A 57671-nucleotide genomic window follows, 5' to 3' on the forward strand; every position below is an offset into this window, starting at 1 on the left:
AATGGCTGGGATTTCAATGGAAAAATGAGCTTTACACCTCTGACTATTTTGATACGCTGTATGATTATGCCGTTAAATTAATTGAAAAAGGTCTTGCCTATGTAGACCACAGTACCGCAGAAGAAATTGCTGCTTTGAAAGGCACACCTACCGAACCAGGAAAAGACAGTCCACATAGAAACCGTAGTGTTGCTGAAAACCTTGACTTGTTTACCCGCATGAAAAATGGCGAGTTTGCAGATGGTGTTTGCACCTTAAGGGCTAAAATTGATATGGCCAGTCCGAATATGATTATGCGCGATCCCGTTATTTACCGGATCAAACATGCTGAGCATCACCGCACAGGCAACAAATGGTGTATTTACCCTATGTACGATTTTGCTCACGGACAAAGCGACAGCATCGAACACATTACCCATTCCATCTGTACCCTGGAATATGTGAGTCATCGCGAATTGTACGACTGGTGCATTGAGAAATTGGATATCTATCCTTCTAAACAATATGAATTTGCACGCTTAAACCTTACTTATACCGTAATGAGCAAGCGTAAATTGCTGCAACTGGTTAATGAAGGCGTGGTGAGCGGCTGGGATGATCCCCGCATGCCCACCATCAGCGGATTGAGAAGACGTGGCTATACCCCTGAAAGTATCCGTGAATTCTGCGAAAGAATTGGAATTGCCAAAAGAGAGAATCTGATTGAATTGAGCTTACTTGAATTCTGTATCCGTGAGCACCTTAATAAGACCGCAAACCGGGTAATGGCTGTGCTTGATCCGATTAAATTGGTCATTATCAATTATCCGGAGGGGCAGAATGATATCCTGATTGGTGAAAATAACCCAGAGGCAGAAGATAAAGGCGGAACTCGCGAAATTCCATTCAGCAACGAACTTTGGATAGAACGCGAAGACTTTATGGAAGAGCCAGCAAAAAAATGGTTCAGACTTGCTCCTGGCGCCATGGTACGCTTAAAACATGCTTATATAGTAAAGTGTGAAAGCTTTATTAAGGATGCAGACGGAAATGTAACTGAAATCCATTGTACTTATATCCCTGAATCTAAAAGTGGCGAAGATACCAGCGGCATCAATGTCAAAGGAACGATTCACTGGGTGAGCACCAAACATGCCAGACGTGCAGAGATCAGAACGTATGATAGATTATTTAGCGTAGAGGCCCCTGATAGCGAAGAAGGTGATTTTAAAGATTATCTAAACCCAAACAGCATAGAGGTGATTAAAGAAGCTTATATCGAGCCTTATCTGGCAAATGCAGATAAAGACAGCAGGTATCAATTCATTAGAAAGGGATATTATTGTGTAGATAAAGAATCTAATTCGGATCATTTGATCTTTAATAGAACAGTCGGCCTCAAAGACGCCTGGGCTAAAGGAAATAAGTAAATAAAAAAGCGCCATAAGGCGCTTTTTTATTACATATACTTCTTATACAAATTGTAAAGAATCAGGCGGTCTGCCGGGGTTAAAGCTGGCGTGATATCCGTTTGCACAAAGTGAATTTTAAAGGCCTCTATTGCAGCGCCAATATTTTTCACGTTATAACCCATAATGCGTAAGGCAGCTACAGCATCAAAATCAACAGGAGGCATCACCAACACACTGTCATACCATAAACCAAAGCCATTATCAGCCATCCTTTTCCATGGAAAATTCTTTGGATCATTTTTACGGCCTGGCGCGATGTCGGCATGGCCAATAAAATTGGCGGTAGGAATATTATATCGTTTTTTTAAGGCATCCAATAGCTTGATGAGACCCTGAATCTGCGCTTCGGTAAAAACATCTGTGGTTCCGTTATTATCCAGCTCAATACCGATGGATGAGGAGTTCAAATCCGTATTGTTGCCCCAGCTTCCTACACCTGCATGATTGGCCCGTAAATAGTCATTGACCATTTGCACCACTTTACCATCTCTACCCACTACATAATGTGAACTTACTTCACTTTTTCCCTTAACCAGAAAAGTATTGATGGTTTGCTGCAATGAATTCTGTGCAGTGTGGTGAATGATGACAAAACTAGGCTTGCGAATTCCAAAATTTATAGAGCCAACCCACATCTGTTCGTCCGGACTTAAGCCGGCAACACCTTGTCCCACCGGCGGAACCGCTTTGATGGTTTCCGAAAAATCCCTGGCTTTATTTTTATAAATTTTCTCTGTCGCTGCATACCTGCTTGTTGTACAGGACGCTAACAAAAACAGGGGAACCGAGAGCAGACTATATAGCTTGATATTTGATGCTTGTTTCATAAGAGTAGTATAGAAGAGGTGAAATTACTATTTTTTACTAATTTAGTTGCATCTTAGAATTGCATTATAACTAACACAATTTCATACTATGAAGAAAACAAGCAAAGCAACGTCATTCATTGCCGGATGCGCTATTATTGCAGGTATTGCTTCCTGCACAAGCCCCCAGGGCAACAACACTACGACAAACAAACACACAGTTGAAGATAGCCTGCAACGCTATGTAAGCGAACGTCTGGGCATTTATGAAAAAGTAAAATTAACGTCCAATTTAAATGAACTCAGTGCCAACGAACGTAAAATTCTACCATTATTAATTCAGGCAGCTCAAATTATGGACGACCTTTTCTGGAAACAGGCATATCCGCAGCGCGATAGCTTACTGGCAACCATTAAAGATGAAAAAACGCGGGCTTTCCTGGACATTAACTATGGCCCATGGGACCGCCTGAACGGAGATAAACCTTTTGTTTCGGGTATTGGTGCTAAACCTGATGCTTCCAGCTTCTACCCTTCCGGAATGACCAAAGCTGAATTGGAAAAATCGGATGTCAAAGACAAACTGGGCCAATATTCAGTAATTAAAAGAGACAGTACGGGAAAATTGATGTCTGTCCCATACCACATTTTATATGCTTCAGAACTTCAGAAAGCATCAAACCTGTTAAAAGAAGCAGCCGTACTTGCAGAAGATGAAGGTTTCAAAAAATACCTGAACCTTCGTGCAGATGCTTTGATGTCTGATGACTTTACCGCAAGTGACTATGCCTGGTTAGATATGAAGAACAATGGCCTTGACATCATCATTGGTCCAATTGAAAATTATGAAGATAAGCTTTTCAACGCCCGTGCCTCTTATGAATCCTATGTGCTCATTAAAGATAAGGTTTGGAGCAAGCGCCTGGCCAAATATGTAGCCATGTTACCGCAATTACAACTAGGTTTACCTGTCGATACAAAATATAAACAGGAGAAACCGGGAACGGACTCTGAATTGAATGCCTATGATGTGGTATATTATGCCGGAGATTGCAATGCAGGATCTAAAACCATTGCAGTGAACTTGCCGAATGATGAGGTGATTCAGCAGAAAAAGGGTACGAGAAGGTCTCAGCTGAAAAATGCTATGAAGGCCAAATTTGATAAAATACTAATGCCTATTGCTAAAGAATTAATCGATAAAGGTCAACAACAATACATCAATTTTGATGCGTTCTTTGCCAATGTTATGTTTCACGAAGTTGCACATGGACTTGGCATTAAAAAAACAATTACCGGAAAAGGCTTTGTAAAAGAAGCGCTGCAAGAGCAATATTCATGGCTGGAAGAAGGAAAAGCGGATGTACTGGGCCTATATATGGTGACCGGCTTGTTGAAAAAGGCCGAACTGGAAGGAGACATCAAACAGTTCTACACCACTTACATGGCTGGTATTTTACGTTCTGTGCGCTTTGGTGCAGCAAGTGCACATGGTAAAGCCAATATGCAATGTTTCAACTTCTTTAAGGAGAACGGAGCCTTCATCAGAAATGACAATGGCACTTACAAAGTCGATTTCGCCAAATTTGAAACCGCAATGAACAAACTGAGCAACCTGATCATTACCCTGCAAGGCAATGGAGATAAAAAAGCAGTAGAGAAAACTCAAAAGGAGAAAGCGATCATTACACCTGAACTTCAATCTGACCTGGATAAACTGACTAAAAAGGGTATTCCTGTAGACATTGTATTTGAACAGGGCGTAGACGTACTGGGTGTAAAATAATCAGGCCTCCAAATGTTTAACAATGATATCTTCAAGCTCCTGGATATCAAATGGCTTAGATAAATAGCCATCAGCACCTGCTTGTTCTGCCAATGACTTCACATCGTTGTTGGCAGAAAAGTAGATGACAGGGATGTGCTTTAGCTCACCATGTGCCTTCAACTCCCTGGTTGCATCAATTCCGCCAACATCAGGCAACCAATTGTCCATAAAAATGATATCCGGAGTATAGCCCATCACCTGATCAATGATATTATTGGATGTGGAAGAGGTTTTAATGTCATATCCTGCATCTTCCAAAATAATGGTGCAAAGCTCCAATATGTCAGTGTTATCGTCAAAAACGAATACTTTCTTGTTATTACTCATGATATGATTGATTGGAAAGCAAATTTATAAATTCTGCGATATCTTCTATACCTAAAATCCGATCTATTTCTACATGAAGCTTGGCTTGTGCAGGCATATAAGCAACCTGCGCAGAAGCAGGATCCTGGATAACAGCCTGTCCACCCCAGGCTTTTACACTTTTCAACCCGTTTACACCATCTGCATTAGATCCGGAAAGTAGTAAACATACCAGTTTTTTCTTATAAACCTCGGCTGCAGTTTGAAAAGTAGCATCAATCGCAGGTCTGGAATAATTGATCTTCTCTGAATAATCCAAAGAAAATGTCCGGTCCTGCTCAATTAATAAATGATAATCCGAAGGCGCTACGTATACCGTTCCGGCATTAATCTTTTCCTTTTCATCAACCTCCTTGACAATTAAACTGGTGCGGCTGGCTAATAAATTCGGCAACAGGGAATCTGCTCCATGTTTTCGGTGTACCACAATGATGATCGGGAAACTCAGATCCGATCTGACTTCAGAGAGTACCCGCAACAATACTTCCAGACTGCCGGCAGATCCACCAATGATAAAGGCCTCACATGTTTTCATGTCCCACCTTTCTCCATATTTTATGCCCTGGCAATCGTTTGTATCGATTGGCAATCCTTGAAAAATCGACGGTTTCTTTTGTTCCCAATGCCAGGTAACCTAAATCTTCCAGGCTTTCATCAAAAAGATCCAGCACATTATGCTGAAGCTCCCTTTCAAAATAGATCAGTACATTTCTGCATAAAATCAGTTGAAATTCATTAAAAGAATGGTCCGAAACCAGGTTATGGGTCGAGAAAATGATCTTTTGCTTCAGCTCTTCATCAAACTTAGCCAGGGAATAATTGGCAGTATAATAGGTAGAAAAATCCTGCGTACCACCAGAAAGGATATAGTTTTCCGAATACTGCTTCATCTGGCTCATCGCAAACATGCCATGCGCAGCTTTTTCCAGCACAGCAGGATTCAGATCAGTCGCATAAATCAGGGACTTGTGCAACAAATTGAGTTCCTTAAGTATGATAGAAATCGAATAGGCTTCTTCCCCGGTAGAGCAACCAGCCAGCCAGATCCTGATAAAAGGATAAGTACCCAATTTAGGCAGGACCACATCACGTAGCGTCTTAAAAAAAACAGGATCTCTGAACATTTCCGTCACATTCACCGTGATCTGCTCTACAAACCGCTTAAAATAAGCCTGATCGCTATATATCCTGTATCTGAACTCAGCAAAACTCAAAGCTTTATCCAAACTGTACAACCGGCTGATCCTGCGCTTGAGAGACGCCCTGGAATAACCTGTAAAATCATACCCATACTGCTCCAGAAGATCTGAAATCAGCATCTCTACCTGCTCATCGTTGATTGCTGAAAGCTCCAAATTAAACGCTTGTATATTGAATTAATAACTTAGTTAGTTCTTCGACATTGATGGGCTTAGAAACATATCCAACAGCCCCGGCATTTAAGCACCTTTCTTTATCGCCCAACATCGCCTGTGCAGTTACTGCAATAACAGGGATGTTTTTGAGCTCAGGATGCGTCTCCATTTTGGCCATTGCCTGGTAACCGTCCATCCCAGGCATCATCATATCCATAAGTACCACGGCAATTTGCTGATCCTGCTTCAGCAGTTCCAGCCCTTCTTCTGCTCCGGCCGCAGAAAGGCAATGATAGCCCCTGGCCTTTAAAACCGCCTTTAAAGCAAAAATATTCCTATTATCGTCGTCTATTATAAGTATCTTATTGTTCGCCATATTTATAAAATATGATTGTATCTGTTAAACTTTATCATATAGCCACACCCTGAGCAAAGAAATCAGTTGATCAATGTCAACAGGCTTAGAAATGTAATCTGATGCCCCTGCAGCAATACACTTTTCCCGATCGCCCATCATTGCCTTCGCAGTAACAGCCAAAACAGGCAATTGTTTATAGGCGGCCATTTTTCTGATTTCCTTTGTGGTTTCATATCCGTCCATTTCCGGCATCATCATATCCATCAGCACAACATCTACAAACGGGTGCTCTTTGAGCATCTGTAAGGCTTCTTTTCCATCCGTAGCAGCCAATACTTTCATCTTATGCTGCTCTAGGGCCTTAGTCAGCGAAAATATATTCCGCACATCATCATCCGCAATCAAAACGGTTTTGTTATTTAGTACTTCATACAAACCGCCTAACTTCTCCAATCCCTGCTTTTTCGTTTTACTATCACCTTCCTTTTCTTCAACCAGGTGTAAAAATAGTGCGGCTTCGTCTAAAATACGCTGGTAAGAATGTGCCGTCTTAACCACAATAGAATCAGCATACTGCTTAATGCGACTTTCTTCACCTTTAGAAAGATTTTTACCTGTAAATATGATAATGGGTAAGTTCTCTAACCCTTCGCTTCTCTTAATCGTTTCCAATGTCTCGTAAGCGTTCTTATCCGGAATCCCCATATCCAGGATCACACAATCCACTTCTTTCTTACTCAAAGCGCCAATGCTCTCGTTTACGTTATTGGCAACCTCAGTATGGATATTGTAATTGCTCAGGAAATAACTCAATGCCTCAGCGTGCTGTTTATTCTCCTCAACGATCAATACTTTTTTGGGATGTCGGCTTAAGGCATGTTCAAGCTTTTGGAAGATTTGCTGCATATGCTCCAATGCAACAGGTTTATTGATGAAATCAACAGCCCCTTTGAGCAAACTCTCTTTTTTCACTTCAAGTGAAGACATGATGTGGACCGGAATAGACCGGGTTGAAGGATTTGATTTCAATTCCTCCATAACCTGCCAGCCATCTTTAACTGGCAACTGAATATCCAGCAGTATCGCCAAAGGCTGATAATGGTTGGCCAGTTCGATACCCAAATCACCACGGACTGCGGTTATGCCTTTATAACCTCGTTTACGGGTAAACCTAAGCAGGGTTTTGGCAAAATTCGTATCGTCTTCAACAATCAGGATCACCTTATCGCCGGGCTGGATGTCATTCCGGTCGTCTTCTAATTCCTGAGGGATATGCGTCACGGTAAAGCGTTCTTTAACAAGTTCCACCTGGTGGTCTGGTGCAGACGGGCTGATCGCAATTACATCTTGCTTAAAATCAGACTTTTCCATGGGATTCCATTCCAGAGGCAAATGGAAGGTAAACTCACTACCCACGTGTTCTTTACTTGTTAGCTCAATTTCACCTCCAAGAAGTTTAGCCAGTTCACGACTGATGGATAAGCCCAGTCCAGTACCGCCAAACCTTCTTCTGGTTGAACCATCGGCCTGTTGGAAAGCTTCAAAAATTAGCCCGACTTTGTCTGCAGGGATACCAATACCCGTATCTGTAACTTTAAACAGCAGATATTTACCCGAATCATTCAGTTTAACCGTTAAAACCACTTTTCCTGAAGTGGTGAATTTAATCGCATTAGATAGCAGATTTTTAAGGATCTGCTCCAAACGCATTTTATCAGTATTGACCGCAGGTAAATTCGCGGCCACATCGAACACAAGCTCCAGATTCTTATTTTTTGCCAATGGATTAAACAAAGAGCGCATATCTGTGGCCACCTCATTGACGCTAATTTCCGTGAATTCCAGCTTCATTTTACCTGCTTCTATCTTAGAAAGATCAAGAATCTCATCAATCAGGCCTAATAGTCCTTGTCCAGAACTTTGAATCACTTCCGCGTATTCAATATATTCCGGATCTAGCTCCTTATTCTCAGACATGAGCTTAGACAACAGCAAAATAGAATTTAAAGGTGTACGCAACTCATGCGACATATTGGCGAGAAACTCGGATTTATATTTGGTACTTTGTTCAAGCTGTTCTGCTTTTTGCTGAATGTCCAGGTTTCGCTCTTGTATCAACTGATTTTTCTCTTCCAGTAAACTGGTCCGTTCCTCCAGCTCCTGGTTGCTTTGTAACAGTTCTTCCTGTTGTACACGCAGTTCTTCTTCAGAGGTTTGGATACGTTGTGTCTGTGCCTCCAATTCTGCATTCAAACCTTCCAGCTCACGATGTTGTGCCTGCAGCTCTTCTGCCTGAGCCTGGGTCTCTTCTAGAAACTCCTGTAATTTTCTACGGTTCTGGGCAACGTGGATAGCCAGCCCTATATTATTTGAAATACCATTTAGAAAGTCAAGCTGAACTGGTGTAAAACCAATTAAGCTACCAAACTCCATTACCCCCACAACGATGTCATCTCTTAAAACCGGAACAGCTACCACATTTCTGGGTTTCGTACTTCCAACGGCATAACTGATGGTCAGTTCGCCGTCCGGGATGTCATTGATCAACATCTGTTTGCCGGATCGGGCAGCCTGGCCCGCTAAACCTTCTCCAAACTTGAGCATGTTCTTTTTATGATCTTCAACCAAGGCATATCTTCCTGCCAGCACTAAGGATTCTTCATCCTCAACCAGATAAAATGCGGCAACCTGGCTATTGACATGTTCTACAATACTTTCCAGGATATCTTTTGCCAGTTCAGGCACATCCTTTTCCCCAACCATTTTGTTATTCAGATTGGCGATACCAGACTGCAGCCATTCCTTGTCGGCAAGCAGCGTAAATGAATATTGTAGCGATTCGGCCATGGCATTCAAAGAGGTAGAAAGGCTGCCCAGGCCATCTTTAACAGTTTCATCCATCCTAACCTGGTAATCTCCGTTAGAAATCTTACCCGCTACGCCCTGGATGATCTGGATTCTTTTGTCAATTTCTTCATTTTTCTCCTGTAGCTCCCGCTGCAGCAGTGCTCTTTTATTGAAATCACTGCTTACTCTTCTGTAGAAAGATAACGTGATTATAACCGCCAAAACGGCGGCCAGAAGAATGAGTATCGGCGTATAGCCGGCAAGGGTATTCATGGTTCTAGTTCTCACATCCAAAAGCCTCAACTCCTCTGTTTTCATGGTTTTAATCAAAACCCTGGCCGCATCCATGTAGGTTTTACCATTCCTAAGCTCCGCGATACTAACGTTTCCACCCCTGCTTTTAACGGCAATGGTACTTTCCAATATCCCCATCCTCCCCTGAATGATTTCTTCCAGTTTCTTAGCATTAGCTTGCTGGAAAGCATTGTCACGGGTCTGAACATGAATGTAATTCAACAATTCCAATGAAGTTTGTCTAGCCCCGTTATAAGGTTCCAAAAATTCCTTTTCCCCAGTTAGCAAATAGCCGCGCTGCCCAGTTTCTGCATCCTTTAAAGTAGAAAGCACACCATCCAAATTGGACAATACCTCATTGCTGTGTGCAACAAGGTCAGAATTCTTAATTAAGTTTCTAATGCTGATGAATGAGGCGAATGAGGTTACAAAAAGAATCAGTAACGACAGCCCCAAACCAACACGAAGATTATTTTTAATAGACGTTTTGCTCATAATGTTTCTTTATTCAACCTCTGGTACTACATCCAGAGGCAAAGTGAAATAAAACTCAGATCCATTTCCCAACTCACTTTCTACCCCCACTTCTCCACCATGACGATTAATGATCTCAGCAGAGATGTAAAGCCCAATACCTAATCCCTGAAAATGGATGGCCGTTTCTTCCACGCGATAAAATTTTTCAAATACATTCTTTTGTAACTCAGGATCAATTCCGATCCCATAATCCTTCACACCAAGATACAGCATGTCTTCTCTAACCTGTACGTTAACCTGTATTCTATTGGTCCCGGGCGAATATTTAATCGCATTGGTCAGAAAGTTAATGATGACCTGTTCAATGCGCATTTCATCACCATATAGCGCTTTGGGTGCTTTACCACTTCGGGTAATGGTAAATTCCGGATTTGCCTGATGCATCACCTCAATTACATTATCCAATACCTGGTCCAGGTTAAAGTACTTTTTATTGAATTTCAGCTTTCCACTTTCAATTTTAGAAATATCCAGCAAATCTGCAATCAGATCATTCAATTTATCCAGCTGAACCTGCGCCTTGCTTAAATGCTTTTTAACCGTCTCTATATCACCTTTATCTATACTTCTGCCCAGCAGCTGCACATAACCCTTTACACTGGTTAACGGCGTTTTAAGTTCATGGCTTGCAATACTGATAAACTCATCCTTTTTTCGCTCTGCTTTCTTTCTAAACTCAATTTCATCCAGCAATGCTTTTTGAATTTCAATGAGTTTACGGCTTTGCTCATAAATCCGGTAAAAAGTTTTAACCTTCAGCAACAATACGCCCATGTCAACAGGCTTAGTGATATAATCCAAGCCTCCGGAAGAATATCCTTTGGTAATAAACTTAAGTTCGGTATTTGCCGCAGATAAGAAAATGATTGCCGTTTCACGTGCTTTACTATAGCCTGAAATCGCTTCAGCTACTTCAAATCCGTCCATTCCAGGCATCTGTACATCGAGAATGATCAGTACATATTCATTCTTAAGAACTTTCTTTAATGCTTCTTCACCTGATGATGCGGTATCTACTTCGAAATTATGTCTCTCCAGAACCTTTTTCAAGGAAATCAAGTTTTCTGGGGTATCATCTACAATTAATATCATTTACGAATAATAAATAAGGCTTCTGAAATTGATGAACAATGGATTTTGTGTAAAAACTTTGCCTTAAAGTTATACAACATTAGGTGTTTAACCTTATATTTTTAAAATTTTATTGAATCTGTTACAAAGTCGCGGCATTAAAAGTATCGCCCTGATTGATATCTCCGGTATCAAAACCTTTTTTAAACCAATACATTCTTTGTGCGGAAGTGCCATGTGTAAAAGCGTCAGGAATGACCTCTCCCTGAGCCTGTTTCTGCAGCTTATCATCTCCAATTGCATTCGCCGCATTCAGTGCTTCCTCTAAGTCGCCATTTTCCAACTCAATATCTTTCATCAGCTGCGCATTGTGCGCCCATAACCCGGCAAAAAAGTCGGCCTGAAGTTCAAGTTTAACAGACAATTTATTGTATTCCTTTTCACTAAGCTGCTGACGAGCCCTTTCCAACTTCTCTGATATGCCTAAAAGATTTTGCACATGGTGCCCAACTTCATGGGCAATCACATAGGCCTGGGCAAAATCACCGTTAACGCCAAAACGCGTTTTCAAGTCCTTGTAGAAATCAAGATCAATATAAACTTTATGGTCTGCCGGACAATAAAAAGGACCAACAGCAGAACTGGCATAACCGCAACCAGATTGTTCTCCGCCAGTAAATAGCCGAAGCACGGGCTTTTCATATGACTTACCCATTTTTTTAAATTCTGCTTCCCAAACCTGGTCTGTCGAGGCCAGCACATTGGCTACAAATTTCCCTTCTGCATCCGTAGGAGTTCCTTTTTGGACAAGAGTTTGTTCAGAATTGCCTACAGGCATTTGAGAAACAAGTCCCGTTAAATCCTTACCGAAAAATAAGCCGACAATGACGATAATGATGCCAATGCCACCTCCCAGTACCTTTCCACCGCCTGAGCTGCCTCTCGCATCCTCGACGTTGTCGCTACTTTTACCGAAAAATTTCATATCAACACTTTTAGTTTGGTATAGCTCAACTTGCGTCAATAGTTATACCAAACTAAAATTATTGGTTGATTTATTCGAAAACAGTCAATGCATGCTGAATCCTTTTCCGGGTTTCTTCAACACCTAGCGCAGCAGAAATATCAAAGACGCCTGGTCCAAATTTACCCCCCACCAACATCAATCGGAAAGGCAACATCAATTCGCCAGGCTTTAAAGCACGCTCCGCAGCCAATGCTTTAAATTGCTCTTCCTGAACTACTGGTGATAAACTTGCCAACCCTGCAGCAAAATCCTTGAAAAAGGATGCTTTCTCCGGGCTCCATTTACCCTTAACCGCAGTCAGGTCATACGCTTGAGGAGCGGTAAAGAAATAAGCACTTTGCGGATAGAAATCAAGTAGTAAGTTGCAACGGTCCTTAATCAGATCAATCACTTTCAAAGTATATTCGTCATCAGCCACTGAAACATCCTGCGCGAGCAATACCGCTTTCACCGGCTCCAGCAAATCAGCTGCTGCTGTATTTTTAATCCATTCGTGGTTATACCACTTTGCTTTTTCAAAATCAAATTTGGCTCCTGCCTTACTAATCCTTTCCACAGAAAATTTATCAATCAGATCGGCCATAGAGAACAATTCCTGATCGGTTCCATCATTCCAGCCAAGCATCGCCAGCAAATTCACAAAAGCTTCCGGCATAAAGCCCAGCTCTTTAAATCCTTTGGTCAGGTCGCCAGTTTTAGGGTCAGTCCAGTTTTGAGCATAAACCGGGAAACCCAGCCGGTCCCCATCACGTTTACTCAACTTACCATGGCCATCAGGTTTCAAAATTAAAGGCAGATGTACCCAGGCAGGCATTTCATCTCCCCAACCTAAATAACGCCAAAGCAAAATATGGATTGGTGCAGATGGCAGCCATTCCTCTCCCCTAAACACATGGCTGATTTCCATAGCCCGGTCATCCGCCACAACAGCAAGGTGATAGGTTGGCATCCCGTCCGCTTTAAGTAATACTTTATCATCCACCAGATTAGTATCAAAACTCACGTGGCCTCTAATCAGATCTGTAAAAGAAACAACCTCATTTTCAGGTATTTTTATTCGCACAACATGCGGGGTATTGGCGGCCAGCAAGTCCTCCACCTCTGCCTCAGATAAAGTAAGTGAGTTTCTCATTTGTCCCCTTGTCGCCAGGCCATACGTAAAATTCGGAACCTCTTTACGTTTCGAATCCAGCTCTTCCGGCGTATCAAAAGCATAATAAGCATAGCCGTCCAGAATCAACTGATCTGCATATTGTTTATAAGTAGACTTTCGCTCACTTTGGCGATATGGTCCGTAATTTCCACCTAACTCCGGACTTTCATCAGGTTCCATACCACACCATTTCAAACAGGATGCGATATAGTCTTCTGCACCAGGTACAAAACGGGTCTGGTCTGTATCTTCGATGCGCAAAATAAAGGCGCCATTGTGCTTCTTAGCAAATAAATAATTGAATAACGCGGTACGCACACCACCTAAATGCAATCCTCCTGTCGGACTTGGGGCAAATCTTACTCTAACTTTCTTTTCCATATTATGAGGTACAAAGATATATTTTTAGGCGTTACCATTCAATTGATACATTTTTGATTGCTATTTTGTAATTTGCCTGCTTAAGATATGAATCCATACGAAAAAAAACGCCGCTGGAAATTCTTTTTGCTTGTTTTTGCCATCGTTATAGGCACTGCATCAGTTTTTTACAGCGACTCCTTTGTTAAAAAAATGGAACGCGAAGAGCAGATCCAGCTACAGCTCTTTGTGAAAGTAACAGAGCAATCGATGGTGATGTATGATGACGACCGCTACACCAGTTTAATTGACCTGATCAGAACAAATACAAAACTACCGGTAATCATGATCGATTCCGGCGGTACCATTCTTTCCTATCAGGGTCTGGACTCGACCAAAACCAATTACGAGGTAGAGAAACAACCGAATAAAACCTATGATCCTGGCTATTTTGCCCGCGAACTTAAAAAAATGAAACAGCAGCATCCGCCTACCCCAATCATTGGCTTAGACGGCAACCGCTGGTACATTTACTACAAAGACTCTGCGACATTAACACAGTTGAGATACTTTCCATACATTCAACTGGCAGTAATAGCCTTATTCCTGCTTACCGCATACGTAGCCTTCAGCTCTGCCCGAAAGGCAGAACAAGACCAGGTATGGGTCGGAATGGCGAAAGAAACAGCACACCAGCTGGGTACGCCCATATCCTCCCTCATGGCCTGGGTAGAACTGATGAAATCACGCTTTGACGCGGAAGATGACCCGCTGATTGCCGAAATGGAAAACGACATCAAAAGACTCGAGGTCATTACCGATCGTTTTTCTAAGATCGGGTCCAAACCCATTGTAGAAGATCATGTGGTTTATACCGTAATCTATAATTTTGTCCAATATTTTAAACTCCGCACATCCGATAAAATCGTTTTCAAGATTACAGGCGACGAGCAGGTACGGGCATTACTGAATGTACCTTTGTTTGACTGGGTCATAGAAAATCTACTTAAAAATGCAGCCAATGCCATTGAAAACGAAGGCAATATCACCATAGACATCATAGAAAACCTGACTAAGGAAGAAGTATTTATTGATGTGACCGACACCGGAAAAGGCATTGCCCGTTCCAAGTTCGATGCAGTTTTCCAACCAGGTTATACCACCAGAAAACGCGGCTGGGGCCTGGGCTTATCCTTAACCAAAAGGATTATTGAAAACTATCACAATGGTCAGATCTTCGTCAGGGAATCTGAACTTGGTAAAGGAACTACATTTCGAATTGTTTTAAAAAGCAGCATAACCTATGAACCTACCTCAAACACATGAGTACCCCGTATGGGCTGAAGCGTACATATCCCTGGTAGATGCAGATGTACAAAAGATCTTGAAAAAACAAGCCACGGACTTTCCTGAATTTATCAGCGGTTTAGGAAAAAAGGGCGACTATGCTTATGCGCCGGGAAAATGGACCATCAAGCAACTGATTGGCCACATCATCGATTCAGAGCGTGTTTTTGCATATCGCCTTACCTGCTTTGCCCGCGGGGAAATTCATGCCTTACCAGGCTTTGAAGAGGATGAATATGTAGCAAATGCACATTTTCAGGACAGAACCCTTCACAGCCTGGCCGAAGAGTTCTCTTTACTCAGAAAAGCGAACTTATTTCTGTTTCAAAGCCTGACAGAAAAGGAATTAAACCGCAGTGGAACAGCATCAGAAAGGCAAATTTCTGTCCGGGCCCTGCTTTTTGTAATTGCAGGTCACCTGATCCACCATACACAAATCATCAAAGAGCGTTACTTATGATCTGGTTTACAAATTTTACACCTGAAATGTTAAACGACCGACCCAAAAATCACATGGGTGCTTTCCTGGATATCCAATTTACCCAGGTAGCGGAAGATACGTTAACGGCGACTATGCCGGTCGATGAACGAACACACCAACCTGCAGGTATTTTACACGGAGGAGCCTCTGTTGTACTTGCAGAAACATTGGGTAGTATCGCTTCTTTTATGGTTATTGATCCGGATAAATATCAGGCTGTAGGCCTGGAAATTAATGCAAACCACCTCCGGCCTGTTAAAAGCGGTCTGGTCACCGGAATCTGTAAACCATTACACATCGGGGCTAAAACCCATGTTTGGGAAATCAAAATTTACAACGATAAAGGAAAAATGAACTGTGTAAGCAGGTTAACAGTCGCCATACTGAATAAAATGGTATAACTATCTGATTTCTGCCCGGATCCGGCTTAGGGTTACCTGTGTAACACCTAAATAAGAGGCAATATAACCCAGTTGTATCCTTTGGATCAACGCGGGGTTACTGCTCAGAAGCTCCTGATAACGCTCAGTAGCCGACCTGAACAACCTGGCTATCAGCCTTTCTTCTGTTTTAATCAGCTCTCGCTCCGCGAGTTTACGCCCCCAGTTCGCAAACACAACATCCGAATCAAAAAGTTGCTGCAAATCGTCCAAATTAATTTCATGTAAAACGCAGGCCTCCAACAATTCCACACTTTCATAACCTGCTAATCCATTGATATAACTGTTATAGGAAAAAATCAAATCCCCTTCCATACCAAACCAAAAGGTGATCTGGTTATCTGGCCCATCACAATAAGCCCTTGCAATCCCCTTCTCAATAAAGTAAATGGATTTTTCGACGCGATCAGCGCGGATGATAACCCTGTTTCTAGGCATTTCAACCCTGCGCATTAAGCCACGCAGTTGTGCAATATGCCGTTCATCTAAAGGGTAAATCTGCGTAAGCTTGTCTAAAATATGCTGCAAAATGCTCGTGTTTTTGTAAAGATAAATCTCCTGGACCGCATTTTTTAACATTTGTAAAAAAGTGTCCTTGCCGCAAAGCTTACTTTTGTATAAAAAAAATATGAATTGGATTGTATTGATTATCGCCGGCCTCTTTGAAATCGGCTTTACCACCTGCTTAAAACTTTCGAATAATTTCAGCAACCTCAAGTGGAGTATTGGCTTCTTTGTTTGTATAACCCTGAGTTTTTTACTGCTAAACAAAGCCACACAAACCTTGCCAATGGGTACAGCCTATGCGGTTTGGACAGGCATTGGTGCTGTAGGCACCGTTCTGGTCGGAATTTTATTTTTTGAAGAACCGGCCAATTTCTGGCGCGTATTTTTCATCGCCACACTAATCGGATCTATCTTAGGCTTGAAGTTTATAGCTGGCGGACATTAACTATTTGATTTGGATGGGCACCTGCACCATGGTGGTGTCCCAGCCAATTGTTAAATCTGCACCGTAAGTTTGCGTAACAAATGTCATGGAAAAAGATTCCATGGGCTTGAGTAACTGGATTACAGGCACCTCAATTCTAACCAGGTCTTTACTCGAATCATAACTAAAAGCGCCCCAACGGTCAACCTGTTTATTGACAATAAATGTCCATTTTTCCCGACCTGGAATCGCAAAAAGGCTATAGGTACCTGCTTTAATCCGCTTGCCGCCAATACGAACGTGTTTGTAGAATTTAATCTCCGTTGATTCATTGGCGCCCAGGCGCCATACTTTCTCAAATTGCTCCAGAACACCGAAAATCTCCCGACCCTTTTTAGTTGGCCTTGAATAAACCAATTTCACAAGCGGTTTAGAATCGTCTTTAGCTTTAGCTGCATTTAATGGAAAATAAACTATGTCGGCCGGACTGGTATCCACAGGAGCAAATTTCGGCTCCTGCGCATAAACACCACAACTAAACATTGCCAATACAATAAAGCCCAGTCTTTTCATGTTCCTGACAATAACGTCGGTATCAATTAATATTCCCGACCTTTAACAATACCGTTTAAGAAAACAGCGCCAAATATAAAGCCGATAATTCCGCCTAATACAGACCAAAGGAAACTACCTGAAATGATTGCTGCTGTTAAAATTCCAAAAACCAGACCTAATACATAGTATGCCCAGTCGTATTTACTGTTGTCTTCTTGTTTAATCATCATGTTAAATCTTAGCTGCCAAAGATATTGATTTATTTGATCTCTATGCAATTATTGACAGATTTCCATCAAAATTCTACGCTTCAAGGCGCACAGGCCCCTTTAATTTCAAAGCTTGCACTGTCAGCCTTCAGTCATTATTAACATAGAATCGTTTCTTTCTTAAAATTAATCAATCGATTGATTAATTTTGTCGGGTCAAATTCAACATGGAAAAAGTAGATAAAAAAGCAAATATCCTGGAGGCAGCAGAAAAACTGTTCTCACAACTCGGGTACGAGGCTACTTCAACCCGGCAAATCGCAAAGGAAGCCGGCGCTAATATGGCCATGATCAATTATTATTTTGGTTCTAAAGAAGGCGTATTCATGGAAATCATGAGTTACCGCATTGCTGGTTTCAGCAACCAGCTAAACAGCATCAAATTAGAAGATCTGCCTCATTTAGAAAAACTGATCAAAGCCATTCAAGGTTATGCAACCCGGATTTTATGTAACCACAATTTACATAAAATGATGCATAGGGAACTTTCACTGCCACATCGTCCGGAAATGTTTTTCAAAATTAAAAATGCCATGGTCGAGAACCAGGCGATCGTCGAAGAACTCATCAACAGTGGCATTGCGGCCGGAGATTTCCGACAGGTTGACGTCAGAATGTTTATCGCCTCGCTTATGGGAACGATTAGCAATGTGGCCATTAATCCGGCAAAAATAACTTCCGGAACCGCCCTGGACATCAACAACACGGAAGACCGAAAGCTGATCACTCAACGGCTGGTCGACTATTTAAAAGATTTAATAACCACGTATTTAACATCCAAACAATGATACACAAATCTATCAAATTAAGCTTTCTGGCTTTTTTGCTTCCCGGACTCTTATATGCCCAGGAAACCAAAAAACTAAGCTTACAGGAAGCAATCGCCCTTGGTATCGAGAACAGCAAAAATCTGAAGCTGTCTCAAAACAAAATTGATCAGGCCATTGCCAACTTAAATGTAGTAAAAGACAATGCCTTGCCTACCGCAAAAGCTTCGTTTTTATACAATCACGCAGAAATCCCAACCAATACCTTAATTATTGGAGGCGCAGATCCCCTTCACCTGCCTAAACGTGCAGATGCTTTCGTAGGGACTGCTGCTGTTGAAGAATTGATTTATGGTGGTGGCAAGCTAAGGTATGCTGAAGAGTCAACCAAATTGCTTACGGAAGTAGCGAGACTGGACGCCGACAAAAGCAAGGAAGAAATCAGCTATGCCGTAATCAACACCTATTATTCACTCTTCAAGGTATTGCAAAGCAAAAAAGTAGTTGCACAAAACCTGGAAGCCATTGCCGGTCAACTGAAGCAATCTCAACGCTTCTTTGAACAGGGAATCGTAACCAAGAATGATGTGCTGAGATTTCAATTGCAACAGGCAAACATCTCCCTCACCGGAATGGAAATTGAAAACAACAGAAAAATCATCAACTATAATCTGGATATTCTGCTGGGTCTGAATGAAAATACGGAGATTGAAATCTCCGATCCGGATAAAGAAATCAAACAATTGGCTCCTTTAAGCAATTACATGGAGGCCGCTTTTGCTAGCAGACAAGAATTGAAACAACTGGACCTTCAAAATAAGTTAGCCGATGTAAACATCAAATCGGTTAAAGCGAACACCTTACCTACTGTAGGTGTAGGTGCCAATTTATATTATATAAACCCAAGTGGCAGTTTCATTCCGCCAACCAATCAGTATATCGTTCCGATAACCATTGGTGCGAACATCTCCTGGAACATCGGTAACCTTTGGACCAACAAAAACAAGGTGTCAGAAGCCCGTATCCAGCAAAAAAGCATTGACATCCAGAAAGATCTGATTTCAGATAATGTAAAAACTGAAATCAATAAGAACTATCAGGATTATAAACTGGCCTTAAGTAAAATATCAGTATTAGAGACCTCTATTGCCCAGGCTACAGAAAATGATAAATTGCTGGAATCTAAATACAAAAACAACGTAGCATCCGCCATTGACCGCATCGATGCAGAGACGTTATTGTACCAGGCAAAAATCAATCTGGAACTGGCCAAAGCCGATGCCGGGCTGGCTTATTACACTTTATTAAAATCAACAGGAAAAATTTCTCAATAATACCTTAACAAATCAAGCGATGACAACGGAAACAAAAAAGAAAAATAAAGTTATACCTATCATTTTAGGCGTGCTTATCATTATAGGTGCCTTTTTCGGCACCAAAGAATATATCTATTATAGTAAACACGTGGATACCGATGATGCGCAAATCGACGGCGATATCAGTCCGGTAGTCGCCCGCGTTGGTGGTTACGTACAGGAAATTAAATTTGAAGAAAACACCAAGGTAAATCAAGGCGATATACTTGTTAAACTGGACGACAGCGATTATAAAGTAAAACTGGAACAAGCAATGGCCGGTCAGCAAGGTGCAAGTGCAGGCGTAGGTGTATCCGAATCTCAGATTGCCGCTACAGCTGCCAATACCAGTACAGCCAAAGCAAATATCGAAGCTGCAAGGGTTAAATTAAACCTTGCCCAAAAAGATTACGACCGTTATGCCAACCTGGTTAAAGATGGCTCAGTAACACAACAGGCTTTTGATCAGGCCAAAGCGCAAAAAGAATCCGCCCAGGCGGCATATACCGCTGCGCAGGATCAATATACCGCTGCTGTTAAACAAGTAGGAACAACACAGTCTCAACTGGCAGTAAGCCATAATGGTGTAAGTCAGCGTCAATCTGATGTTGATTTTGCAAAATTGCAATTGTCATACACAGAAATTAAAGCCCCGGCTACTGGTATCGTGTCTAAAAAGAATGTACAAAAAGGCCAGTTGGTACAAGCTGGACAATCTTTATTTTCGATTGTAAACGAAAACAGCATTTATGTAACTGCAAATTTCAAAGAAACACAATTGGAGGACATCAAGCCAGGCTCTAAGGTAAAAATTGAAGTTGATGCCTATCCAAAAGATGATGTAGAAGGTGAAGTTTACAATTTTGCGCCAATTACCGGTGCAAAAGGCTCTTTACTGCCTCCAGACAACGCAACCGGAAACTTTGTGAAAGTAGTACAACGTGTTCCCGTTAAAATTAAAATCACGAAAGCCCCTAAAGACGTGTTAGAAAAATTGCGCCCGGGCATGAGTGTTAAAGTTTCTGTTTCTATAAAAGACTAAAAATGGCCGAGAAAGGTTTAAAAAAGTGGGTAATCACGTTTACAGTGATCACTGCTTCTTTACTGGAGCTGATTGATACCACGATTGTAAACGTTGCCATACCCCAAATACAGGGAAACCTGGGCGCAACCCTCGAGGATGTGGCCTGGTTATCTACCGGCTATGCGGTTGCTAATGTAATCGTATTGCCCATGTCCGGATGGCTCGGTAGTCGTTTCGGACGTAAAAACTATTTCCTGTTTTCCATTATCCTGTTCACCATCGCTTCTTTTTTGTGCGGTAACGCAACCAATCTGGAAGAACTCATCGCCTTCCGGATCCTGCAGGGACTTGCTGGTGGTGGTTTGATCTCCACTGCACAGGCCATCTTAATTGAAACCTGGCCAAGAGAAGATGTGGGTATTGCCACGGCCCTATTTGGACTGGGCGCCGTCGTTGGACCAACCGTTGGCCCAACCATTGGTGGCTATTTATTGGAAATCAGTACCTGGCCGATGATCTTTTACGTAAATATTCCTGTCGGAATCCTCGCGGCCTACTGTACCTATATGTTTGTGCGCGAGACGCCAAAAGATGGCAAAGGTATGCCGGTCGACTGGTGGGGAATTGCCTTACTGGCCATCGCAGTAGGAAGTTTACAAACGGTCCTGGAAAAAGGAGAAAGTGAAGACTGGTTTGCAACGCCATACATTACAGCACTTGCTGTGGCATCCGTTCTTGGCTTGCTGTTGTTCATCTGGCGGGAAATGAGTACCGACCACCCGATTGTGAACTTCAAGATCATGCGTCACCGAAGCTTTTCAATAGGGATGTTCACTTCCTTTATTCTCGGTTTCGGTTTGTATGGATCGGTGTTTGTATTCCCTGTTTTCTGTCAGAACTTATTGGGTTTCTCACCACTTCAAACGGGGGAGCTGTTATTCCCGGGTGGGCTATGTACCATTTTGATGATGCCTTTCATTGGGATTTTCCTTAAAAAAGGTATTCCAGCGCAGTTTATGGCTACCATAGGTATGTTCCTCTTTTTTGTATTCTGCTCGATGCTGAGTAAATCGACTTTACAATCAGGAACAAACGACTTCTTCCTGCCATTGGTCATCAGGGGTGTCGGAATGGCATTATTGTTCGTTCCGCTGACTACCCTGGCCATTCAGGATCTGAAAGGTGCAGAAATCGGGCAAGGTTCAGGCTTAAACAACATGATGAGACAATTGGGCGGATCATTCGGTATCGCGGCCTTGACTACATTAATCCACGTACGTCAGGGTTTTCATCGCAGCAATCTGCTGGTTAATATCAATGAGTATAATCCAGCCTTTACGGAACGCTTCAATGCCTTCATCCATAATTTTATGGCCAAAGGATACAATTACCTGGATGCTAAAAACCTGGCTGCAAAAGCCATAGAAGGAACCGTCACCAAACAGAGCTTATTGCTAACCTATAGTGACGCTTACTGGGTTGCCGGTTTGGTACTCTTGTGTTCTATCCCGTTGTTGTATTTACAGAAATTCAAAAAGAATGTAGAAGTTCCAGCAGATTTGCACTAAAACTTCAGCTATTCAACTTAAATAAAACAGCCGTTAAGAAATCTTAACGGCTGTTTTATACCCCAAAAAAATAACAATTAGAATCACAGGCCTGGCCCGCAAATACTTTAAAAAGATTTATTCAATCTCTGTAAATCTAAGTTATCGATTTTAGCAGAAGTATCAAAATAAAATTATTAACACCTTTTACGCTGTTTTTTGGATCATTTTTGCTAGCTTAAGCGCGAAAAAATACCTCCTAAAATGATGCAAAAACTACGTGCAAAAGGCCAGAGAGAATCGATATTCAACAATGAAGTTGTGTCGCGTTTCGAACTTTACAATAGCCTTTTTCTTACCCTTCCCTTTTACAAAATAAAAGATACGGGCACCCTCTTACCTCTTTTTATTAAATACTGCGAAGATGGCGTAAACCGCCATGAAACCCCAGCAGAGATCATTGATGCCTTTTTTAAGAAGTACACGCAAAACAATTCGAACACCGACGTGATCGATCTTTTATTCCGGTTTATCCAGTATATCGAACGTCAGGTTGTCCTTTTTGATGCCGTAGAAGATGCCTCTTTTAATAAGTTAAATGCTTCGGAAGAACAAAATACTTTACTCTCCTATCTGAAGAAAGGAATCGATAACAAAGCCTTAAATGATAAAATCGAAGCCCTGATCGAAGACTTTTCCCTTCGTTTGGTCCTCACGGCACATCCGACACAGTTTTATCCAGGCAGTGTTTTGTCGATCATTACAGACTTAACCTCCGCCATTAAAACCAATGACATTTCGACCATCAACCTCCTGTTGCAGCAATTGGGCAAGACCCCGTTTTTCAATAAAAAATCGCCAACCCCGGTAGATGAAGCTTTAAGCTTAGCCTGGTACCTGGAAAATGTGTTCTATTTTGCCGCTGCAAATATCCAGACCGAAATAGACCGCAGCTTAAACGACTATAACCTGGAATCAAAAAAGATCATCGAACTTGGCTTCTGGCCAGGCGGAGATCGTGACGGAAACCCAAATGTACATTCTGAATCTACCATTCAGGTGTCTAAAATGTTGCGTCAGATTCTCTTCAGATGCTATTACCGGGATTTTAGAAACTTAAAGAGAAGGATTACCTTCAGAGGTGTAGAAGAACCCATCGCCACCATACAGGATGTTTTGTATAAAAATGCATTCGATCCAAACATAGAAACAGAAAACATTGCGGACTTCCTGATCGAAAACCTGAATAAGATCAAAACTACGTTGATCGAAGACCACAATGGCCTGTTTGCAGACCTGGCTTCCGATCTGATCCGTAAAGTTGAGCTGTATGGCAGCCATTTCGCTTCATTGGACATCAGACAGGACAGTCGTGTGTTGAGAGATGTGCATGCCTATTGCCGTCAAAGCAAACCGATCATCTCTCTGTTCCCGGAAAATTACGATAGCTTATCAGAAGCGGAAAAAATTAAAGCCCTTTCTTTCAAAAGTGCCCGGGTAAACTATGAGGAATCATCAGACCCACTGGTAGATGATACCCTCCAAACCATTGCCGAGATCAAACAGATCCAGGAAAGCAATGGTGCTTTGGCCTGTCATCGTTTCATCATCAGTAACTGCCAGCAGGCCAGCGACATCTTGCAACTGATAGAATTGTTCCTTTGGAATGGCTGGGAAGAAGACAATCTTTCCATCGACTTCGTTCCCCTGTTTGAAACAGTACACGACCTGGCAGATGCTGCGGTCATTATGGAAACACTGTATTCGCATCCATTCTACAAAGCGCACTTACAAAAGCGAGGCAATAAACAGGACATCATGCTCGGTTTCTCCGACAGCACCAAAGATGGTGGCTATCTGATGGCCAACTGGTCGATTTTTAATGCCAAGGTAGCTTTAACAGAAACCGCAAATAAACACAACATACAACTTGCATTTTTTGACGGCCGGGGTGGACCACCAGCCCGCGGCGGAGGTAAAACCCACCGTTTCTATGCCTCTATGGGCAAAGAAATTGCCAATAAGAACATCCAGTTAACCATACAGGGCCAGACCATCAGCTCACAATATGGCTCCATTGACAGTGCAGAATTCAATATCGAACAACTGATCAATGCCGGGATTTCTGCTGGCGTCAAAGAAAAACACAACATCCTCTTAGATCCTTTACATAAAAATCTATTGGACGCCATGGCTACTGAAGCCTATGATTCTTTTGTAGCGCTGCGTAAACACCCATTGTTTTTAAGCTACCTGGAGCGTTTTTCTCCATTAACCCTGCTGTCGAAAATTACGATAAGTAGCCGCCCTGTCAAAAGAAATTCCGGTGGTGCATTAAAACTGGAAGACCTTCGTGCCATCAGTTTCGTAACTGCCTGGAGCCAGCTTAAACAAAACATTCCTGGTTTCTATGGTATGGGAACAGCTTTGAAGAGTCAGGAAGAACTGGGCAATTGGGATAAAGTAGTTAAAACCTATCAGGAATCCGGATATTTTAAAACCATTATCGACAATTGTATGATGTCGATGAGTAAATCAGATTTCTCCATCACCGCCCATTTTGCAAACGACAAGGAATATGGCGCTTTCTGGAAAATGCTGCACGACGAATTTGAGCTTTCTAAAACGATGTTATTAAAGTTGTCGAACCACGAGACCCTCATGGAGAATTACCCCGTTGAGAAGAGCTCTATTGCAGTCAGAGAACGCATTGTGCTGCCACTTGTACTCATCCAGCACTATGCACTGGAAATGCTGCAGAATAAAGTGACCGATCAGGAGCAACAGGCTTATGAAAAACTAGCCATCAGAACCGTTTACGGTATTGTCAATGCCGGCCGGAATTTAGCATAAAAAGCCAGGCATAAAAAAAGGCGAACTCGATGAGTTCGCCTTTTTTTATGCTTATAGCTAAATTAACCTCTGTCAATAGAGCCCATGACCTTTTGTCCAAATGCATTTAACGCATCTTTCTCTGCAGCGCCGGCTTTTACACTTTCATGCACCTCAAGCGCCCCGCAAATATTTGTGATCAGTTCTCCTGCCACATCAATTTCCTGTTCGCTCACACCTCTAAACTCACAAAAAGCTTCCAATACGCTTAGCGTAGCTTCAAGATTTTCAGGCGTATTATTTTGGAACAGTTGTTTTATTACCGGAATTTTCATTATCTTATTTTTTCAAATAATTCATTCAATACTTCTGCTTTATTGGTCTGAACCTGCTCAACCAACGCTCCGCCTTCAAAGGCAGCAAACGTCGGCAAATTGTCAACGTTCGCAAGCTTACGTGAAGCCGGAAGTTTCTCGGCGTCCACAATTAAAAAGGTTACATCTTCGTTTTCAGCAGCCAGTTTCTTAAACTTCGGTTTCATGATCCTGCAGTTTCCACACCAGGATGCGGCATACTGAACCATTACTTTGTTGTTTTCAGCAACATATTGTTGAAGATTATCTTCTGTTAATTCTAAAAACATAATTTTTGTTGTTATTAATTAGCGCTTAAGTATTCAGCAACGCCAGTTCTGTTGGCATTCATTGCTTCTTTACCTTCTTCCCAGTTTGCAGGACAAACTTCACCATGCTTTTGTACGTGAGCATAAGCGTCAATTAAGCGTAAATATTCTTTTACATTTCTACCTACAGGCATATCATTTACACTTTCGTGGAATACTTTACCAGTCTCATCAATCAGGTAAGTTGCTCTGAAAGTTACATTTGAACCCGTAAATACTTCTCTTCCTTCTTCATCATACTCTACTTCCTGTTCAACGATATCTAAAATATTCGCCAGATGTCTGTGGGTATCCGCTAAAATCGGATAAGTAACACCTTCGATACCACCGTTATCTTTTGGCGTATTTAACCAGGCGAAATGAACTTCGTTGGTATCGCAAGATGCGCCAATTACAAGGGTATTTCTTTTTTCAAAATCAGGCAATGCTGCTTGAAATGCATGTAGTTCTGTTGGACAAACGAAAGTGAAATCTTTTGGGTACCAGAATAATAATACTTTTTTCTGCTTATTTACTGCTTCTTCAAAGATGTTGATTTTCAAATCATCACCCATTTCTGACATCGCATCGATACTAACACTCGGGAATTTTTTACCTACTATTGCCATAATTATTTTTGTATTTAATGTTCTTTTTTGACAGTGCAAAGGTAAGCCTATATCCACTCAAAAACAACCAAATTGGAGATATAACACATACTTAATATTGATAACACTATAGTCAAAAACTATACATAACCATACAAAATTAGTTTTATTCTATTTGAAACAGCTACCGGATCACCCGGCCGGAGGCATCAATGTTCACGTCAAATGGTTTTAAATATGCATTGACAAGAACTGCAAATTCCCTGCGGCTAATCATTCGCTTTAAATCAAAGTCGCTTTTAAAGCCATAATCCTTCGTCCATTTTTTCAGTACCTCTGCCTGCGTATGCTCCGGAGATTTATTCCCTACAAAGCAAACCAGGCTCAATGTAGATTGAATCGTCATTCCTTCAGCTTTATAATCATCAAACCAGATCTGCGCTTTATAATAGTAAGCTTTCACCATATCCCTGATTTCTGCAGTAGTTACTTTTTGCTCTGGTAAAAAACGGAGCTTACCATTGACAACCTCTCCTTTTAAAAAGCCCGAAAGACCAACAAACTGTATCGCAACCCAGTTTGAATCAACATTGGATACATCGATGAAAGGAACCAACGACAAGCGGAATTTGATCAGCTCGGCCTGGGTCATCTTTAAATTCACCTTAGAGGTCTTGGTGTCATAGAAAGCTGCATAGGCCGCCGCAGCACCCACCGCTTGTCCCGCAATCATACTTTCAGATCTGGTATTTACATGCAGTAAATTCTCCTGTCCTTCCACCTGGAAATCCTTCAGCAAGGCATAATTAACAGCAGTCCCCACATCATAAGCTCCCGAAGCGATGCTGTTTTTATACACATCATCCGCATAAGAAAAGGGATGCCACCGCGTAACCGGGGCTACAGGCAAACCAATAGCCGCACCTACATTTCCGCTTTGATCCGCATTTACCAATACAACCGCCTTGATGGCTTTTCCATTGCTCAGCAAAACATTCCAGCCACCGCCAGAACGCTTAATACGCGACCACTTGATGTTACTGATCAGCGTTAAGTTTTTTACACTATCTGCCCAACGCTTCACTACAGCATTGGCACTGGTCTGGTCCAGGTAAACCGGGGATTCAGCATCTTTGATACCTTTAGCCTTACGCATTTTTTGCAAAAATTCGGCTTCAAGGCCAGAATGAATGTTTTGCTCCAATGGAGCCAGCACAAACTCCGGAGCCTGGATCAGCAAAGTAGTTTTTGCACCAGACATGGCCGACTGTATACCGGCAGCCAGAGCAGCACTTCCGTTTCCGATAATCAAAACCCCTGTTTTTGCAGTTTGCGCGGATGTAATCTGGCTAAGCAGAACAAAAGCACAAATAATCAAACCGATCTTTTTCATCCGTATACTTCTATTTTTTAAAGGTAATGAAGATTTCATGAACATATTTTTTACTCAAGCAGGTATCGCCTTGCAATATCGCTTAAATGAATTAACTTTATCATTAGTGTAACGACCGCTCCTACCATTTAACGTATTTTAACAATTTAAACACCGCGTATCCCTATGACACTGATGCACACCATCAATTCTGTTTTTGAGGCTCAGCAGAAACATAAATATACGCTTCGAAACAGCAATGCCACGCAAAGAATTGAAAAATTAACGGCATTAAAAAATAGCATCAGTAAATTTGAACGCGAAATTTACGAGGCGTTAAAAAGCGATCTCCGAAAATGCACCTTCGAAGCGGCTGTAACTGAAATTCTTTTCATCCACAGCGAGATCGATTTTGCCATTAAAAACATCAGCGACTGGATGCAACCAAAAAAAGTGGGCAAAACCATCAGCAACTTTCTTGCAAAAAACAGGATTTACTACGAACCAAAAGGTGTATGCCTGATCATCGCACCCTGGAATTACCCTTTCCAGCTGATGATCGGTCCTTTAGTCTCCGCCATTGCAGCTGGCAACTGCGCAATTCTTAAACCATCTGAACTGAGTCCGGAAACCAGTTCAATCATCGCAAGAATCATTGAGGATTGTTTCGAGGAGGAAGAAATAGCTTGTTTTGAAGGCGATGCAGAAATGTCTACCGCACTGCTTACTTTGTCTTTTGATCACATCTTTTTTACCGGAAGCACCAATATTGGTAAAATCATCATGACAGCTGCCGCGAAACACCTGAGCTCAGTAACCCTCGAACTGGGCGGTAAATCACCAGTCATTATTGACGACACGGCTAACCTGGCCCAGGCAGCACAAAAAATCGCCTGGGGCAAGCTCATCAATGCCGGTCAAACCTGTATTGCACCAGATTATCTGCTCATCCCTGAAAAACTACAAGATGTATTTATCCAACATTATATAAAAGCAGTAAAGGATTTGTTTTTTAAAGATCAGCAAACCATCGATGAGTCTGTCTATGCAAAAATCATCAGTCAGCACCATTTCGACAGGCTGACAGCACTGGTCAAAGATGCGCTAAAAAAGGGAGCTTCAGCTGCGCTGGAAGGTCATCATAATACGCAAAAGCATACCATTGGCCCTTGGGTATTAACCCAGGTTCCGGCAGATGCCAGTATCATGAAAGAAGAAATTTTTGGACCAATACTGCCCATGATCACCTATCAGACACTGGACGAGGCCATTCAATTTATAAATGACAAAAGCAAACCCCTGGCTTTATATCTCTTTAGTCAAAAACGCACAAACATCAGGCAGATACTCAAAAATACCAGTTCCGGCGGGGCCTGTATCAACGATGTGCTCATCCACATTTCCAATCCCAAACTTCCCTTTGGTGGGATTAACGGAAGTGGAACAGGAAGTTGCCATGGCATCTTTGGGTTCAAAACCTTTTCCCATGAACGGGCTGTAGTTTTTCAGTCCAGGTTCAACATGACCAGTTTGATTTATCCTCCTTACGCCAAAAAAAACTGGGTATTGAACTTACTTCATAAAATCATGTAATCAGCCAATCCGAACTGAAGTCATTGTTAAGGAACCACCAACAGCTTTATCGTTAAACAGGGAGACCTCCTCCCGGTCATTTTTTAACCCCAGCGTATACATCAGCGGTAAATAATGTTCTGGTGTTGGTATAGCCAGCATGGCTTCCTTACCCAATTGCGCGTAGGTCGTCAAAGGTTGGTGTTCATTGGCTAAAATCAGCCGCTTAAAGGTATCGTTTGCCTGTAAAGCCCAATCATACCCCCCGCCATGAATCATTTCCCAGCTCATCATGCGCAAGTTATGTACCATATTGCCACTGCCTAATATCAGTACTCCTTTTTTGCGTAAACCATAAAGTTCATGCGCAAGGTCGTAATGGTAACGGGCATCCCGTGTATAATCAATGCTCAACTGAAGTACCGGAATATTCGCATCCGGATACATGTGCCTTACTACAGTCCAGGCCCCATGATCCAGGCCCCAATCGTGATCCAGCCCCACATTCGTGCTGTGAATCAGCCCTGCCGTCTCCAGAGCAAGCTCGGGACTGCCCGGCGCAGCATATGTCACATCGAACAAGGCTTGTGGGAATCCCCCAAAATCGTGTATCGTTTGCGGAAAATCCATTGCCGTAATGTGTGTCCCATTCGTAAACCAATGCGCAGAAACGACCAGCACTGCTTCTGGCACAGGAATATCGCGTGCCTGCGCCGCCCATTGCAAACTAAATTCGTTGGCTTCAATCCCATTCATCGGAGAACCATGTCCGATAAACAAAACTGGCATCAGGTAATCTTTTTCCTGTAAATTACTTGTATATTTTTTGAAATTAAATAAATTGTCCATTACATTAGTTAGTAAAATAGGGAACACACAAAGATAACAAACCTCAGGAGCTCAAACTGTTGATGTATGGTAAGAAATTTAACATCAGTATAAAGGAGATTTAGCTTAACTTAGCTTATTATATGTTTTCAATGAAGTCTTATCTAACCATATTGCTCTGTGCTTGCTTTTTAAGCGCCTTCTCTGCAAAGCCAAAGCACCAGTACATTAAAATCAAAACCGAGTTCGGCGAATGCGTCGTGATGTTCTATAACGAAACGCCGCTGCATCGCGATAATTTCATTAAACTCACTAAAAAAGGTACATTTAACGGCACCCTATTCCACCGCGTGATCCAAAACTTCATGATCCAGGGGGGTGACCCCGATTCAAAAACGGCCAAACCGGGTGCGCTTCTAGGCGAAGGAACTGTCGGCTATACCGTACCCGCAGAGTTTAAGGATAGTTTATTTCACAAAAAAGGCGCTTTTGCTGCAGCAAGGGATGACAATCCCGAAAAAGCGTCCAGCGGTAGCCAGTTCTACATTGTACAGGGGAAAAAATTTACCGACGAACAATTAGACAACCTGGAGCAGAACAGGCTCCATTTTAAATTACCGGTTACGCAGCGCGAAGTGTATAAATCCCTTGGCGGATCGCCACACCTCGACCGTAGCTATACGGTATACGGAGAGGTAGTAAGGGGGCTCGAACTTGTGGATAAAATTGCAGCCTTGCCGGTCGACAGCAACAACCGCCCTTTGAACGACATCAAAATGGATATTGTCATCCTCAAAAAAAGAGAGGCCAGAAAGCTCGAAAAAGAACTCGCTAAACAGGCCATCAAAGTTTAAACACACACAAATGAGAATCATATCTTACAACATCAATGGCATTCGCTCTGCCACCACCAAGAACTTTTTAGGCTGGTTACAGGCTACTGATGCCGACATTGTCTGCCTTCAGGAAGTCAAAGCCATGCCAAGTCAGATTCCTGAAATCATCGCAATGATTGAAGATCTTGGCTACCACCATTACTGGTTTCCAGCGGAAAAAAAAGGCTACAGTGGTGTTGCTATCCTTAGCCGCATCAAACCTAATCACGTGGAATATGGTTGCGGTGAAGAATGGATCGACAAAGAAGGACGCATTTTAAGGGCCGATTTTGACAAATGTTCTGTGATGAGTCTCTATCTGCCATCTGGATCAAGTGGAGACGACAGACAGGTTAAAAAGTATGAATTTTTACATTTTTTCAATGGATATATTGCAGAATTGCGAAAAGAAATTCCAAACCTGATCATCTCCGGAGATTATAACATCTGTCATACCGCCATAGACATCCATAATCCAAAATCCAACGCCAACTCTTCTGGTTTTTTACCTGAAGAAAGAGAATGGATGGAATTGTTCCTGAAAGCTGGTTTTATCGATACCTTTCGACACTTCAACAAAGATCCCCATCATTATACCTGGTGGAGCTTCCGTGCCAATTCCAGAGCAAAGAACTTGGGCTGGCGTATCGATTACCACCTTGCAAGCGCGCCCATGCTGGATCAGCTCAAAAATGTTACCATCCTTGCCGATGCTGTTCATTCAGACCATTGTCCAATTTTATTAGAATTAAACCCATAAGCTATGGCTGTCCTGATTGTCATCAATATCGGAACCCTTGTCGGAATGCACCCAGAAGGTACCTGGGCGCTTAAAGGAACAGAACTGTGCGACTTACCAAGGCTGGAGAATGCCTGGCTGCTTAGCCATGACGACATCATCAGTGGCTTTGGCAGTATGGACAAGCTGCCAGAACATTTTGTGAATGTAAAGACCATTGATGCCAAAGGCGGCTTTGTTTTCCCTTCCTGGTGTGATTCCCACACCCATATCGTTTTCGCGGCCTCCCGGGAGGAAGAATTTGCGATGAAGATCGCCGGGAAAAGTTATGAAGAAATTGCCGCCGCAGGTGGAGGCATCCTCAATTCTGCCCGAAAACTTCAACTGGCTTCGGAAGAAGAATTGTTTGAATCGGCCTCGTTAAGGCTTCAGGACATGATTATGCAAGGTACAGGCGCTGTAGAGATCAAAAGCGGCTACGGACTGACCACTGAAAGTGAACTGAAAATGTTGCGTGTCATCCGCAGACTTAAAGAAAGCTCGCCGGTTATGATCCGCGCATCCTTTCTTGCAGCACACGCCTACCCACCAGAATATAAAAACAACCACCATGGTTATATTAAGCTTATCACAGAAGAAATGCTGCCAAAAATTGCTGACGAAGGCCTGGCAGATTACATGGATGTATTTTGTGAAAAGGGTTTTTTCTCAGTCGATGAAACCGATCAGCTGCTCCAGGAAGCAGCTAAATATGACCTCGCCCCAAAAATACATGCCAACCAGCTTTCCATATCCGGAGGCGTAGAAGTTGGCATAAAAAACCTCGCCATTTCGGTAGACCACCTGGAGGCAACCGATGAGCAGGTGATCGCAAACCTGATCAATACCAATACCATTGCTACTTTACTACCCTCTTGCTCATTTTACCTCAACATCCCATATGCCAATGCCAGGGGCTTAATACAGGCCGACATCCCCGTGGCTATTGCCAGCGATTATAATCCAGGCTCCACACCTTCCGGAAACATGAATTTTGTGGTATCCCTGGCCTGCCTTAAACTAAAAATGCAGCCCGAAGAAGCCATCAATGCAGCCACCATCAATGGTGCTGCCGCCATGGAACTTTCCGAGCAGATGGGCAGCTTACAATTGTACAAAAAAGCAAGTTATTTTGTCACCAGGCCCATGCCTTCCCTGGCCTTCCTACCTTATAGTTTTGGTCAGTCACAAATTACAACAGTTGTACTTAATGGAGAAATACAATGACAGAAGGATTAAAAATTTACACCGCAGCAGACGTCGCAACCCTGATTAACCACCGCGACGGAGAAATAAAAATAGGCCAGCAGGTTCAATTCGTTGCTTCACTGGAAGACCTTAAAAACGCTACTTCCCGTTTTGTATTGCTGGGCATTCCGGAGGATATCGGTGTGCTTGCCAACCATGGTATCGGAGGGACAGCAACCGCCTGGCAGCCAAGCTTAAAATCACTCTTAAATGTACAAAGTAATGCCTTCCTGAAAGGCCAGGAACTGCTTCTGCTCGGACATTTTGAAATCGCAGCCCCTGAAGATACCAGCACACAAAGCCTGCAGGAAAAGGTCAAGCAGATTGACGAACTCGTTGCCCCTGTCATCGCTAAAATTACTGCTGCCGGAAAAATACCCATTGTAATAGGTGGTGGACACAACAATGCCTATCCAATTATCCGGGGCGTATCTACAGCGAAAAACACAGCCATTGACGTCATCAACATCGATGCACATGCTGATTTGCGGGCACCTCAGGGACGGCACAGTGGCAATGGCTTCAGCTATGCTATAAAAGATGGCTTTCTAAAAAACTATGTCATTTTCGGACTGCATCAAAGCTATAACAACGACGCGATGATTACTGAGATTGCTAAAAATGACGATATCCATGCCTTATTTTTTGACGATCTGATCCAAAGTAATCAACCGCTGGAATTTTATTGGCGCAAACTCTTCAAAGATGTAAATGGAACACCCGGACTGGAAATAGACCTGGATTGTATTACAGACATGCTTTCCAGTGCGATGACCCCTTCAGGCTTTTCCCTCAATGAAATCCGGAAGCTGGTGTTAACCTCGCCTTACAATTTCTCTTATTTACACATTTGCGAGGGCGCTGTTGAATTAACAGACGGAAGAACGAGTTCAACCACAGCCAAAGCAATAAGCTACCTTATAACTGACTTTATCAAGTCACAGCAATAATTGTAACCAAATTGATTCGGGCGAAAGAATTATTTCTTTCGCCCGAATCAATTTGGCCGCACCTCACCCAACTTTAAAACTTCAACACCTTAATCTCCGTTCTTCGGTTCGCCTCATGCGCCTCCTCAGGACATTCAATCCCATTTGCGCAATGGTTTAACAACCTGGTCTCTCCATACCCCCTAGCTTCCATCCGGTCCCGCGCTACCCCTTTACTCACCAGATAATTCACTGCCGATTGCGCCCTTTGCTGGGACAGCGTCATGTTATAGGCATCTTTACCCCTGCTATCGGTATGTGACGACAACTCGATCTTCAGGCTAGGATTCTGTAGCATTACATTAAGTACATTATCTAAAATCCTTGCTGCGTCCGGACGGATGTCGGACTTGTCAAAATCATAATTGATATTTTTCAGAACAAAGCTTGCCCCTGCCCCCAGGTTGTGAATACCTAGTTTTAAAGTCACATAAAGTGTTTTGCTCCGGTCTAATCCTTTTGTGGAAACACCTTCTGTTTGTGAAAACTTACCAGCCTGACTGGCCACGACATGGTAGCTGGATTGCTGATCCAATTGGTATACAAATTTGGCTTCCCCATCAGAAATCTGGCTCATGTTACTGCTGTTGCCTGTATTGGTCAGCACGGTAGCAATACCAGTCAATTTAGTCCCGTCATTGGCACTAACGGTTTCGCCAATCAAAGTAAACCTCGGATCATCATGATAAATCTCTTTAAGTATCAGATTACCAGTACGTTCAAAATCTTCAGATGTTACCGCAATCGGATCTGCAGCAATCCCATTTTTCAATGCCGTAATGACATAATTTCCCTTTTCAGCCGATTTTACCCTATCGGCCATACCATCCGCATTGCTGATTGACGTATTGTCGGCACCATTACGGCTGATTTTAACTGTCACACCACTTAAGGCCAAACCAGTTTGTTTATCTTTAACCACCACCTGGATGTCCTTAGGTTGAGCCAATGGCGGCGCTACGGTTTTGGTCACCGGCATGACCGGTGCTGATTTATTCCTGGCTCCGAAAGTATATTTAACCCCCACCGCTACATTTACAGCCTGCACAAAGGTTTTTTGTCGTATTGGAGCCTCCTGATAGAAATCGGTATAATTGCTGATTTGATCCCCCTTTACCACCATCACATCCGTGGCTGAAATGGCTTTTTTAACCACATAACCGCTGATGTGAAATTCACTGGAATCCTTGCCAAAACTTTTGCCAAAAGTGCGGAGGTAATCCGCTTGTAAAAACACGCCCCAATTGCGGTCTATGCCGTAGTTCAAACGCAACCCGCCCAGCCCCATCCAGGCTTTTGCTTTATTTTTAGGATTACTGGTATAATAAGTATCCATCGTTTTAACCGCTGAACCACCCCCTGCAGTAATATAAATCGACTGTGCATACTGTGGAAACTCCTGAAACAAAACTCCCCCTTTTACAAAGGCCTCCAGGTCTATTTTACCTAAGTTGGCTTTATAAGTCGGCCCAATGCTTACACCCAGGTGTTTAAAAGCAGCAGCGTTGGCATAGCTACTTGCCAGATAACCATTGCTGAAATGCACACTGTCCATCTTCCTGATGTCGTGCTTCAAATAACGGGCATCGATACCAATCGCCCATTTGTCTCCTTTAAAATACTGATCAATGGCTATTCCGCCAAAGAAACCATCCTTAGCCCGTCCAATGTCATTGCGGTATTTACCCAGCGGCATACTGATGCCACCAAAACCAAGAATCTGAAGTCTGCCCCCCGACAAAGAATCTCTTGAATTCGTTTTTTGAGCCCATGTAACGGCAGTTATCAAAACTGCAAGTAACGTAAGTATTGATCTTTTCATAGCTTTCTGTTTTAGTTTATATTAAACCATTTGAAGCTATATCAGCCAGATCCGCCTTTTGTTACCCCAACTATTTAAATTTCTAAAAAGAATACATCTTTAGAGGGGTAATACATGCATCCAGACGAATATCATTTTCATGTACATCCTCAATATCATCCATCGGCTCAAAAAACGACAAGCCTATTTTACGCGTAGAAAGACCGGTTAAAAACCGGTCGTAAAAGCCTTTACCATAGCCTACGCGATACCCACGAAAGTCAAAAGCCAGTAGCGGAACCAGCACCAGGTCAATTTCACCATCATAAACCACTCCCTTAGCCGGCTCCAGGATATCATACAGATTTTTCTCCAGCCCATCTCTACCTTCATAGACATAATGTTGCATTAAAGCGGTCTCAAAATCCGCCTTGGGTACCAGAATTTTAATGCCCGGATGATTTTCCTGCAACCAATCGATAAACAAAAACGTATCCGGCTCCTTCTTCTCCGCAATGGGCAAAAACATATGAATGGTTTTAATCGACGAAAAGTCCAGCAAGGAGAAATGATCCAATAGTTCCCTGCTATAACCTGCGACTTGCTCCATGGAAAGAAGCTCCCGTCGCCCTTTTACCATTCGTCTGATTTCTGTTTTTGTCATCAAAACAAAGATAACCAAGTTTAAGCGCACAGCGAAAAATCAAATGATCCAGATAAGACAGATATTTCAATTATTGGTTATAAATATGTAAATTGACTATTAATCATAACCTAAATTAATCATTATGAAAACAAATTTCAAATTTCTATGCCTACTGGCACTTTTAACGCCGCTGACTTTTATGTTTGGATTTAAGCCAGACGCAAAAATTAAATTAAAGACAGAAACCTCTAAAGTGCTTGTTGACGAAAGTATTTCAGTCTATACAAGTGACATTACAGGAGCAAATGACGTATTGGTCCGCTTTTATCGTACAGGGCCAGAGGCTGGTCAGGGCGAAATCACAATTACCTACACCGTCAGGTTCAATGAAAGTAGTACACAGACTTATACCAAAGTAATGGGTTCCGGAGAAACAGAAAGCGCTGACCATGTGCAGGGCCCAAACCCAACTGCATCTGCAGAAGTAACAGACTATAGCTGGGCATATTGACCAATATTTAGTATTGACGCCATTTGAAGGCAAAAAAATGTTCTAAAAAAGAAGGCTTCGGGAACCACTCCGAAGCCTCAATCAACCTAAACCTAAAACTAAACTATGAAAATTCTTATTTTACTCTTTCAACATAGTCACCAGTACGTGTATCAATCTTCACTTTATCGCCCTGATTGATAAACATTGGGACTTTGATTTCTACTCCTGTTTCTACCGTTGCATATTTCAATGCGTTTGTAGAGGTATCGCCTTTAACTGCAGGCTCCGAGTAGGTTATTTCTAATTCGACATGAGAAGGTGTCTGTGCCATAATTGGCTCATCACTTTCAAATGCGATAATCACATTCATTCCTTCTTTTAAGAACCGGATACTTTTACCAAATAATGTTTTTGGTATGTTAAACTGTTCATAAGTAGTAATGTCCATTACTACAAGTGCTTCCCCATCTTCATACAAATACTGGTAATCGCTGGTTTCAACACGGCAAATCTCAACCTCTTCATCTACACGAAAACGATATTCAACCAGCTTACCAGTTTTAACGTTCCGCATTTTCGCTTGATAAAAAGCGCGTAAATTGCCGGGTGTACGGTGTAGAAACTCTTCTACTTGTACCAATTCTCCGTTAAAACGAAGGATATTTCCACTTTTTACTTCTGATGCTTTTGCCATTTTACATGAAATTGTGCCGAACCAAATCGGCCTTTTTTCGTGCCGCAAAGGTAAAGACTATTTTTGAATCCTACAATAGTAAATTTAAATTATTTTCATAAGGGCTTTTTAACCTGTAATTAGCCCCGGTCCCTTGCCTTTTCAGACAAAAATTTTACTTATTTATAATCCGAAAGTTGTACATAATGCCGACAAAATGAGTACTCAAACTCCTGATTAGAACCAATAATCAACATGCGGTTTACAGAAAAACGCTCAATCAGGCCGAGATACCAATCTACACCCTGGGCATCCAGGTTAGAAGTTGGCTCATCCAAAAAAAGCAATGGGGTATCCGCGCAACAGGCCAGCGCAAGTTTGGTACGCTGCTTCATGCCCGAAGAAAAGTATTTTAAAGCCTTATCCTGCGATTTCGCAAGCCCGAGCAGGCTCAACAACGACTCGGCGTCCATGCCCGCGTAAAAGCGCTTAAATTGAAAATGAAAGGCTATAGTTTCCAGTAGCGTAAATTCTTCGATCAAATCCAGGTAAGGCGCCGCAAAGCTCAGTTGTTTGTAAATGTTTTCTACCGGAATGCGTTTCTCAGTTCCGGCAGCAGGTGTCTCCTGATAATGAATTTCTCCCTCAGAAGGAGATAAACTACCTATCAGAATGCTCAATAAAGTTGATTTACCTGAACCATTGGGCCCAAGTACGGCGTATTTTTCAGATCCGGCAAACTGGTAGTTTACATTTCTGAAAATCCACTCCTGATTAAATCTTCTTCCAAGGTTCTGCAGGTCGATTGTCATCGTTTCAGTTTAGCTTCCAGAGCCGAAGCCCTTCATCACACCGCGGTTCGAATTTCGGATAAAATCTACAATTTCATCACGGATTTCGGTCGGCTTAAACTCAGCTTCGATCATATCCAGTGCCTTGGTCACATTGTTGTGTTTCACAAACAAAACCCGGTAAATCTCCTGGATCTCATTGATCTTTTCAGAAGAGAACCCTCTTCTGCGTAAGCCAACAGAGTTGATCCCAGCATAAGAAAGCGGTTCTCGTGCCGCCTTTACATAAGGAGGGACGTCCTTACGAACCAGCGATCCACCCGTAACAAAAGCATGCGAACCCACCTTTACAAATTGATGAATGGCTACCAAGCCCGCCAAAACCACGTAATTACCAATGGTAATGTGACCTGCAAGCGTTGTACTATTCGAAAATATACAATAATCGCCCACTTCACAATCGTGTGCAATGTGTGAATAAGCCTGAATCAGGCAATTGCTGCCAATGACCGTCTTCCACTTATCCTTAGTCCCCCTGTTGATCGTCACACACTCCCTGATGGTGGTATTGTCACCAATTTCGGCAGTGGTTACCTCACCTGCAAACTTCAAATCCTGGGGAACGCCCGAAATTACAGAACCCGGAAATACCCGGCAATTCTTACCAATCCTTGCCCCATCCATGATGACCACATTAGATCCGATCCAGGTGCCTTCACCGATTTCAACATCTTTATGAATGACAGCGAAAGGCTCAATAACCACATTGTCAGCTATTTTTGCCTGTGGATGTATATATGCTAGGGGTTGTATCATGCTGTTTCGCTTTCTTTTACTTTTACAATCTGGGCCATCATTTCGGCTTCTACCACTACTTTTCCGGCCACCATACCCACTCCTTTCATTTGGGCGATGCCTCTTCTGATTGGCTCCATCAAATCACATCTGAAGACAATGGTATCACCCGGCGTAACCTGCGCCCTAAAGCGTACATTGTCTATTTTCAGGAACAAGGTAAGGTAATTTTTAGGATCTGGAACCGTGCTCAACACCAGAATACCTCCGGTCTGCGCCATCGCTTCAATCTGAATCACCCCAGGAAACACAGGTGCACCCGGAAAATGTCCTTTAAAAAACTCTTCGTTCATTGTTACGTTCTTAACGCCTACCACATGTGTTTTAGACAATTCTAAAATCTTGTCTATGAACAAAAATGGTTGCCTGTGCGGCAATATATCCATAATTTGAACAGTATCGTACAAAGGCTTCACGCTCGGGTCGTAAACATGCTGTACTTTCTTGTTTTTTTCCTTTTTGATAGCTGCTTTAATTTTCTTGGCAAAAGCCACGTTTGCGGCATGACCAGGTCTGGCCGCCATGATATGGCCTTTTAAATGCACACCAACCAGTGCAAGATCACCGATCATGTCCAATAATTTGTGGCGTGCCGGTTCATTCTGGTGCCTAAGCTCCATATTGTTCAGAATTCCCTGCGGCGCTACATTAATTTCATTGCGGTTAAATATCTTAGCCAAATGGTCCAGTTCTTCCTTAGTTACTTCTTTATCTACAATAACGATAGCATTGTTCAAATCACCACCTTTAATCAGGTTATTTTTCAATTGGTATTCCAACTCGTGTAAAAAACAGAACGTTCTGCAGGAAGCAATTTCTTTTTTGAACTCTGCAATGCTGGAAATTCCAGCGTGCTGACTGCCCAATACCGGCGAGTTATAATCAATCATGCAGGTAAAACGATAATCATCCAAAGGCATGGCTACAATTTCTACCTTTCTGTCAGGCTCTGTATAGGTAATGTTGTGCGGAATCTGGAAATACTCCCGGTCTACACTTTGCGGCTGAATACCAGCAGCTTCCAAAGCATCCAGAAACAAGATGGCACTACCATCCATAATCGGCGTCTCAGGCCCATCCAGTTTCATCAGCACGTTATCCAGATCCATCCCAACAAGAGATGCCATGACGTGTTCCACCGTGCTTACACTTGCCCCATTTTGAGTAATGGTTGTTCCACGTGCAGTATCTGTAACATTGTCACAATCTGCATCAATAATCGGACTTCCAGGCAAATCAGTTCTTTGAAATTTAAAGCCATGATTTTCTGGCGCCGGACAAAAAGTAAGGGTCACATTTGCTCCGGTATGCAGGCCAACACCTTGTACCGAAACCTCGTTTTTGATGGTTCTTTGTTTAACGTTCATTATTTACTTTGATATTGTGCTAATTGTTCAACAAGCGCGGTAAGTTCTGCTATTCTGGCCTCAAGCTTGGTAATCCGCTTGTCTACATGAGGCAATTGTTTAAAAATAACCGAAGCCCGCATCCAATCCCTTAAAGGTTGTGCCGGACTGCCGTGCCATTGTTTATTTTCTTCTGTTGTATTGAAATTTATACCGGCCTGGGCGCCAATCTGCGTTCCCTTGGCCAGACTAAGATGCCCGGCAATGCCCACCTGTCCGCCTACAACCGATTTTTCACCAAGCTTAGAGCTTCCTGAAATTCCTGTCTGTGCCGCAACTACGGTATGTTCACCAACATCCACATTGTGGGCAATCTGGATCAGATTATCCAGTTTAACGCCTTTTCTAATGAAAGTAGAGCCCATTGTTGCCCGGTCTATTGCCGTATTGGCTCCAATTTCAACGTCATCCTCAATCACCACATTGCCAATCTGGGCGATTTTTGAATATGTTCCATCCGGTTGCGGAGCGAAGCCGAAACCATCACTGCCTATTACGGTATTGGAATGGATCACAATACGATCCCCCAGTACAGAACGGTTATATATTTTGACACCCGGCGAAATCAGACAGTCTTTCCCAATCCGGGAATCTATTCCGATAAAAACCTGGGGGCCTATTTTCGAATTGTCGCCTATGGTGACGTTTTCAGCAATATAGCTAAAAGCTCCGATGAATACATTTTTCCCAATTTTTGCTGTTGGATGTACAAAAGAAGGTTCTTCAATACCCGATTGAACTCCGGATTGATTGAGAGCCTCGTTATATTTTTCCAATAGTACAGAAAAAGCACTGTAAGGATCAGCCACTTTGACCAGGGTACTTGAAACAGGTTGTGAGGGCACAAAATCCTTCCCTACAATCACTACTGAAGCATTGGTCTGATACAGGTAGTTCTCGTACTTTGGGTTAGACAGAAAGCACAATGACCCAGCCTTACCATCTTCTATTTTCGAAAGTTCACTAACCTCTACATTTTCATCGCCATCTATGGCGCCATCTAAAAACTCGCTTATCTGCTTGGCAGTAAATTGCATTTTACAAAGTTATATGTTAAATTGATATGAACAAATAAACCTATTTAGGTTCTTGCAGAGCTTTTAAATTTAAAAACACTAAAAACGGAATAAAACTTCATTTTTTTTGTTAAAAAATGCTAAACAATCCTTGGATAGCATAAAATGTGCTTTTTAACCGTCTTATCTAAGGATTCCAGATTGGATAAATCCGATGCTTTTGCAATGTCTATGATTTCATTATTCTTTAAAAGGATATTGATATTCCCACTTCCGGCATCATAAGCACGGTTTCTAATCACGTCTGTAAATACAAAATAACGCAGTTCTCCCTCCTTTAAGTCTAAAGCAGCAGCTGTGCTTACCGATAATTCCTTCACTTTATCCTTAGCGGGCGCATGGTTGCTAATCTCCACTTTATATAGGTTTCTTTGAGTCAGCATCCGGCAAAGCCGTGATAAAATGCGGTCCTCATGGTCTACCCAAACCTTTACAGAAGCAAAAATATCCTGATCATCCAGTCGCGAAAAATGCTTTAAATGGATTTCCTCCACAAAAAAATCCGCCTCTTTCACCTCATTTTTAAGAAAATGCTGCAAAGCCGGAGTCGCAAAAACCTCAATACCTTTGCTTGCCAGTTCTTTGGCCCGTTCCAGAATCTTCACCAACAACATTTCACCAGCAATCACCGTTTTGTGCAGATATACCTGCCAATACATCAGTCTGCGTGAAATCAGAAAGTTTTCAATAGAATAAATTCCCTTCTCCTCAATCACCAGGTTGCCGTCCAGTACATTAAACATCTTAATGATCCGGTCAAAACTGATCACACCTTCGCTTACCCCGGTAAAGAAACTATCCCGGTTCAGGTAATCCATACGGTCCAGATCCAGCTGACTGGAAACCAGTTGCGGCAAAAATCCGCGGTGGTAATCCCCTTTAAAAATCTGAATGGCCAGACTCAGCTTTCCTTCAAATGCCGCATTTAACTTTTCCATGATCAGCATAGAGATGTCCTCATGCTTAATGCCATTGACCAGGGTATGCTCTAGCGCATGTGAAAATGGCCCATGACCAATGTCATGTAATAAAATGGCAATCGTGGCAGCTTCCTCTTCTTCGGCAGAAATGACATGCCCCTTACCTCGCAATACCTCTATCGCCAGACTCATCAGGTGCATGGCTCCCAAAGCATGATGAAAGCGCGTATGCAAGGCTCCCGGATACACCAGGTGCGTCATACCCAACTGTTTAATATAGCGTAAACGCTGAAAGTAGGGATGAGAAATCAGGTCAAAAATGAGTGCTGATGGAATATTAATGAATCCGTATACCGGATCATTTATGATTTTCTTTTTATTCAATCCTTAAAAATAAATTATACGGTACAAAAATTGCTATTTTTATCCATACTAGGAAAGAGATGCCTCTTTTTTAAAAGATTTAATTTTACATAAAATAAAAATATCATAATGCAGGAAACCAAGATTTTATGGGCCGATGATGAGATTAACTTATTAAAACCACATATATTATTATTAAACGAAAAAGGTTATCATGTAACTACATACACCAATGGAAATGATGCACTGGAAGCATTTGGAAAAGAACACTTCGACCTTGTTTTTTTAGATGAGAACATGCCCGGCTTAAGTGGTCTGGAAACGCTTACTGCAATCAAAAACATACGTAACGATGTTCCCGTTGTCCTGATCACCAAAAGTGAAGAGGAAAACCTCATGGAAGATGCCATTGGTTCTAAAATAGACGATTACCTGATTAAGCCGGTTAACCCGAAACAGGTATTGCTGACCATCAAAAAGATCATCGACAATAAACGCCTGGTTAGTGAAAAAACCTCTATGGCTTACCAACAGGATTTCAGACGCTTGGGCATGACCCTAAACGATAAATTAAGCTACGAAGAATGGGTTGAAGTGTATAAAAAACTCGTATTCTGGGAACTGGAACTGGAAAAGCTGGACGATCCGCAAATGCATGAGATTTTAACCATGCAGAAGTCGGAAGCCAATATGCAGTTTTCTAAATTTATAGAAGACCATTACCTGGGCTGGGTAAATGGCAAGGGAAAAGCTCCTTTATTATCTAACGAGTTGCTGAAGAAAAAGGTTTTTCCTTTAATTAACGATACCACACCTGTATTTTTTATCCTGATCGATAACTTGCGTTACGACCAGTGGCGGATCATCAATCCCCTCATCACCGAGCATTTTAGACTGGACGAGGAAGATACCTATTCCAGCATTTTGCCTACAGCCACGCAATATGCCCGTAATGCCATATTTGCTGGCCTGATGCCACTTGAAATGGAGAAAAGGTTTCCTGGTTTATGGCAAAATGATGATGATGAAGGCGGAAAAAACATGCACGAAGGCGCTTTCTTAGCAGACCAGATCAAACGCAGTCTTCGCAAGGATTGTAAGTTCAGCTACAATAAAATCCTGACTTACGATGATGGAAAGGCTTTGAACGAGCAATTCAACAACTTGATGCAAAATGAGTTCAATGCCATCGTTTATAACTTTGTGGACATGCTTTCACATGCGCGTACCGACATGCAGATGATCCGGGAACTGGCTAACGATGACGCAGCCTACCGCTCGCTGACGTTGTCCTGGTTTGAGCACTCCCCTTTAATGGAGTTGTTAAAAAAACTAGCCCAGAAAAAGGTAAAGCTGGTTATTACCACCGACCATGGTACCATCCGCGTAAAACACCCAAGCAAGGTGATCGGTGATCGGAATACCAATACCAATTTACGCTATAAACAAGGCAGAAACCTAAACTTCAATGCAAAGGAGGTTTTTTTAATTAAAAACCCGCATGAAGCACAATTGCCAAAAATAAACATCAGTTCGAATTATATTTTCGCCAAGGAAGACCGTTATTTCGTTTATCAGAACAATTACAACCAGTTTGTAAACTATTACAATGAAACCTTTCAGCATGGAGGGATTTCTCTGGAAGAGATGATTATACCGATTGCAACCTACAGTTCCAGGTAGAAATTTTATAGTAAAATCCGCCCATCTGTCCCAGTATGACTTTAGGAAAAGTACAGGATAACTTCAGGTAAAATACAGACCCGCTTTACCCCTGCTTTACCCCCTCGTTGCCCCTTCCTTACCCCTGCTTTACCCTAGAGGTAAAGCAGGGGTAAGGAAGGGGCAAGGCAGAAGTAAGGGAGCCCTGTATTTCTGTAGTACTTAAGCTGTAGAAATCCCGTACTTATATTAAACCCATTCAGGCCATCGGTTGTTCGGTATATAGATCTTCAAAACAAATACAGCTGTTTTATTGGGATGAAATTTTTAAATTTGCTCAAACTCAAATATAAGTTAATGACCTATGGAAATTGAAGTGAATGGCGTGGCCGACCTTGACAGGGCAGCAAAAGAAATAGTAGACTTTACCCAAAAAGACCTTTTTTTTATTTTTGAAGGAGACATGGGCGCCGGAAAAACCACACTGATCAAATCCATCTGTAAAGAACTGGGCGTAAAAGAAGTGGTATCAAGCCCTACCTTTTCCATTGTTAATGAATATGCAGCCGGTGACCGTACGGTTTATCATTTCGACTTTTACCGCATTAAAAACCTGCAGGAGGCATATGATATCGGATATGAAGAGTATTTTTACTCCGACCACATCTGCTTGATTGAGTGGCCTGAAAAAATAGCAGAATTGCTGCCTGATCACTATGTAAAAATAGCGATTACTGCGCTTGATGAAAACACCAGAAGATTGTCAATTTCTAAAATTTAAAAATCAAACCTCTTTAATTACAGGTATTTTGCTTAATTTCAATCCAAATATCAATCAATAAAAATGGCTACAGGATTACGTGAAGGTATGGCCTCCATTGCCCAAAAAGGGATGATTCAACCGAAGGAGGCCCTGGCAGAAATCAATCAAAAGAACAATAGTTTATATATTGGCATTCCAAAAGAGATCTCTTTCCAGGAAAACAGGATTGCATTAACGCCTTTATCGGTCGCCCTGCTGGTTAACAATGGCCACCGCGTAATTTTAGAAACCGGAGCTGGTGTTGGAGCCAATTTTTCGGACAAAGACTATAGTGAACAGGGCGCCATCATTTCCTTTAATAAAAAAGAGGTTTTTGCTGCAGACATTATTGTCAAGATTGCACCTCCAACTTTGGAGGAAATTGCCCTGATGCATAAAGGTCAAACCTTGATCTCATCTTTGCAAACCGGAACGTTAAAAGCAAACTACCTTCAGGCGCTCCTGAATAAAAAAATAAATGCACTGTGTTTTGAGCACATTCGCGATGAAGGAAATATTTTAAGTGTAGTCCGGGCGATGAGCGAAATTGTCGGTGCAACGTCAATTTTTATCGCCGCTGAATATTTAAGTTCCGCAACCGGCGGAAAAGGTTTGATGCTTGGCGGTTTCACCGGCGTGCCGCCAACCGAAATTGTCATTTTGGGTGCTGGAACGGTCGGAGAATACGCCGCGCGTACGGCATTATCTCTGGGTGCGGAAGTAAAAGTGTTCGACAGCAGCCTCTATAGGCTTAGAAGGCTTCAAAACAACTTAGGGAGCAGGGTGTTCACTTCGGTGATGCAACCTATCGTTTTAGGAAAAGCAATTACCACTTGCGACGTGGTGATCGGCGCGATCCGCGCGTCGCATGGCAGAAGCCCTTGCATTGTGATGGAAGAAATGGTTGCACGCATGAAACCAGACTCAGTGGTTATTGATGTCAGCATCGATCAGGGTGGCTGTTTTGAAACTTCGGAAGTAACCAATCATAAAGACCCGACTTTTAGAAAATACGATGTGATCCATTATTGTGTACCTAATATTGCATCTCGTGTTCCGCGAACTGCGTCTTATGCCCTCACCAATATTTTTGCTCCTATTTTACTGGACATTGGAAATATGGGTGGACTGATGAATGTAGTCTGGAATAAAATGGGAATTCGCGAGGCCTTATATATCTACCAGGGTCACCTGACCAGTAAGGATCTTGGTGATATGTTTAACCTGCCTTATAAAGACATCGAACTGCTGGTTGCGGCAAATCAATAATCCCCGGACCAGCAAATGCGCAAAATTCTGTTTTTTCTGTGTTGTCTCTTTTTCCTGAATGCTTCTGCGCAGCAACTCACATCCAATCCCTATGGGCTGGATATTGTCAGTTCCTGGACAATCTATCAGGATTCCTGTAAAAAAAATGACAACAACCGTTTGATTGAAATCAAAAAGGCTATTCCGGGTATTTTGCTGGACATTAAATATGCCACACGGGACAATTTTATGAAGCAGGTGATGTACAAACAGGCACGGGCATTTGCGCGAAAACCTGTGGTAAATCAGCTCAAAAAGATTCAGGCCGCATTGAAAACCAAGGGTTATGGATTGAAAATATTTGATGCGTACCGCCCCTACCAGGTTACTCTTGCCTTTTATAAGCAGGCGAGCGACAAGAACTTTGTAGCCAATCCGAAGAAAGGTTCCAAGCACAATAGAGGTTGTGCCGTAGATTTAACACTGGTTTATTTAAAAACAGGCAAGGAAGTTGCCATGCCCACGACTTATGACAGCTTTGACCCAGCAGCGGCTGCCAATTATGCAAACTTGCCCGCTGAGCTAATCAGGAACAGGGATTTTTTAATCGAAACCATGCAACGTTATGGCTTTAGGGTGATTCCCAATGAATGGTGGCATTTTGACTACATCGGTTGGCAAAATTACAGCCTGATGGATATTCCTTTTGAGAAGCTGTAAGGTTACAATAGTTTAACCAGTTCATAAACCTGTGCTTTGCTATGCCAGCTGCTCAATACAATCCGATTCACAGGCTCACTTTTCGGTGTCGGATAAGGAAAAGAAGAGATGAGTACCTGCTTGGCTAAAAGCCTGTTGAACAAACCTGGCTCAAAGGATTGAAAAACCGGAAAATCAGGAAGAGAAATCCAATCTTTGTTGAGCTGCATCGCTAAAAAATAAATGAGTTCGTAAAGTGTGGTCAAAGCATTTTGGTAAATGTGTTCTGCATGCATAAAAGCATATAGCCCGGCAGCGGAGGGCGGTGAAGCCCCTAAAAATTCATTGCTCTCTTTTAAAGCCTGGATAAGTGCCTTGCTACCCAGTATGATCCCGGCATCCAGGCCCAAGGCTTTGGCCATAGAAGCTACCACGACAACTTCCACATTGGTAGACCCGGCTAAATGACTGTAAACACCTTTTCCTCCGTTTAAAACACCAATCCCATGTGAATCATCGACCAGTAAAGTGACTTTTTTCCCTGATTTAAGGGCTGTCAGGAAAGAAAAATCATAACACTCCGGGTACAAATTGTTGATGGAATTGCTGACCAGGAGCCAATTGCATTCCGTACCGATATTGATTTGCTCAAGCGCCATTTTGCTCCAGGTCGCAAAATCCAATTCGTTTGGAGCAGCTCCATCAATCCATAAAGATGGATGGGTTTGTGGCGCATATAAAATTGCTTTTCCTACCGAAAGATTTCTGACGGCCAGTTGTGCAGCCAGGTACCCGCTGGAGGTAATTAAAGTGTCATCAGATCCAAAATAATTGCCAGCATAAGCTTCTGCATCATTATAAATCCCCAATTGGATGTTATTTCCTCTACTGGTGCCATTGTTCAAACCAAAGCGATTGATCCCTTCGAGGTAATGAGCGGCGAATGCTTTATCCTGAGGGATCCCGAGATAAGCAGTTCCTCCAAAATATAAATATGATTGGCCATCCAGATCAATATGCGCATTTAAGGGTCTTTGAAGCTGTTTAAACGGTGTCATGTTGTACATTAGAAATGATCATGAATATAAGTCATCACCCGGGCCATTTCCTGACGTACATCAGCAGTCTGTATGACGAAATTGTTGTTCATAAAGGAATAAATATAGGTTTTTCCTTTTTTTGTGACGACATACCCGCTTTGGTTGTGATTATTGGACAAGGTGCCGGTTTTAGCGAATATAAAAGGTTGATCTGTTTTCGGATAGGCGTTTTTTAGGGTTCCGCGGTTACCTCCTGCAGGTAGCATGGCATATAATCTTTCCGTATTATTTACTGTTGTATAGATCTTTTCGAGTAGTTTAACTAGGGTTCTGGGCGTAAACAGGTTACCCCTTGACAATCCGGAGCCATCAACCCAACGCGGGGCATCGGGCAAATCGGACAGTTCGTTTTTAAGGATGGTTGCAATGGCTTGCGTTGAATTTAAGGATTCCAGGCCCAATTGATTGGCATAAACAAGAAGCAATTGCTCTGCAATAAAGTTATCACTAGGCAATAACATGGCTTTAAATACGGAGTCGGACTTCATGTTGTAAATGGTCTTGGCAGCTACAGGCATCTTTAGGTCAATGATGCTGACCGGCTTGCCCAGTGTATCACGTAAAATGGCCAATGTTATGGCCGGATTGGTTTTATAAGGGATTTCCTGGCTATAAAGATCCGGGATTACCTGGCTTGGGTAATGGAAGCTGTTTCGATCCAGATCCCGTTGAACCTTAAAGACTTTTGACGCGGAAAGACTGTCTCTAAACAGGCAGTCGTTAAATAACCGTGGTACCGCTTTCAAGCGCCCATGATCATTGCTCAAACTCAGTACATTGTTCATCAGCGGCAATTCCGTGATTTCGGCCTGGTAATCATCATTGTAGTCGTCCCATGCCCAGCCCTTGCCAAATAAAGCTCCCGTATATCTTACCGGCGCAAAGAATAACTTTTTATCGCTCGATTTCAAAAACTCAAAGGCTTTAAGCCCTTTCAGGCGGCTTTGTAAAAAGGAAGGGTCACCAGTTCCCCAGAAGATCAGAGAATCGCCCTTAATGACGTATCTTAAGGAAGGAACGGAATCTGGAATAAGCATTAAACCCGCATAAAAGGTAAAAAGTTTGGTATTGGAAGCTGGTGTAAAATAATGATCAGCCTCACTTTCAAAAATCATTTTTTTAGACGCTATGTCGTACAAAGCAAAGCCAGTATGGTATTGTTTGGCTGTTTTATTGGCTTCAAAAACCCGGCTAACCTGACGCTTCATGCGTTTCTGTGCCGAGCAACCTGCCAACATTATAAATAAAGTAAAATATAAGCTTGTTTTGAGGATACTTTTAACCATACTGCTACTAATTTATTAAATTAGTTTAATGAACGGGTTAATGTGGCTGATTAAATTAAGTAAAAGCTGGATTTTATGGGGCTTCCTGTTTATCCTGTTCTGCTATTTTAATCCCTGCCGGGCTCAGCAATTCTATTTTAAACCGGGTTTAAAGAAAGGTGCCATTAATTTTACCGAGATTAAAAACCTGGTGGTTATCCCCTTATACATAAATGACAAGGGCCCATTTAACTTCATTTTGGACACGGGGGTTGGCCCAATGATCATTACCGATCCAACTTTGATGGACAGTCTGGGCATCACTGCCTCGCGTTCCATTAAAATTACCGGATTGGGCAAGGGCGGCGAAATTGATGCTTACATTTCCAATGATGTTTCAGCCAGACTTGGACAGGCCAGGATCTCCGGAATTCCTACAGCCATTTTAAAAGAAGACATTTTCGGCTTATCCAACTATCTGGGTATCCAAATCTATGGCTTATTGGGGTATTATTTTTTCAGGAGTTTTATTGTAGAAATAAATTACAGTCACCACAAGCTCCGTTTTAGCAGCCAGGACCGGAAAATGAAAATCGAAGGGGAAAAAATACCCATAGAATTATACAGCAATAAGCCATATGTTAGTTTGAGCTTGGAAAATCCCGGGCTGGGCAAACAGGATTTAAAAATGCTGATAGACAATGGTGCAAGTCATGCCATTTCTCTGGAACGCCTAGATGAAAAACCATTTCCCCTGAGCGGAAAAGTGATTGAGGCAAATCTTGGCGTTGGGATGAGCGGACCGATTGGCGGAAATATTGGTCGTATTGAAATGCTCAAAATTGGCTCATTTACTTTAAGCCAGGTATTGGCTTCTTATCCTTTATACGATGATGTAGCAGCCAAAGTATTGTTAAAAGACCGAAACGGAAACCTGGGCGCAGATATTCTGAGCAAATTTAATGTGGTATTTGACTATGAAAAACTAAGTATGTATCTGCAGAAAAATAAGCGTTTTAAAAGACCTTTTGAGCATGATATGGCGGGTATTGAATTGTATGGTGAAAGCCATAAGGGACAGCATTATTTCATCAGCAGGATTGAAGCAGATTCGCCGGCAGAAAAAGCAGGACTGCAGGTAGATGATGAAATTATACAGATCAATTTTATAGCTGCAGCCTCCTATCAACTGAATGACATTAATGCACTGTTCAGGTCGGCAGATGGAAAGCGGATGATTCTTTCCATATTTCGAAAAGGAGAGATCATGGTTAAAATCTTTAGTTTAAAGCGCAGAATTTAGAAAGACATCTAATCCGAATCTTGTAACTTTGTAGCTGATTATGAGGAGACCCAGTTACCTATTGGTATGCATTGGCCTTGCGCTGCTGATGAATGCCTGTACAGAAAACACCGCTAAAAAGCAGGCTAAACCTGCAGGAAAACTAGCATTTGATTCCATTTTAGGCATTCGTTACCAGGAAGTAAAGCGCCGTTTTAGTACTGGTTTATCTTTTAATGAACTGGGCTTTCAACAGGAGCCTTCCTGGATCATTGAATTCCAATCAAAGGATAGCATTAGGGCTTATAGCCCGCAGAAAGATCGGATGCAGAACTTTTACCTGCATTATGATCATGGAAATGTATATAATTTTGCGAAGGAATGGTTCAGGATCAAGAAAATCAGTAAAGACAGTTTACTTTTTCAACGCCTAAATCTAACGAAAAGGGAAATCTCAAAGGACATCCGGTCTGATGTGAACATCACCTATTATTCAGAAGATTACATCAAAAACAAGCTTAAGACCACTGCAGAAGCACTTAGAAAGCCAACGCGAGCAGACACAGCCTATATTAAAAAACTGGCTGCACGGTCTGACAGAAACCCTGGTAATGCAGACAGCGCTTTTGCGGGCCGCGCCCCGGTTGAATTTAGCACCCTGAGCGATATGATTAAGGTGAAAAAACTAAGTACCGTGGATAAACTGGTTGGCCGAACGGAGTCTTATGATTACCTTTTTCCGCGCTATAGAATAGACATTTCCAGGGCTTATGAAGATTTTGGTTATGAATTTTCAGTGATTGTTGATGCGCATGGAAAAATGCACCTGGGTACATTTCATACCGATTTTCCGGAAAATCAGGAGCCCCGCCGAAAGACACTGAATGCCATTATCAATGTTTACCTGAGTAATCTGCTAAAAGTAACACCAGGGAAAACGCTGGAAATCCCTCATTCCAGCGAAATCAACCTGGTGGTTACAGGTCGAAAAGACAGTAAATAAGGGCTATTTTGTTTTATATTTATCAAAAAATGAAGCCTTTGCACTTTATAAAAAAATATTATGTACCTTGCACACTTAATTTATAATAAATAATACAATGCAAGAAGGAACAGTAAAATTTTTTAATGTAACTAAAGGTTTCGGATTCATTATCCCTGCAAACGGAGATAGCGAAATCTTTGTACATTCAACAGGCCTTATCGACGAGATTCGTGAAAACGATAAAGTTGAGTATGACGTTGAAAGCGGCAAAAAAGGGTTGAATGCGATTAATGTTAAAGTAATCTAGTCGATTAAAAACATAAATTGTACAGCATCGCGGATAACCCGCGATGCTTTTTTGTTTTATAAGGTCTTTTTTTAGGATATGCTGAACTAAATTCGGCAAGAATACCAGTTATTGCCGAATGCGTTATTTTCTGCTTTCAAGAACTTGGAACAGCAATTCAGGCTCATTTGTAGTAATGAAATCCACCTGGTTATCCAATAACCAATTCATCGTAGCTTCGTCATTGACGGTCCAGGCATTCATCGTTAGCCCCAGTGCCTTTGCTTTAGCAAACCATTCCCCTTTTTTATAAATGTGATAAGAATAATCAATACCATAGAAATGATCTTCTTTCATTTTTTCCGGTGTTTCATCCCCCTTCAGGTAAGCCACACGCGCATCTGGTTGCAGGGTCAGAATTCTTTTTAAAATGGGGTAACTAAAACTGATATAATCTACCCAGGCTTCGGCTTTCAAGCGTTTAACCATCGCCACGGTCTGCTCTGCAAGTACCAAATCTGCTTCCGTACCAGCCTGACTGATTTTTATTTCCAGGATAAGCTTTGTGCCTTTCTGTTTAAGGCCGGTTTTTAGATATTTTTCAAGTGTAGGAATGGACTCGCCATTGGACATTTTCTTTCCCAGGAGCTCTTGATAACTGGATTTCTCGATCGGCAAACCTAAAAAATCAGCATCGTGGTTAACTACCAATACCCCATCCTTAGTTGCGTGTACGTCAAACTCAGCACCGTAGCAGCCTATTCTGATCGCTTCTTTCAGCGATGCAATCGAATTCTCCGGCAAGCTCTTGGCTTTCCAGGCTCCCCTATGGGCAATTACCTGATTTTTGTTCCAGTTTGTCCCGATTTTTGTTCCCATTTGTGCAAAAGAAGGTTTAAATGCCATGGCCAAAACGACCATAAATAATGCAATCTGTTTCATTTAAGTTGTTATTAATCGGCTAAATTATATTTTAGTAAAATAAGCAAGCGCAGGTTAAAGTTAACAAATCGTTACCATTATGCCTTTATTCATTACATTATAATTTATCTTTAATAGGGAACGTTTTCTATCTTTAGCTGCGTTAAATTTTTCTATGAAAAGCAATTACGAACTTTTAATTTCCCGAATTAACGAGTTTATACAAAAGTTTTACCTCAATAAACTTTTGCGTGGCAGCATTTATGCAGCCGCATTATTGCTGGCATTATACCTGTTTCTGTTTACCCTCGTGTATTATACACAACCCGGACCAGGCTTGAAAACTGTTCTTTTCTTCGGTTTTTTGGCCGTTTCGGTCCTGCTTATAGCCTTCTTGATTGGCAAACCCGCGCTTGCTTATCTTAAATTGAGCAAACACCTCAGCGCTGAACAGGCCGCAACGATTATTGGTGATCATTTTATACCCATTAAGGACAAACTGCTGAATACTTTACAGCTGAAAAGCATGGCAGACCAGTCGCAGGCCGACAATTCGCTAATTCTGGCGGGTATTGACCAGAAGATACTGGAATTGCGTCCCATTCCATTTACAAGTGCCATCAGGCTAACCGATAACCGGAAATACATCAAATACTTTCTGGCCCCGGCAGTGATTATCGCTTTAATAGGCATCCTATCTCCGGCTATTTTAAAGGAAGGAACCAGTAGTTTCATCCAATATAATAGACAGATCGAGCCGATTGCCCCTTTCAGTTTCAACTTATTAAACAAAACATTGAGGGTTACGCAGGGCGACGATATTGAATTAAATCTCAAGCTAAGCGGCAACGAAATCCCACAGGATGTATATGTTTCTGACGGACTGAATACGTATAAACTGGATCAGGAAAGTAAGGTCAGGTTCAATTATACTTTTAAAAATTTACAAAAGGATCTGCGCCTGAGCTTTCAGGCTGGTGGTTTCAACTCAAGCCCCTTTCTGATAGAAGTAAAGCCAAGACCATCGATTGCCAAACTGAGTACGACACTCACTTATCCAGCTTATCTTAACAAAAAAAAGGAGGTCATCGTCAATAGCGGCGACCTACTTGTTCCCGAAGGAACGCAGGTAAACTGGAACATGCAGACAGAAAATAGCGACGCCCTGATTTTCATTCTGAATGCAAGCCCCCATTTGCTTAAGTCCTCCGACAATACCTTTAGTTTCAACCAGGTGATTAGCCAGTCTGGAAAATATAGCATTACCCCGCAAAACAGCTTTGTAAGTGGCAAAGATGTGCTAAGCCACCAGATTAATGTGATTGTTGATGAATTCCCTGGTATCCATGTAACCATGACTACAGATTCGCTGAGCAGCAAAGCGCTTTATTTTTCAGGTAACATCAGCGATGATCATGGATTCAGCGCCCTAAAATTCCAGTTCAACCTGAAAGAAAATGGTAAACTGATTACCACGGTAAGTAAATCCATACCGGTAAAGAAAAATCAGCTGGAAAACTCTTTCTTCTTTTTCTGGGACCTTAAAGATGCACTGATTAAACCCGGACAGGTGGTTGAATACTACTTTGAGGTATGGGATAATGATGGTTTTTATGGGCCTAAAGGGACAAAATCAACACTCCAGTTACTGGAAGTTCCAGGTCAGCAACAAGTGGCAGAAAAACTGGATCAAAGCAGTCAGGCTCTGAAGCAGCAAATGGAAAAAACCATAAAAATGGCTGGGCAAGTGGAAAAGGAAAGCAAGAAACTGGCTGAAACCTTACTGGATAAGAAACAGCTTACTTTCGACGATAAAAAGCAGATCTCACAATTACTGGATAAACAGAAACAGTTGGAAAATGCCGTTCAGGAGCTTAAAAATCTCAATGAGAAAAACACATTGCAAAAAGAAGAAAACAACACACTTAAACAGGAAATGGCTGAAAAACAGAAGCAGATAGACAATTTGTTTAAAAATGTTTTGAATGACCAAACTAAAGCCCTTCTCGAGAAATTGCAAAAACTGATGGACCAGAACAATAAGGACCAGACCCAACAGGAGCTTTCTAAAATGCAAATGGATAATAAATCAGTAAAAAACGAGCTGGACCGGATTCTGGAGTTGTATAAGCAACTGGAATTTGAGCAGGGACTCAAAAACACGGTCGACAGACTCAAAGAACTGGCAAAGGAACAGCAAAGTCAGGCTAAAAAGAGTTCATCGCCCCAGGCGCCTTTAAATGACTTAAAAAGCAAGCAGGAAGAATTGTCCCGGTCTTTCGATGAGATTAAAAAAGAAATGCAAAAGCTGGAGGAGAAAAACCAGCAGCTGGAGCGACCTAACCCTTACCAGAATCCGGAAAAAGAAAGTCAGAGTATCCAACAGCAGCAGAAAAACAGTGAAAATAAGCTGAACCAAAACGACAAGAAAGCGGCAGCAGCAGAACAACAGAAAGCCGCCGATAAAATGGAGGAACTGGCAAAAAAAATGGAAGAAATGCAGCAGGAATCGGCTGAAGCGGAAGATAAGGTGAATGCCCAGGAATTGCGCCAATTGCTGGAAAATCTATTGAAAATGTCTTTTGAGCAGGAAAAAGTGATGCTTGCGCTAAAACGGATCAGCAGTACAGATCCGCAGTATACCAGCAATGTACAGAAACAGCGATTGGTAAAAGACAACATGAAAACGATAGCAGACAGCCTCTATGCACTTAGCAAGCGTGTTTCGCAGATTGAAAGTACGGTCAATAGTGAAATGCAAAACATCAATTTCAATATAGATAAGAGTCTAGAAAACCTGGAAGAACGGAATACCGGTGCTGCAAACCGTAACCAACAATATACCATGACGGCGATCAATAACCTTTCTTTAATGCTCAATGAGGCACTTGATCAGTTACAACAAATGAAAAAGAACAGTAAAGGCGGTGGAAAAGGCAAACAGAAACAAAGCATGAAACAGCTGGAGCAAATGCAGCAAAAGTTAAATGATGGGATGGAAAAAGCCCGCCAGGAGATGCAAAAAAACGGAAATAAGGGTAGTGTACCGAAAGGTGCTATGTCTGAAGAGTTTGCAAAAATGGCCCAGCAACAACAGATGATCCGGGAAGCGCTGCAAAAAATAAACAGGGAGGACAATAAAGACGGAAAAGGACCACTTGGCAATCTGAACCAGCTGGTAGAGGATATGAAAAAAACAGAATCGGAACTGGTGAACAAACGTATCGAACAGGAAAGCATGAAACGTCAAAAAGACCTGTTGACCAAATTACTGGATGCGGATAAGGCGCAGCGGCAGCAGGATCAGGATTCCAAACGGGAAAGTAAAGCGGGCAAGGACCTCCCTCCTTCTTATCCTAAAATGCTGGAAAAATTTAAAGCTTTGGAACGCGCTGAAACAGAATGGCTGCAAAAATTACCACCGAATCTGAACCTTTACTACAAAAATAAAATTACAGAATATTTTAAATTGCTAAATTCGGGCCAATAATTTTAAGACCAATGGCAAAACCTGCAATTCATTTTTTTACTGAAGAAATCAGTTATTCGCTGAAAAAGAAAACCTTGCTTAAAACCTGGATCAAATCAGTAATTGAAGCTGAGGGCTACCAGCTGCAGGAGCTAAACTTTATTCTCTGCTCAGACGAGTATTTACTGCGTATAAACCAGGATTACCTGAATCATGACACTTATACCGACGTAATCACTTTTGACAACTCAGAGGAGCTTAAAACGATTGTAGGAGACATATTTATTAGTGTGGATCGGATTAAGGAAAATGCAGGCACTTTAAAGGTGCCGCCTTTTGAAGAACTATGCCGGGTAATGATTCACGGAACTTTACACCTGCTGGGCTATCTTGATAAAGGAAAAGCAGCCAAAACCTTAATGACCAGTAAAGAAGATCAATACCTGGAAAGTGCCAAAACGATGGCGCTTTTTGGCGCTTTGTGATTATACACTGTCAAATTCCTGAGTCGTAAAACGATACCAACGAAATTATTGCTTACTTTTGTGGTAATTTCTTATCTCATAATATCGTTAAATACAGACTTTGAGCACACTTATTGCAGCCGAAAACTTAGGCCATGCTTACCACGACGAATGGCTATTTAAAAATTTAACCCTGGGCATCCAGACCGGACAACGCGTAGCGCTTGTTGGGATCAATGGAGCAGGCAAAAGTACCCTATTGAAACTTCTGGCCGAAAGATTTTCGCCGCTGGAGGGAAAAATTGTGAAGAATAAATCGACTAAAATCGGTTTTCTGGATCAAGAACCTAGTTTTACCGAAGGTTATTCCATCAGTGATTTTATCTTTTCATTGGAGAATAAACAGCAACAGCTCATCAAGGAGTACGAGGAACTGATTGAAGATCCGAATCCAGATGAGAAGAAACTGAACAGACTTTATGAAGAATTGAGCGAACACAATGCCTGGGAATACGAGCATGAAATAAAAACG

Annotated in this window: 55 protein-coding genes (2 of these 55 running past the window's edge); 27 read left to right on the forward strand and 28 right to left on the reverse strand. The window is 42.1% G+C overall.

Annotation, left to right across the window (positions count from 1 at the left end; translation table 11 throughout):
- Nucleotides 1-1409, forward strand: partial view of a glutamine--tRNA ligase/YqeY domain fusion protein gene (locus IM797_RS14975; protein ID WP_194127948.1) — the 3' portion only. It extends 253 nt beyond the left edge of the window; 1409 of the gene's 1662 nt are visible here — the last part of the coding sequence; the start codon falls outside the window, past its left edge; it ends in the stop codon at nt 1407-1409.
- A gap of 29 nt (nt 1410-1438) precedes the next feature.
- Here the strand turns inward: IM797_RS14975 and IM797_RS14980 are convergent, their stop codons facing one another.
- Nucleotides 1439-2278 carry an N-acetylmuramoyl-L-alanine amidase gene (locus IM797_RS14980; RefSeq protein ID WP_194127949.1) on the reverse strand — a complete coding sequence of 280 codons (840 nt, stop codon included), beginning with the start codon at nt 2276-2278 and terminating at the stop codon, nt 1439-1441.
- Nucleotides 2279-2366: 88 nt separating this feature from the next.
- Between IM797_RS14980 and IM797_RS14985 the strand changes: the two genes are divergently transcribed.
- Entirely contained in the window at nt 2367-4043 is a 1677-nt protein-coding gene (locus IM797_RS14985) for a Zn-dependent hydrolase (RefSeq protein WP_194127950.1), read from the forward strand.
- Here IM797_RS14985 and IM797_RS14990 read toward each other — a convergent pair whose 3' ends face one another.
- The 8 genes from IM797_RS14990 to gltX form a co-directional block, all read right to left on the reverse strand.
- The gene (locus IM797_RS14990) at nt 4044-4412 is read right to left on the reverse strand and encodes a response regulator (protein ID WP_194127951.1); all 369 of its coding nucleotides are present in this window, start codon (nt 4410-4412) and stop codon (nt 4044-4046) included.
- Nucleotides 4405-4986, reverse strand: a complete 582-nt coding sequence (locus IM797_RS14995) for a chemotaxis protein CheB (RefSeq protein ID WP_194127952.1) — start codon at nt 4984-4986, stop codon at nt 4405-4407. Before IM797_RS14995 ends, IM797_RS14990 begins: the two co-directional genes overlap by 8 nt.
- On the reverse strand, nt 4973-5770 hold the full coding sequence (locus IM797_RS15000; protein ID WP_194128051.1) for a protein-glutamate O-methyltransferase CheR: 798 nt from the start codon (nt 5768-5770) through the stop codon (nt 4973-4975). The genes IM797_RS14995 and IM797_RS15000 overlap by 14 nt, the downstream gene beginning before the upstream one ends.
- Before the next feature lie 37 nt (nt 5771-5807).
- Nucleotides 5808-6182: a two-component system response regulator gene (locus IM797_RS15005; RefSeq protein WP_194127953.1), complete on the reverse strand. Its 375-nt coding sequence runs from the start codon at nt 6180-6182 to the stop codon at nt 5808-5810.
- Nucleotides 6183-6206: 24 nt separating this feature from the next.
- On the reverse strand, nt 6207-9800 hold the full coding sequence (locus IM797_RS15010; RefSeq protein WP_194127954.1) for a response regulator: 3594 nt from the start codon (nt 9798-9800) through the stop codon (nt 6207-6209).
- A 9-nt stretch (nt 9801-9809) separates the two neighbouring features.
- Entirely contained in the window at nt 9810-10934 is a 1125-nt protein-coding gene (locus IM797_RS15015) for a hybrid sensor histidine kinase/response regulator (RefSeq protein WP_194127955.1), read from the reverse strand.
- 121 nt (nt 10935-11055) lie between these two features.
- A complete protein-coding gene (locus tag IM797_RS15020; RefSeq protein WP_194127956.1) occupies nt 11056-11898 on the reverse strand; it encodes a neutral zinc metallopeptidase in 843 nt (280 codons plus the stop codon).
- Between the two features lie 70 nt (nt 11899-11968).
- Nucleotides 11969-13474 (reverse strand): glutamate--tRNA ligase, encoded by a 1506-nt coding sequence (gene gltX / locus IM797_RS15025; protein WP_194127957.1) that lies wholly within the window; start codon nt 13472-13474, stop codon nt 11969-11971.
- Nucleotides 13475-13561: 87 nt separating this feature from the next.
- Between gltX and IM797_RS15030 the strand changes: the two genes are divergently transcribed.
- The 3 genes from IM797_RS15030 to IM797_RS15040 are packed head-to-tail and all read left to right on the forward strand — an operon-like array spanning nt 13562 to nt 15682.
- Nucleotides 13562-14779: a HAMP domain-containing sensor histidine kinase gene (locus tag IM797_RS15030; RefSeq protein WP_194127958.1), complete on the forward strand. Its 1218-nt coding sequence runs from the start codon at nt 13562-13564 to the stop codon at nt 14777-14779.
- Nucleotides 14757-15260 (forward strand): DinB family protein, encoded by a 504-nt coding sequence (locus IM797_RS15035; RefSeq protein WP_194127959.1) that lies wholly within the window; start codon nt 14757-14759, stop codon nt 15258-15260. The genes IM797_RS15030 and IM797_RS15035 overlap by 23 nt, the downstream gene beginning before the upstream one ends.
- Nucleotides 15261-15286: 26 nt before the next feature.
- Complete coding sequence (locus IM797_RS15040; protein WP_228098873.1) at nt 15287-15682, forward strand: hotdog fold thioesterase; 396 nt, start codon at nt 15287-15289, stop codon at nt 15680-15682.
- Here the strand turns inward: IM797_RS15040 and IM797_RS15045 are convergent, their stop codons facing one another.
- Nucleotides 15683-16249: a Crp/Fnr family transcriptional regulator gene (locus IM797_RS15045; RefSeq protein ID WP_228098874.1), complete on the reverse strand. Its 567-nt coding sequence runs from the start codon at nt 16247-16249 to the stop codon at nt 15683-15685.
- A gap of 100 nt (nt 16250-16349) precedes the next feature.
- Here IM797_RS15045 and IM797_RS15050 point away from each other — a divergent pair, with 100 nt between their 5' ends.
- Nucleotides 16350-16673, forward strand: coding sequence for a multidrug efflux SMR transporter (locus IM797_RS15050; RefSeq protein WP_194127962.1), 324 nt, complete (start codon nt 16350-16352; stop codon nt 16671-16673).
- Here the strand turns inward: IM797_RS15050 and IM797_RS15055 are convergent, their stop codons facing one another.
- Nucleotides 16674-17225 (reverse strand): DUF2911 domain-containing protein, encoded by a 552-nt coding sequence (locus tag IM797_RS15055; protein WP_194127963.1) that lies wholly within the window; start codon nt 17223-17225, stop codon nt 16674-16676.
- Between the two features lie 26 nt (nt 17226-17251).
- Nucleotides 17252-17437 carry a hypothetical protein gene (locus IM797_RS15060; RefSeq protein WP_228098875.1) on the reverse strand — a complete coding sequence of 62 codons (186 nt, stop codon included), beginning with the start codon at nt 17435-17437 and terminating at the stop codon, nt 17252-17254.
- Between the two features lie 206 nt (nt 17438-17643).
- On the opposite strand from IM797_RS15060, the gene IM797_RS15065 reads away from it, so the two are divergent.
- The 5 genes from IM797_RS15065 (at nt 17644) to IM797_RS15085 (ending at nt 25022) form a co-directional block, all read left to right on the forward strand.
- Nucleotides 17644-18264 carry a TetR/AcrR family transcriptional regulator gene (locus IM797_RS15065; RefSeq protein ID WP_194127964.1) on the forward strand — a complete coding sequence of 207 codons (621 nt, stop codon included), beginning with the start codon at nt 17644-17646 and terminating at the stop codon, nt 18262-18264.
- Nucleotides 18261-19577 carry a TolC family protein gene (locus IM797_RS15070; protein ID WP_194127965.1) on the forward strand — a complete coding sequence of 439 codons (1317 nt, stop codon included), beginning with the start codon at nt 18261-18263 and terminating at the stop codon, nt 19575-19577. Before IM797_RS15065 ends, IM797_RS15070 begins: the two co-directional genes overlap by 4 nt.
- 19 nt (nt 19578-19596) lie before the next feature.
- A complete protein-coding gene (locus IM797_RS15075; protein ID WP_194127966.1) occupies nt 19597-20640 on the forward strand; it encodes an HlyD family secretion protein in 1044 nt (347 codons plus the stop codon).
- A 2-nt stretch (nt 20641-20642) separates the two neighbouring features.
- Nucleotides 20643-22190 (forward strand): DHA2 family efflux MFS transporter permease subunit, encoded by a 1548-nt coding sequence (locus IM797_RS15080; protein ID WP_194127967.1) that lies wholly within the window; start codon nt 20643-20645, stop codon nt 22188-22190.
- 243 nt (nt 22191-22433) lie between these two features.
- Nucleotides 22434-25022, forward strand: coding sequence for a phosphoenolpyruvate carboxylase (locus tag IM797_RS15085; protein ID WP_194127968.1), 2589 nt, complete (start codon nt 22434-22436; stop codon nt 25020-25022).
- A gap of 62 nt (nt 25023-25084) precedes the next feature.
- Here IM797_RS15085 and IM797_RS15090 read toward each other — a convergent pair whose 3' ends face one another.
- The 4 genes from IM797_RS15090 to IM797_RS15105 form a co-directional block, all read right to left on the reverse strand.
- A complete protein-coding gene (locus IM797_RS15090) occupies nt 25085-25336 on the reverse strand; it encodes a hypothetical protein (RefSeq protein ID WP_194127969.1) in 252 nt (83 codons plus the stop codon).
- Nucleotides 25336-25644, reverse strand: a complete 309-nt coding sequence (locus tag IM797_RS15095) for a co-chaperone YbbN (protein WP_194127970.1) — start codon at nt 25642-25644, stop codon at nt 25336-25338. Before IM797_RS15095 ends, IM797_RS15090 begins: the two co-directional genes overlap by 1 nt.
- A gap of 14 nt (nt 25645-25658) precedes the next feature.
- The gene (locus tag IM797_RS15100) at nt 25659-26291 is read right to left on the reverse strand and encodes a peroxiredoxin (protein ID WP_194127971.1); all 633 of its coding nucleotides are present in this window, start codon (nt 26289-26291) and stop codon (nt 25659-25661) included.
- A 163-nt stretch (nt 26292-26454) separates the two neighbouring features.
- Nucleotides 26455-27702, reverse strand: a complete 1248-nt coding sequence (locus tag IM797_RS15105; RefSeq protein WP_194127972.1) for an FAD-dependent oxidoreductase — start codon at nt 27700-27702, stop codon at nt 26455-26457.
- Nucleotides 27703-27828: 126 nt separating this feature from the next.
- Here IM797_RS15105 and IM797_RS15110 point away from each other — a divergent pair, with 126 nt between their 5' ends.
- Nucleotides 27829-29235, forward strand: coding sequence for an aldehyde dehydrogenase family protein (locus IM797_RS15110; RefSeq protein ID WP_194127973.1), 1407 nt, complete (start codon nt 27829-27831; stop codon nt 29233-29235).
- Here the strand turns inward: IM797_RS15110 and ygiD are convergent, their stop codons facing one another.
- Nucleotides 29236-30063 carry a 4,5-DOPA dioxygenase extradiol gene (ygiD, locus tag IM797_RS15115; protein WP_194127974.1) on the reverse strand — a complete coding sequence of 276 codons (828 nt, stop codon included), beginning with the start codon at nt 30061-30063 and terminating at the stop codon, nt 29236-29238.
- A gap of 131 nt (nt 30064-30194) precedes the next feature.
- Between ygiD and IM797_RS15120 the strand changes: the two genes are divergently transcribed.
- The 4 genes from IM797_RS15120 to IM797_RS15135 are packed head-to-tail and all read left to right on the forward strand — an operon-like array spanning nt 30195 to nt 33893.
- Nucleotides 30195-30896, forward strand: coding sequence for a peptidylprolyl isomerase (locus IM797_RS15120; protein ID WP_194127975.1), 702 nt, complete (start codon nt 30195-30197; stop codon nt 30894-30896).
- A 10-nt stretch (nt 30897-30906) separates the two neighbouring features.
- Nucleotides 30907-31677, forward strand: coding sequence for an exodeoxyribonuclease III (locus IM797_RS15125; RefSeq protein ID WP_194127976.1), 771 nt, complete (start codon nt 30907-30909; stop codon nt 31675-31677).
- Between the two features lie 3 nt (nt 31678-31680).
- The gene (gene hutI, locus IM797_RS15130) at nt 31681-32922 is read left to right on the forward strand and encodes an imidazolonepropionase (protein WP_194127977.1); all 1242 of its coding nucleotides are present in this window, start codon (nt 31681-31683) and stop codon (nt 32920-32922) included.
- Complete coding sequence (locus IM797_RS15135; protein ID WP_194127978.1) at nt 32919-33893, forward strand: formimidoylglutamase; 975 nt, start codon at nt 32919-32921, stop codon at nt 33891-33893. Before hutI ends, IM797_RS15135 begins: the two co-directional genes overlap by 4 nt.
- A 73-nt stretch (nt 33894-33966) precedes the next feature.
- On the opposite strand, the gene IM797_RS15140 is transcribed toward IM797_RS15135, so the two are convergent.
- Both IM797_RS15140 and IM797_RS15145 read right to left on the reverse strand, forming a co-directional pair.
- Entirely contained in the window at nt 33967-35754 is a 1788-nt protein-coding gene (locus IM797_RS15140) for an OmpA family protein (RefSeq protein WP_194127979.1), read from the reverse strand.
- 82 nt (nt 35755-35836) lie between these two features.
- On the reverse strand, nt 35837-36397 hold the full coding sequence (locus tag IM797_RS15145) for a 5-formyltetrahydrofolate cyclo-ligase (protein ID WP_194127980.1): 561 nt from the start codon (nt 36395-36397) through the stop codon (nt 35837-35839).
- Between the two features lie 124 nt (nt 36398-36521).
- On the opposite strand from IM797_RS15145, the gene IM797_RS15150 reads away from it, so the two are divergent.
- A complete protein-coding gene (locus IM797_RS15150) occupies nt 36522-36890 on the forward strand; it encodes a hypothetical protein (RefSeq protein WP_194127981.1) in 369 nt (122 codons plus the stop codon).
- A gap of 115 nt (nt 36891-37005) precedes the next feature.
- Here the strand turns inward: IM797_RS15150 and efp are convergent, their stop codons facing one another.
- From efp to IM797_RS15180, 6 genes are all read right to left on the reverse strand, one after another.
- Nucleotides 37006-37566 (reverse strand): elongation factor P, encoded by a 561-nt coding sequence (efp, locus tag IM797_RS15155; RefSeq protein WP_194127982.1) that lies wholly within the window; start codon nt 37564-37566, stop codon nt 37006-37008.
- Between the two features lie 158 nt (nt 37567-37724).
- Complete coding sequence (locus IM797_RS15160) at nt 37725-38357, reverse strand: ATP-binding cassette domain-containing protein (RefSeq protein WP_194127983.1); 633 nt, start codon at nt 38355-38357, stop codon at nt 37725-37727.
- A gap of 9 nt (nt 38358-38366) precedes the next feature.
- Nucleotides 38367-39152: an acyl-ACP--UDP-N-acetylglucosamine O-acyltransferase gene (gene lpxA / locus IM797_RS15165; RefSeq protein ID WP_084238270.1), complete on the reverse strand. Its 786-nt coding sequence runs from the start codon at nt 39150-39152 to the stop codon at nt 38367-38369.
- Nucleotides 39149-40558 carry a bifunctional UDP-3-O-[3-hydroxymyristoyl] N-acetylglucosamine deacetylase/3-hydroxyacyl-ACP dehydratase gene (locus IM797_RS15170; RefSeq protein WP_194127984.1) on the reverse strand — a complete coding sequence of 470 codons (1410 nt, stop codon included), beginning with the start codon at nt 40556-40558 and terminating at the stop codon, nt 39149-39151. Before IM797_RS15170 ends, lpxA begins: the two co-directional genes overlap by 4 nt.
- Nucleotides 40558-41634, reverse strand: a complete 1077-nt coding sequence (lpxD, locus tag IM797_RS15175; protein WP_194127985.1) for a UDP-3-O-(3-hydroxymyristoyl)glucosamine N-acyltransferase — start codon at nt 41632-41634, stop codon at nt 40558-40560. Before lpxD ends, IM797_RS15170 begins: the two co-directional genes overlap by 1 nt.
- 119 nt (nt 41635-41753) lie before the next feature.
- Nucleotides 41754-42977, reverse strand: a complete 1224-nt coding sequence (locus tag IM797_RS15180) for an HD domain-containing protein (RefSeq protein ID WP_194127986.1) — start codon at nt 42975-42977, stop codon at nt 41754-41756.
- A gap of 108 nt (nt 42978-43085) precedes the next feature.
- Between IM797_RS15180 and IM797_RS15185 the strand changes: the two genes are divergently transcribed.
- The 4 genes from IM797_RS15185 to IM797_RS15200 all read left to right on the forward strand — a co-directional run bounded on the left by IM797_RS15185 (nt 43086) and on the right by IM797_RS15200 (nt 47388).
- Nucleotides 43086-44639 carry a bifunctional response regulator/alkaline phosphatase family protein gene (locus IM797_RS15185; RefSeq protein ID WP_194127987.1) on the forward strand — a complete coding sequence of 518 codons (1554 nt, stop codon included), beginning with the start codon at nt 43086-43088 and terminating at the stop codon, nt 44637-44639.
- Between the two features lie 343 nt (nt 44640-44982).
- A complete protein-coding gene (gene tsaE / locus IM797_RS15190; RefSeq protein WP_194127988.1) occupies nt 44983-45399 on the forward strand; it encodes a tRNA (adenosine(37)-N6)-threonylcarbamoyltransferase complex ATPase subunit type 1 TsaE in 417 nt (138 codons plus the stop codon).
- 63 nt (nt 45400-45462) lie between these two features.
- On the forward strand, nt 45463-46689 hold the full coding sequence (locus tag IM797_RS15195; protein ID WP_194127989.1) for an alanine dehydrogenase: 1227 nt from the start codon (nt 45463-45465) through the stop codon (nt 46687-46689).
- A 15-nt stretch (nt 46690-46704) separates the two neighbouring features.
- A complete protein-coding gene (locus tag IM797_RS15200) occupies nt 46705-47388 on the forward strand; it encodes a M15 family metallopeptidase (protein ID WP_194127990.1) in 684 nt (227 codons plus the stop codon).
- A gap of 2 nt (nt 47389-47390) precedes the next feature.
- Here IM797_RS15200 and IM797_RS15205 read toward each other — a convergent pair whose 3' ends face one another.
- Both IM797_RS15205 and IM797_RS15210 read right to left on the reverse strand, forming a co-directional pair.
- Nucleotides 47391-48425 (reverse strand): aminotransferase class I/II-fold pyridoxal phosphate-dependent enzyme, encoded by a 1035-nt coding sequence (locus tag IM797_RS15205; RefSeq protein WP_228098876.1) that lies wholly within the window; start codon nt 48423-48425, stop codon nt 47391-47393.
- An 8-nt stretch (nt 48426-48433) separates the two neighbouring features.
- Complete coding sequence (locus IM797_RS15210; protein WP_194127992.1) at nt 48434-49753, reverse strand: D-alanyl-D-alanine carboxypeptidase/D-alanyl-D-alanine-endopeptidase; 1320 nt, start codon at nt 49751-49753, stop codon at nt 48434-48436.
- A 28-nt stretch (nt 49754-49781) separates the two neighbouring features.
- Here IM797_RS15210 and IM797_RS15215 point away from each other — a divergent pair, with 28 nt between their 5' ends.
- The 3 genes from IM797_RS15215 (at nt 49782) to IM797_RS15225 (ending at nt 52306) form a co-directional block, all read left to right on the forward strand.
- Nucleotides 49782-51035: an aspartyl protease family protein gene (locus IM797_RS15215; protein WP_194127993.1), complete on the forward strand. Its 1254-nt coding sequence runs from the start codon at nt 49782-49784 to the stop codon at nt 51033-51035.
- 40 nt (nt 51036-51075) lie between these two features.
- The gene (locus IM797_RS15220) at nt 51076-52017 is read left to right on the forward strand and encodes a hypothetical protein (RefSeq protein WP_194127994.1); all 942 of its coding nucleotides are present in this window, start codon (nt 51076-51078) and stop codon (nt 52015-52017) included.
- A gap of 97 nt (nt 52018-52114) precedes the next feature.
- Complete coding sequence (locus tag IM797_RS15225; RefSeq protein WP_008241764.1) at nt 52115-52306, forward strand: cold-shock protein; 192 nt, start codon at nt 52115-52117, stop codon at nt 52304-52306.
- Between the two features lie 123 nt (nt 52307-52429).
- On the opposite strand, the gene IM797_RS15230 is transcribed toward IM797_RS15225, so the two are convergent.
- Nucleotides 52430-53227 carry a glycerophosphodiester phosphodiesterase family protein gene (locus tag IM797_RS15230; RefSeq protein WP_194127995.1) on the reverse strand — a complete coding sequence of 266 codons (798 nt, stop codon included), beginning with the start codon at nt 53225-53227 and terminating at the stop codon, nt 52430-52432.
- Nucleotides 53228-53381: 154 nt separating this feature from the next.
- Here IM797_RS15230 and IM797_RS15235 point away from each other — a divergent pair, with 154 nt between their 5' ends.
- From IM797_RS15235 to IM797_RS15245, 3 genes are all read left to right on the forward strand, one after another.
- Nucleotides 53382-56696, forward strand: coding sequence for a DUF4175 family protein (locus IM797_RS15235; protein ID WP_194127996.1), 3315 nt, complete (start codon nt 53382-53384; stop codon nt 56694-56696).
- 11 nt (nt 56697-56707) lie between these two features.
- The gene (gene ybeY / locus IM797_RS15240) at nt 56708-57160 is read left to right on the forward strand and encodes an rRNA maturation RNase YbeY (protein WP_194127997.1); all 453 of its coding nucleotides are present in this window, start codon (nt 56708-56710) and stop codon (nt 57158-57160) included.
- Nucleotides 57161-57260: 100 nt separating this feature from the next.
- Nucleotides 57261-57671, forward strand: the 5' portion of a protein-coding gene (locus IM797_RS15245; RefSeq protein ID WP_194127998.1) for an ABC-F family ATP-binding cassette domain-containing protein. It continues 1452 nt past the right edge of the window; the window shows 411 of its 1863 coding nt (coding positions 1-411); it begins with the start codon at nt 57261-57263; the stop codon falls past the right edge of the window.

The organism is Pedobacter sp. MC2016-24, assembly GCF_015223055.1.
Taxonomy (GTDB): Bacteria; Bacteroidota; Bacteroidia; order Sphingobacteriales; family Sphingobacteriaceae; genus Pedobacter.

Excerpts from the sequence above, each read along its gene's own strand:
- IM797_RS14980 (WP_194127949.1), bottom strand. The coding sequence starts at position 2,278 with ATGAAACAAGCATCAAATATCAAGCTATATAGTCTGCTCTCGGTTCCC.
- IM797_RS14985 (WP_194127950.1), top strand. The coding sequence starts at position 2,367 with ATGAAGAAAACAAGCAAAGCAACGTCATTCATTGCCGGATGCGCTATT.
- IM797_RS14990 (WP_194127951.1), bottom strand. The coding sequence starts at position 4,412 with ATGAGTAATAACAAGAAAGTATTCGTTTTTGACGATAACACTGACATA.
- IM797_RS14995 (WP_194127952.1), bottom strand. The coding sequence starts at position 4,986 with ATGAAAACATGTGAGGCCTTTATCATTGGTGGATCTGCCGGCAGTCTG.
- IM797_RS15000 (WP_194128051.1), bottom strand. The coding sequence starts at position 5,770 with ATGCTGATTTCAGATCTTCTGGAGCAGTATGGGTATGATTTTACAGGT.
- IM797_RS15005 (WP_194127953.1), bottom strand. The coding sequence starts at position 6,182 with ATGGCGAACAATAAGATACTTATAATAGACGACGATAATAGGAATATT.
- IM797_RS15010 (WP_194127954.1), bottom strand. The coding sequence starts at position 9,800 with ATGAGCAAAACGTCTATTAAAAATAATCTTCGTGTTGGTTTGGGGCTG.
- IM797_RS15015 (WP_194127955.1), bottom strand. The coding sequence starts at position 10,934 with ATGATATTAATTGTAGATGATACCCCAGAAAACTTGATTTCCTTGAAA.
- IM797_RS15020 (WP_194127956.1), bottom strand. The coding sequence starts at position 11,898 with ATGAAATTTTTCGGTAAAAGTAGCGACAACGTCGAGGATGCGAGAGGC.
- gltX (WP_194127957.1), bottom strand. The coding sequence starts at position 13,474 with ATGGAAAAGAAAGTTAGAGTAAGATTTGCCCCAAGTCCGACAGGAGGA.
- IM797_RS15030 (WP_194127958.1), top strand. The coding sequence starts at position 13,562 with ATGAATCCATACGAAAAAAAACGCCGCTGGAAATTCTTTTTGCTTGTT.
- IM797_RS15035 (WP_194127959.1), top strand. The coding sequence starts at position 14,757 with ATGAACCTACCTCAAACACATGAGTACCCCGTATGGGCTGAAGCGTAC.
- IM797_RS15040 (WP_228098873.1), top strand. The coding sequence starts at position 15,287 with ATGTTAAACGACCGACCCAAAAATCACATGGGTGCTTTCCTGGATATC.
- IM797_RS15050 (WP_194127962.1), top strand. The coding sequence starts at position 16,350 with ATGAATTGGATTGTATTGATTATCGCCGGCCTCTTTGAAATCGGCTTT.
- IM797_RS15055 (WP_194127963.1), bottom strand. The coding sequence starts at position 17,225 with ATGAAAAGACTGGGCTTTATTGTATTGGCAATGTTTAGTTGTGGTGTT.
- IM797_RS15060 (WP_228098875.1), bottom strand. The coding sequence starts at position 17,437 with ATGATGATTAAACAAGAAGACAACAGTAAATACGACTGGGCATACTAT.
- IM797_RS15065 (WP_194127964.1), top strand. The coding sequence starts at position 17,644 with ATGGAAAAAGTAGATAAAAAAGCAAATATCCTGGAGGCAGCAGAAAAA.
- IM797_RS15070 (WP_194127965.1), top strand. The coding sequence starts at position 18,261 with ATGATACACAAATCTATCAAATTAAGCTTTCTGGCTTTTTTGCTTCCC.
- IM797_RS15075 (WP_194127966.1), top strand. The coding sequence starts at position 19,597 with ATGACAACGGAAACAAAAAAGAAAAATAAAGTTATACCTATCATTTTA.
- IM797_RS15080 (WP_194127967.1), top strand. The coding sequence starts at position 20,643 with ATGGCCGAGAAAGGTTTAAAAAAGTGGGTAATCACGTTTACAGTGATC.
- IM797_RS15085 (WP_194127968.1), top strand. The coding sequence starts at position 22,434 with ATGATGCAAAAACTACGTGCAAAAGGCCAGAGAGAATCGATATTCAAC.
- IM797_RS15090 (WP_194127969.1), bottom strand. The coding sequence starts at position 25,336 with ATGAAAATTCCGGTAATAAAACAACTGTTCCAAAATAATACGCCTGAA.
- IM797_RS15095 (WP_194127970.1), bottom strand. The coding sequence starts at position 25,644 with ATGTTTTTAGAATTAACAGAAGATAATCTTCAACAATATGTTGCTGAA.
- IM797_RS15100 (WP_194127971.1), bottom strand. The coding sequence starts at position 26,291 with ATGGCAATAGTAGGTAAAAAATTCCCGAGTGTTAGTATCGATGCGATG.
- IM797_RS15105 (WP_194127972.1), bottom strand. The coding sequence starts at position 27,702 with ATGAAATCTTCATTACCTTTAAAAAATAGAAGTATACGGATGAAAAAG.
- IM797_RS15110 (WP_194127973.1), top strand. The coding sequence starts at position 27,829 with ATGACACTGATGCACACCATCAATTCTGTTTTTGAGGCTCAGCAGAAA.
- ygiD (WP_194127974.1), bottom strand. The coding sequence starts at position 30,063 with ATGGACAATTTATTTAATTTCAAAAAATATACAAGTAATTTACAGGAA.
- IM797_RS15120 (WP_194127975.1), top strand. The coding sequence starts at position 30,195 with ATGAAGTCTTATCTAACCATATTGCTCTGTGCTTGCTTTTTAAGCGCC.
- IM797_RS15125 (WP_194127976.1), top strand. The coding sequence starts at position 30,907 with ATGAGAATCATATCTTACAACATCAATGGCATTCGCTCTGCCACCACC.
- hutI (WP_194127977.1), top strand. The coding sequence starts at position 31,681 with ATGGCTGTCCTGATTGTCATCAATATCGGAACCCTTGTCGGAATGCAC.
- IM797_RS15135 (WP_194127978.1), top strand. The coding sequence starts at position 32,919 with ATGACAGAAGGATTAAAAATTTACACCGCAGCAGACGTCGCAACCCTG.
- IM797_RS15140 (WP_194127979.1), bottom strand. The coding sequence starts at position 35,754 with ATGAAAAGATCAATACTTACGTTACTTGCAGTTTTGATAACTGCCGTT.
- IM797_RS15145 (WP_194127980.1), bottom strand. The coding sequence starts at position 36,397 with ATGACAAAAACAGAAATCAGACGAATGGTAAAAGGGCGACGGGAGCTT.
- IM797_RS15150 (WP_194127981.1), top strand. The coding sequence starts at position 36,522 with ATGAAAACAAATTTCAAATTTCTATGCCTACTGGCACTTTTAACGCCG.
- efp (WP_194127982.1), bottom strand. The coding sequence starts at position 37,566 with ATGGCAAAAGCATCAGAAGTAAAAAGTGGAAATATCCTTCGTTTTAAC.
- IM797_RS15160 (WP_194127983.1), bottom strand. The coding sequence starts at position 38,357 with ATGACAATCGACCTGCAGAACCTTGGAAGAAGATTTAATCAGGAGTGG.
- lpxA (WP_084238270.1), bottom strand. The coding sequence starts at position 39,152 with ATGATACAACCCCTAGCATATATACATCCACAGGCAAAAATAGCTGAC.
- IM797_RS15170 (WP_194127984.1), bottom strand. The coding sequence starts at position 40,558 with ATGAACGTTAAACAAAGAACCATCAAAAACGAGGTTTCGGTACAAGGT.
- lpxD (WP_194127985.1), bottom strand. The coding sequence starts at position 41,634 with ATGCAATTTACTGCCAAGCAGATAAGCGAGTTTTTAGATGGCGCCATA.
- IM797_RS15185 (WP_194127987.1), top strand. The coding sequence starts at position 43,086 with ATGCAGGAAACCAAGATTTTATGGGCCGATGATGAGATTAACTTATTA.
- tsaE (WP_194127988.1), top strand. The coding sequence starts at position 44,983 with ATGGAAATTGAAGTGAATGGCGTGGCCGACCTTGACAGGGCAGCAAAA.
- IM797_RS15195 (WP_194127989.1), top strand. The coding sequence starts at position 45,463 with ATGGCTACAGGATTACGTGAAGGTATGGCCTCCATTGCCCAAAAAGGG.
- IM797_RS15200 (WP_194127990.1), top strand. The coding sequence starts at position 46,705 with ATGCGCAAAATTCTGTTTTTTCTGTGTTGTCTCTTTTTCCTGAATGCT.
- IM797_RS15205 (WP_228098876.1), bottom strand. The coding sequence starts at position 48,425 with ATGACACCGTTTAAACAGCTTCAAAGACCCTTAAATGCGCATATTGAT.
- IM797_RS15210 (WP_194127992.1), bottom strand. The coding sequence starts at position 49,753 with ATGGTTAAAAGTATCCTCAAAACAAGCTTATATTTTACTTTATTTATA.
- IM797_RS15215 (WP_194127993.1), top strand. The coding sequence starts at position 49,782 with ATGAACGGGTTAATGTGGCTGATTAAATTAAGTAAAAGCTGGATTTTA.
- IM797_RS15220 (WP_194127994.1), top strand. The coding sequence starts at position 51,076 with ATGAGGAGACCCAGTTACCTATTGGTATGCATTGGCCTTGCGCTGCTG.
- IM797_RS15225 (WP_008241764.1), top strand. The coding sequence starts at position 52,115 with ATGCAAGAAGGAACAGTAAAATTTTTTAATGTAACTAAAGGTTTCGGA.
- IM797_RS15230 (WP_194127995.1), bottom strand. The coding sequence starts at position 53,227 with ATGAAACAGATTGCATTATTTATGGTCGTTTTGGCCATGGCATTTAAA.
- IM797_RS15235 (WP_194127996.1), top strand. The coding sequence starts at position 53,382 with ATGAAAAGCAATTACGAACTTTTAATTTCCCGAATTAACGAGTTTATA.
- ybeY (WP_194127997.1), top strand. The coding sequence starts at position 56,708 with ATGGCAAAACCTGCAATTCATTTTTTTACTGAAGAAATCAGTTATTCG.